The organism is Streptomyces coelicoflavus (assembly GCF_045041415.1).
In the GTDB taxonomy this organism is placed as follows: Bacteria; Actinomycetota; Actinomycetes; order Streptomycetales; family Streptomycetaceae; genus Streptomyces; species Streptomyces coelicoflavus.
In genome coordinates this window covers 5,963,297-6,017,930 of record NZ_CP108218.1, presented here as the reverse complement: position 1 = coordinate 6,017,930, position 54,634 = coordinate 5,963,297, and the positions used below count along the sequence as shown (strand labels likewise).

57 protein-coding genes (2 of these 57 cut by a window edge) are annotated in these 54,634 nt (G+C 72.1%); 29 read left to right on the top strand and 28 right to left on the bottom strand.

Annotation, left to right across the window (positions count from 1 at the left end):
• On the top strand, positions 1-334 hold the 3' portion of the coding sequence (locus OHA99_RS26925; protein WP_153180184.1) for a hypothetical protein. It extends 107 nt beyond the left edge of the window; only the last 334 of its 441 coding nucleotides appear in the window; its start codon lies off the left edge, out of view; it ends in the stop codon at positions 332-334.
• Positions 335-361: 27 nt separating this feature from the next.
• On the opposite strand, the gene OHA99_RS26920 is transcribed toward OHA99_RS26925, so the two are convergent.
• The 3 genes from OHA99_RS26920 to OHA99_RS26910 form a co-directional block, all read right to left on the bottom strand.
• A complete protein-coding gene (locus tag OHA99_RS26920; RefSeq protein WP_007388378.1) occupies positions 362-721 on the bottom strand; it encodes a 5-carboxymethyl-2-hydroxymuconate Delta-isomerase in 360 nt (119 codons plus the stop codon).
• 56 nt (positions 722-777) lie between these two features.
• A complete protein-coding gene (gene pulA, locus OHA99_RS26915; protein ID WP_405698246.1) occupies positions 778-6,192 on the bottom strand; it encodes a pullulanase-type alpha-1,6-glucosidase in 5,415 nt (1,804 codons plus the stop codon).
• Positions 6,193-6,341: 149 nt separating this feature from the next.
• Complete coding sequence (locus tag OHA99_RS26910; RefSeq protein WP_405698245.1) at positions 6,342-7,061, bottom strand: hypothetical protein; 720 nt, start codon at positions 7,059-7,061, stop codon at positions 6,342-6,344.
• A gap of 440 nt (positions 7,062-7,501) precedes the next feature.
• On the opposite strand from OHA99_RS26910, the gene OHA99_RS26905 reads away from it, so the two are divergent.
• Entirely contained in the window at positions 7,502-7,681 is a 180-nt protein-coding gene (locus OHA99_RS26905; protein ID WP_405698243.1) for a hypothetical protein, read from the top strand.
• Positions 7,682-7,747: 66 nt separating this feature from the next.
• Here OHA99_RS26905 and OHA99_RS26900 read toward each other — a convergent pair whose 3' ends face one another.
• From OHA99_RS26900 to OHA99_RS26885, 4 genes are all read right to left on the bottom strand, one after another.
• Positions 7,748-9,430, bottom strand: coding sequence for a glycoside hydrolase family 13 protein (locus OHA99_RS26900; protein ID WP_381500451.1), 1,683 nt, complete (start codon positions 9,428-9,430; stop codon positions 7,748-7,750).
• 126 nt (positions 9,431-9,556) lie between these two features.
• Positions 9,557-10,468 (bottom strand): sugar ABC transporter permease, encoded by a 912-nt coding sequence (locus OHA99_RS26895; protein ID WP_007388382.1) that lies wholly within the window; start codon positions 10,466-10,468, stop codon positions 9,557-9,559.
• Between the two features lie 13 nt (positions 10,469-10,481).
• A complete protein-coding gene (locus OHA99_RS26890) occupies positions 10,482-11,486 on the bottom strand; it encodes a carbohydrate ABC transporter permease (RefSeq protein WP_153180179.1) in 1,005 nt (334 codons plus the stop codon).
• Between the two features lie 114 nt (positions 11,487-11,600).
• The gene (locus tag OHA99_RS26885; RefSeq protein ID WP_405698239.1) at positions 11,601-12,872 is read right to left on the bottom strand and encodes an extracellular solute-binding protein; all 1,272 of its coding nucleotides are present in this window, start codon (positions 12,870-12,872) and stop codon (positions 11,601-11,603) included.
• Between the two features lie 391 nt (positions 12,873-13,263).
• Here OHA99_RS26885 and OHA99_RS26880 point away from each other — a divergent pair, with 391 nt between their 5' ends.
• On the top strand, positions 13,264-14,298 hold the full coding sequence (locus tag OHA99_RS26880; protein ID WP_042822189.1) for a LacI family DNA-binding transcriptional regulator: 1,035 nt from the start codon (positions 13,264-13,266) through the stop codon (positions 14,296-14,298).
• A 99-nt stretch (positions 14,299-14,397) separates the two neighbouring features.
• The gene (locus OHA99_RS26875) at positions 14,398-15,264 is read left to right on the top strand and encodes a phosphatase PAP2 family protein (RefSeq protein ID WP_381500448.1); all 867 of its coding nucleotides are present in this window, start codon (positions 14,398-14,400) and stop codon (positions 15,262-15,264) included.
• Positions 15,265-15,378: 114 nt separating this feature from the next.
• On the opposite strand, the gene OHA99_RS26870 is transcribed toward OHA99_RS26875, so the two are convergent.
• Positions 15,379-18,390 carry a bifunctional [glutamine synthetase] adenylyltransferase/[glutamine synthetase]-adenylyl-L-tyrosine phosphorylase gene (locus OHA99_RS26870; protein WP_153180176.1) on the bottom strand — a complete coding sequence of 1,004 codons (3,012 nt, stop codon included), beginning with the start codon at positions 18,388-18,390 and terminating at the stop codon, positions 15,379-15,381.
• A gap of 219 nt (positions 18,391-18,609) precedes the next feature.
• Here OHA99_RS26870 and OHA99_RS26865 point away from each other — a divergent pair, with 219 nt between their 5' ends.
• Positions 18,610-19,056: a VOC family protein gene (locus tag OHA99_RS26865; protein ID WP_153180175.1), complete on the top strand. Its 447-nt coding sequence runs from the start codon at positions 18,610-18,612 to the stop codon at positions 19,054-19,056.
• A gap of 40 nt (positions 19,057-19,096) precedes the next feature.
• Here OHA99_RS26865 and OHA99_RS26860 read toward each other — a convergent pair whose 3' ends face one another.
• A complete protein-coding gene (locus OHA99_RS26860) occupies positions 19,097-19,723 on the bottom strand; it encodes a DUF305 domain-containing protein (protein ID WP_153180174.1) in 627 nt (208 codons plus the stop codon).
• Complete coding sequence (locus OHA99_RS26855) at positions 19,720-20,388, bottom strand: DUF3105 domain-containing protein (RefSeq protein WP_405698236.1); 669 nt, start codon at positions 20,386-20,388, stop codon at positions 19,720-19,722. The genes OHA99_RS26860 and OHA99_RS26855 overlap by 4 nt, the downstream gene beginning before the upstream one ends.
• 290 nt (positions 20,389-20,678) lie before the next feature.
• Here OHA99_RS26855 and glnA point away from each other — a divergent pair, with 290 nt between their 5' ends.
• Positions 20,679-22,040 carry a type I glutamate--ammonia ligase gene (gene glnA, locus OHA99_RS26850; RefSeq protein WP_007448924.1) on the top strand — a complete coding sequence of 454 codons (1,362 nt, stop codon included), beginning with the start codon at positions 20,679-20,681 and terminating at the stop codon, positions 22,038-22,040.
• Here glnA and OHA99_RS26845 read toward each other — a convergent pair.
• Positions 22,015-24,120: a WD40 repeat domain-containing serine/threonine protein kinase gene (locus OHA99_RS26845; protein WP_405698234.1), complete on the bottom strand. Its 2,106-nt coding sequence runs from the start codon at positions 24,118-24,120 to the stop codon at positions 22,015-22,017. The genes glnA and OHA99_RS26845 overlap by 26 nt on opposite strands.
• Before the next feature lie 557 nt (positions 24,121-24,677).
• On the opposite strand from OHA99_RS26845, the gene OHA99_RS26840 reads away from it, so the two are divergent.
• Both OHA99_RS26840 and OHA99_RS26835 read left to right on the top strand, forming a co-directional pair.
• Positions 24,678-24,902, top strand: coding sequence for a hypothetical protein (locus OHA99_RS26840; protein WP_153180171.1), 225 nt, complete (start codon positions 24,678-24,680; stop codon positions 24,900-24,902).
• An 85-nt stretch (positions 24,903-24,987) separates the two neighbouring features.
• Positions 24,988-25,119 (top strand): hypothetical protein, encoded by a 132-nt coding sequence (locus OHA99_RS26835; RefSeq protein WP_405698232.1) that lies wholly within the window; start codon positions 24,988-24,990, stop codon positions 25,117-25,119.
• Here the strand turns inward: OHA99_RS26835 and OHA99_RS26830 are convergent.
• From OHA99_RS26830 to OHA99_RS26810, 5 genes are all read right to left on the bottom strand, one after another.
• Complete coding sequence (locus OHA99_RS26830) at positions 25,103-25,324, bottom strand: DUF397 domain-containing protein (RefSeq protein ID WP_405698230.1); 222 nt, start codon at positions 25,322-25,324, stop codon at positions 25,103-25,105. The genes OHA99_RS26835 and OHA99_RS26830 overlap by 17 nt on opposite strands.
• Positions 25,321-26,175, bottom strand: coding sequence for a helix-turn-helix domain-containing protein (locus tag OHA99_RS26825; protein WP_405698228.1), 855 nt, complete (start codon positions 26,173-26,175; stop codon positions 25,321-25,323). Before OHA99_RS26825 ends, OHA99_RS26830 begins: the two co-directional genes overlap by 4 nt.
• Before the next feature lie 121 nt (positions 26,176-26,296).
• A complete protein-coding gene (locus OHA99_RS26820) occupies positions 26,297-27,169 on the bottom strand; it encodes an alpha/beta fold hydrolase (RefSeq protein ID WP_405698226.1) in 873 nt (290 codons plus the stop codon).
• 73 nt (positions 27,170-27,242) lie between these two features.
• A complete protein-coding gene (locus OHA99_RS26815; RefSeq protein ID WP_405698224.1) occupies positions 27,243-28,469 on the bottom strand; it encodes an MFS transporter in 1,227 nt (408 codons plus the stop codon).
• A 121-nt stretch (positions 28,470-28,590) separates the two neighbouring features.
• On the bottom strand, positions 28,591-29,643 hold the full coding sequence (locus tag OHA99_RS26810) for an endonuclease/exonuclease/phosphatase family protein (RefSeq protein WP_153180166.1): 1,053 nt from the start codon (positions 29,641-29,643) through the stop codon (positions 28,591-28,593).
• A gap of 298 nt (positions 29,644-29,941) precedes the next feature.
• On the opposite strand from OHA99_RS26810, the gene panB reads away from it, so the two are divergent.
• The 3 genes from panB to OHA99_RS26795 all read left to right on the top strand — a co-directional run bounded on the left by panB (position 29,942) and on the right by OHA99_RS26795 (position 32,836).
• Positions 29,942-30,817, top strand: a complete 876-nt coding sequence (gene panB, locus OHA99_RS26805) for a 3-methyl-2-oxobutanoate hydroxymethyltransferase (RefSeq protein WP_153180165.1) — start codon at positions 29,942-29,944, stop codon at positions 30,815-30,817.
• 154 nt (positions 30,818-30,971) lie between these two features.
• Positions 30,972-32,003, top strand: coding sequence for an ATP-binding cassette domain-containing protein (locus OHA99_RS26800; RefSeq protein WP_366472007.1), 1,032 nt, complete (start codon positions 30,972-30,974; stop codon positions 32,001-32,003).
• Positions 32,000-32,836 (top strand): ABC transporter permease, encoded by an 837-nt coding sequence (locus OHA99_RS26795; RefSeq protein WP_153180163.1) that lies wholly within the window; start codon positions 32,000-32,002, stop codon positions 32,834-32,836. Before OHA99_RS26800 ends, OHA99_RS26795 begins: the two co-directional genes overlap by 4 nt.
• Before the next feature lie 39 nt (positions 32,837-32,875).
• Here the strand turns inward: OHA99_RS26795 and OHA99_RS26790 are convergent, their stop codons facing one another.
• A complete protein-coding gene (locus OHA99_RS26790) occupies positions 32,876-34,009 on the bottom strand; it encodes a tyrosine-type recombinase/integrase (protein WP_405698220.1) in 1,134 nt (377 codons plus the stop codon).
• Positions 33,978-34,433 (bottom strand): helix-turn-helix domain-containing protein, encoded by a 456-nt coding sequence (locus OHA99_RS26785; RefSeq protein WP_405698218.1) that lies wholly within the window; start codon positions 34,431-34,433, stop codon positions 33,978-33,980. Before OHA99_RS26785 ends, OHA99_RS26790 begins: the two co-directional genes overlap by 32 nt.
• 143 nt (positions 34,434-34,576) lie before the next feature.
• On the opposite strand from OHA99_RS26785, the gene OHA99_RS26780 reads away from it, so the two are divergent.
• The 14 genes from OHA99_RS26780 to OHA99_RS26715 all read left to right on the top strand — a co-directional run bounded on the left by OHA99_RS26780 (position 34,577) and on the right by OHA99_RS26715 (position 43,186).
• Complete coding sequence (locus tag OHA99_RS26780) at positions 34,577-34,777, top strand: helix-turn-helix transcriptional regulator (protein WP_405698216.1); 201 nt, start codon at positions 34,577-34,579, stop codon at positions 34,775-34,777.
• 111 nt (positions 34,778-34,888) lie between these two features.
• The gene (locus OHA99_RS26775) at positions 34,889-35,308 is read left to right on the top strand and encodes a hypothetical protein (RefSeq protein ID WP_405698214.1); all 420 of its coding nucleotides are present in this window, start codon (positions 34,889-34,891) and stop codon (positions 35,306-35,308) included.
• The gene (locus OHA99_RS26770; protein WP_405698212.1) at positions 35,308-35,739 is read left to right on the top strand and encodes a DUF2742 domain-containing protein; all 432 of its coding nucleotides are present in this window, start codon (positions 35,308-35,310) and stop codon (positions 35,737-35,739) included. Before OHA99_RS26775 ends, OHA99_RS26770 begins: the two co-directional genes overlap by 1 nt.
• Positions 35,736-37,274 (top strand): phage/plasmid primase, P4 family, encoded by a 1,539-nt coding sequence (locus OHA99_RS26765; RefSeq protein WP_405698210.1) that lies wholly within the window; start codon positions 35,736-35,738, stop codon positions 37,272-37,274. Before OHA99_RS26770 ends, OHA99_RS26765 begins: the two co-directional genes overlap by 4 nt.
• A gap of 124 nt (positions 37,275-37,398) precedes the next feature.
• Positions 37,399-37,725, top strand: coding sequence for a hypothetical protein (locus OHA99_RS26760; RefSeq protein WP_405698208.1), 327 nt, complete (start codon positions 37,399-37,401; stop codon positions 37,723-37,725).
• Between the two features lie 70 nt (positions 37,726-37,795).
• Positions 37,796-38,158 carry a hypothetical protein gene (locus OHA99_RS26755; RefSeq protein ID WP_405698206.1) on the top strand — a complete coding sequence of 121 codons (363 nt, stop codon included), beginning with the start codon at positions 37,796-37,798 and terminating at the stop codon, positions 38,156-38,158.
• Positions 38,158-38,451 (top strand): hypothetical protein, encoded by a 294-nt coding sequence (locus OHA99_RS26750; RefSeq protein WP_405698204.1) that lies wholly within the window; start codon positions 38,158-38,160, stop codon positions 38,449-38,451. Before OHA99_RS26755 ends, OHA99_RS26750 begins: the two co-directional genes overlap by 1 nt.
• A complete protein-coding gene (locus OHA99_RS26745) occupies positions 38,448-38,729 on the top strand; it encodes a hypothetical protein (protein WP_405698202.1) in 282 nt (93 codons plus the stop codon). The genes OHA99_RS26750 and OHA99_RS26745 overlap by 4 nt, the downstream gene beginning before the upstream one ends.
• On the top strand, positions 38,722-39,201 hold the full coding sequence (locus OHA99_RS26740) for a helix-turn-helix domain-containing protein (protein ID WP_405698200.1): 480 nt from the start codon (positions 38,722-38,724) through the stop codon (positions 39,199-39,201). The genes OHA99_RS26745 and OHA99_RS26740 overlap by 8 nt, the downstream gene beginning before the upstream one ends.
• Positions 39,128-39,328, top strand: a complete 201-nt coding sequence (locus OHA99_RS26735) for a hypothetical protein (RefSeq protein ID WP_405699060.1) — start codon at positions 39,128-39,130, stop codon at positions 39,326-39,328. Before OHA99_RS26740 ends, OHA99_RS26735 begins: the two co-directional genes overlap by 74 nt.
• Entirely contained in the window at positions 39,325-40,113 is a 789-nt protein-coding gene (locus OHA99_RS26730) for a hypothetical protein (protein ID WP_405698198.1), read from the top strand. The genes OHA99_RS26735 and OHA99_RS26730 overlap by 4 nt, the downstream gene beginning before the upstream one ends.
• 11 nt (positions 40,114-40,124) lie before the next feature.
• Positions 40,125-40,370, top strand: coding sequence for a hypothetical protein (locus OHA99_RS26725; RefSeq protein WP_405698196.1), 246 nt, complete (start codon positions 40,125-40,127; stop codon positions 40,368-40,370).
• Between the two features lie 9 nt (positions 40,371-40,379).
• Positions 40,380-42,818 carry a phage tail tape measure protein gene (locus OHA99_RS26720; RefSeq protein WP_405698194.1) on the top strand — a complete coding sequence of 813 codons (2,439 nt, stop codon included), beginning with the start codon at positions 40,380-40,382 and terminating at the stop codon, positions 42,816-42,818.
• Between the two features lie 2 nt (positions 42,819-42,820).
• Positions 42,821-43,186 carry a hypothetical protein gene (locus OHA99_RS26715; protein ID WP_405698192.1) on the top strand — a complete coding sequence of 122 codons (366 nt, stop codon included), beginning with the start codon at positions 42,821-42,823 and terminating at the stop codon, positions 43,184-43,186.
• 173 nt (positions 43,187-43,359) lie between these two features.
• Here the strand turns inward: OHA99_RS26715 and OHA99_RS26710 are convergent, their stop codons facing one another.
• On the bottom strand, positions 43,360-43,590 hold the full coding sequence (locus OHA99_RS26710) for a GntR family transcriptional regulator (protein ID WP_405698190.1): 231 nt from the start codon (positions 43,588-43,590) through the stop codon (positions 43,360-43,362).
• A gap of 162 nt (positions 43,591-43,752) precedes the next feature.
• Here OHA99_RS26710 and OHA99_RS26705 point away from each other — a divergent pair, with 162 nt between their 5' ends.
• Entirely contained in the window at positions 43,753-43,935 is a 183-nt protein-coding gene (locus OHA99_RS26705; RefSeq protein WP_405698188.1) for a hypothetical protein, read from the top strand.
• A gap of 205 nt (positions 43,936-44,140) precedes the next feature.
• On the opposite strand, the gene OHA99_RS26700 is transcribed toward OHA99_RS26705, so the two are convergent.
• The 7 genes from OHA99_RS26700 to OHA99_RS26670 all read right to left on the bottom strand — a co-directional run bounded on the left by OHA99_RS26700 (position 44,141) and on the right by OHA99_RS26670 (position 50,592).
• Complete coding sequence (locus tag OHA99_RS26700; RefSeq protein ID WP_405698186.1) at positions 44,141-44,512, bottom strand: hypothetical protein; 372 nt, start codon at positions 44,510-44,512, stop codon at positions 44,141-44,143.
• Entirely contained in the window at positions 44,512-45,018 is a 507-nt protein-coding gene (locus OHA99_RS26695; RefSeq protein WP_405698184.1) for a hypothetical protein, read from the bottom strand. The genes OHA99_RS26700 and OHA99_RS26695 overlap by 1 nt, the downstream gene beginning before the upstream one ends.
• A gap of 8 nt (positions 45,019-45,026) precedes the next feature.
• Positions 45,027-45,173, bottom strand: coding sequence for a hypothetical protein (locus tag OHA99_RS26690; protein ID WP_405698182.1), 147 nt, complete (start codon positions 45,171-45,173; stop codon positions 45,027-45,029).
• Positions 45,170-46,006 (bottom strand): hypothetical protein, encoded by an 837-nt coding sequence (locus OHA99_RS26685; RefSeq protein WP_405698180.1) that lies wholly within the window; start codon positions 46,004-46,006, stop codon positions 45,170-45,172. Before OHA99_RS26685 ends, OHA99_RS26690 begins: the two co-directional genes overlap by 4 nt.
• Complete coding sequence (locus OHA99_RS26680) at positions 46,003-46,296, bottom strand: HNH endonuclease (protein WP_405698178.1); 294 nt, start codon at positions 46,294-46,296, stop codon at positions 46,003-46,005. Before OHA99_RS26680 ends, OHA99_RS26685 begins: the two co-directional genes overlap by 4 nt.
• Positions 46,293-46,652: a DUF6907 domain-containing protein gene (locus OHA99_RS26675; protein WP_405698176.1), complete on the bottom strand. Its 360-nt coding sequence runs from the start codon at positions 46,650-46,652 to the stop codon at positions 46,293-46,295. The genes OHA99_RS26680 and OHA99_RS26675 overlap by 4 nt, the downstream gene beginning before the upstream one ends.
• A 289-nt stretch (positions 46,653-46,941) precedes the next feature.
• On the bottom strand, positions 46,942-50,592 hold the full coding sequence (locus OHA99_RS26670) for an AfsR/SARP family transcriptional regulator (RefSeq protein ID WP_405698175.1): 3,651 nt from the start codon (positions 50,590-50,592) through the stop codon (positions 46,942-46,944).
• Positions 50,593-50,800: 208 nt separating this feature from the next.
• Here OHA99_RS26670 and OHA99_RS26665 point away from each other — a divergent pair, with 208 nt between their 5' ends.
• Positions 50,801-51,598: a site-2 protease family protein gene (locus OHA99_RS26665; protein ID WP_153180161.1), complete on the top strand. Its 798-nt coding sequence runs from the start codon at positions 50,801-50,803 to the stop codon at positions 51,596-51,598.
• A 6-nt stretch (positions 51,599-51,604) separates the two neighbouring features.
• Here the strand turns inward: OHA99_RS26665 and OHA99_RS26660 are convergent, their stop codons facing one another.
• Positions 51,605-51,805 (bottom strand): hypothetical protein, encoded by a 201-nt coding sequence (locus tag OHA99_RS26660; RefSeq protein ID WP_164385007.1) that lies wholly within the window; start codon positions 51,803-51,805, stop codon positions 51,605-51,607.
• Positions 51,806-51,858: 53 nt separating this feature from the next.
• A complete protein-coding gene (npdG, locus tag OHA99_RS26655; protein WP_153180159.1) occupies positions 51,859-52,587 on the bottom strand; it encodes an NADPH-dependent F420 reductase in 729 nt (242 codons plus the stop codon).
• A gap of 131 nt (positions 52,588-52,718) precedes the next feature.
• On the opposite strand from npdG, the gene OHA99_RS26650 reads away from it, so the two are divergent.
• Together OHA99_RS26650 and OHA99_RS26645 are read left to right on the top strand one after the other, a co-directional pair.
• Positions 52,719-53,333, top strand: a complete 615-nt coding sequence (locus OHA99_RS26650; protein ID WP_153180158.1) for a hypothetical protein — start codon at positions 52,719-52,721, stop codon at positions 53,331-53,333.
• Positions 53,334-53,583: 250 nt separating this feature from the next.
• Positions 53,584-54,634 carry the 5' portion of an MFS transporter gene (locus OHA99_RS26645; RefSeq protein ID WP_153180157.1) on the top strand. Its footprint extends 281 nt past the window's final position, so the window shows 1,051 of its 1,332 coding nt (coding positions 1-1,051); it begins with the start codon at positions 53,584-53,586; the stop codon falls past the right edge of the window.

Below are 54,634 nucleotides of genomic sequence, written 5' to 3'. Positions count from 1 at the left end.
GGAGGCGCTGGCGGAGCTGGAACGGCGGGCGCGGAGCTACTCCCCCACCCACCCGCTCAGCCCCCGGCGCCGTCGCCTGCTGCGGGTCGGGGACGGTTTCCTGCTCGTCGTGGACGGCGCCTGGCAGTCCTTCGTCACCCGGTTCACGGTGGCGGAACTGCTGGAGGACTCGGCGGCGCCGAGGATCCCCGAGCCGGAACCCGAGGCCGACGCGGCCCCGGAGCCGGTGGCGGAGGCTACCCCGCCCGCCCCCGCCGAGGCGCGGGAGCCCGAGCTGGACGCGGACGGGGTGCCCGTGCGACCGGCCTGGCTGGGCCGCCGCGACCTGCCCTGAGGCGCGGCGCCCGTCCGGCGGGGCCTCCTACTCGGTCTCGAACTTCCGGTACGACGGGTCCAGGTCGCGGACCTCGGCGGAGGCGTGCAGGGCGAGGCCGTCGCCCGGCTTGGCGTACTGCCGCAGCAGTTCCAGGACGGCCTCGGTCAGCCGCACCTTGGTCGCGTCGGTGCGGCCCGCGAGCAGCCCGAGCGTGACGTGCACGACGGCGTGCCCCTCGGTGTCGGGGCCGACCACGGTGTCCTCGGTGCGCCGGAACTGCGTCTTGCAGGCCGGCGGCTTCGCGGCCGCGATCTCGACGACGGCCTCGTGCAGGGCCCGCGCGAAGGCGGGCCGGTCGAAGTCGCCGGCGAGCCGCTCGGAGTAGTCGACGGTGATCTGCGGCATGAGCCCTCCCGTTGGCATGGACAGCAGGGCTCACCCTAACCGCAGACCTCCCGCCGTCAGCCGGCCCGCTGGAAGACGGCGACCGTACGGGCCGGCACGGTGAACGTGCCGGTCTTCGCCGTGTACGACGAGTCCTTCACCACCGGGTCCGCGCCCGCCGACTGCACCGGATGCAGCCGGTAGCCGGTCCCGGCCGCCGCCTCGACGCGCTGCTCCTGCCGCTCGGGCGTGGCGTTGAAGACGACGACGAGGTCACCGAGGCGCATGGTGATCACGCCGGGTGTCTCGTCCTCGCCGGAGAGCGGGAAGGAGAGCCGGGACTGCACCCGCGCGGCCGTGGCGAGGGAGAAGTCCTTCTCGCCGGTACGGATCCGCAGCAGATCCCGGTACGCCGCCGAGGCGCCGTTGATCTGCGGGCAGCCGACGCTCACCGCGCCCAGCAAGGGCTTGGCGTAGGACCACTTGTCCTGGTTGTCGGCGGCCGGCGGCAGTCCCCGGCCGAAGCCGTTGCCGTCGGCGCAGTTCCAGTGCAGGGCGTTGAACCAGTCGCCGCTGTCGTAGGAGTTGCGGTCCAGCGACTTGGAGCGCAGCAGGTCGGTGCCCGCCTGGGAGAGCGCCGGGCCCTGCGAGAGGGCGGCGGTCGCCATGGCGAGGACCTGCATGCGGGCCCGGTCGTCGGCGGACGTGTCCTTGGGCAGCTTGAAGGCGAGCGCGTCGAACAGGGACTCGTTGTCGTGCGCGTCGGCGTAGGCGAGGGCGTCGCCGGGTGCCGCCGCGTATCCGGCGGGGGCGCCGTTGTAGTCGACCTCGGAGCCCTTGACCTCCTTGCCGTCGGTGTCGGTGAAGGCGTAGTCGGCGAGGTTGCCGGTCAGCCCGACCTTGATCAGGTCCTGGTAGTGCAGGAGGCGGGCCTTCTGCTCGGCCTCGGTGCCGTTGGCCGTCGAGGAGTTGGGGTCGGTGTAGAGGCCGGAGGCGAAGCCCTGCACGCCGGGGTCCTCGTCGAAGGGGCCGCCGCCGCGCACGGCGTCGCGGGCCCGGTCGGAGAAGGTGGCGATGCCGGTGCCGGCCATGTTCTTCTGGGTGGCCTGGACGAAGCGGGCGTCGTCGGCGACCTCGCCGAAGTTCCAGCCCTCGCCGTACAGGATGATCTTCTTGCCGTCGACGCCGTCCTTCTTGAGGGTCAGCTCGTCGAGCGCCTTCCGGACCGCGAGGATGTTGGACTTCGGGTGGTGGCCCATGAGGTCGAAGCGGAAGCCGTCGACCTTGTACTCCTTGGCCCAGGTGACGACCGAGTCGACGACGAGCTTGCCCATCATGGCGTTCTCGGTGGCGGTGTTCGAGCAGCAGGTGCTGTTGGCCACCGAGCCGTCGGCGAGCAGCCGCTGGTAGTAGCCGGGCACGATCCGGTCGAGGACGCTGATCCCGGCCTGGCCGCTGGCGGCCGTGTGGTTGTAGACGACGTCCATGACGACGCGCAGCCCGTCGTCGTTGAGGGCCTTGACCATCTTCCGGAACTCGACGGTGCGCCCGGTGCCGTCCGGGTCGGTGGCGTAGGAGCCCTCGGGGACCGTGTAGTGGTACGGGTCGTAGCCCCAGTTGAAGGCGTCCTTGGCGGCGGCCTTCGTCACGCACTCCTGCTGCTTCTCGGAGTCGGCCGGGTAGGCGGCGAGGTCGCAGTCGGGCGTCGTCCGCTCGGACTTCTTCTCGGGGATGGTGGCGATGTCGAAGGCGGGCAGCAGGTGCACGTAGGAGGTGCCGGCCTCGGCCAGCTCGCGCAGGTGCTTGGAGCCGTCGCTCTTCTCGTCGGTGAAGGCGAGGTAGGTGCCCCGGTGGTCCGCGTCCGCCGTCGGGTCGGCGACGGAGAAGTCGCGGATGTGCAGCTCCTGGATCTGCGCGTCCCGCAGCGGGACGGCCTCGGGCTTGCGGTAGTGGTCCCAGCCGCGCGGGGCGAGGGAGCGGTCGTCCAGGTCGACGACGAGGCTGCGCTCGGAGTCGGTGGTCAGGGCGAGGGAGTACGGGTCGGTGACCTTGTTGGTGACGACCTCGCCCGCGGTGGGCGCCCACACCTTGACGGCGTACCGGTAGGCCTTGCCCTTCCAGGACTTCGGGCCGGTGACGGACCAGACGCCGGTGGCGTCGTCGCGGCGCATCCGCACGGTGCGGTCGCCGATCTCCAGCTTCACGTCCTGCGCGGTCGGCGCCCACACGGAGAGGGTGGGCCGCCCGTGCCGGAAGACCGGGCCGAGGTCGGCCTTGGTCGCCCGGTCCGCGTACAGGTCGTCCAGGGCGCCGGCGGTCTGTACGCCCGTCGCCGCGAGCAGGGCGCCGGTGGCGGTGCGCTGGGAGGCGACGACCTGGCCGCGCAGGGCCTCGCGGACCCGGTCGCGGTCGCGCGGATCGACGGACCAGGCGGTGTACTCCTTCAGGTGCGGGAACTTCGCCTTCTGGGCGTCGGTGAGCGCGCTCTTCGTGAGGCGAAGCCACTGCTGGTCGTCGCCGGTGAGCCGGCCGTCCGCGGCGGCGATGGAGCCGGTGCGGGAGGCGAGCAGCTGGGTGGAGGCGGCGCCCTCGGAGCCGTTCCAGGCCACGGTGTTCCGGTCGATCCAGACCGCCTTGGAGGTGGTGAGGTCGACGGCCGCCGCCGAGCCCGCGGGCTGCGGCAGCAGGTAGTCCTCCTGGCCGCTCAGCAGCCACACCTCGTGGCCGTCGGCCTTGAGGTCGAGGGCCTGGTCGGTGGGCAGGTCCTTCTCGTCGCCCTTGTGGACGATGTAGCTGAGGCTGCTCGCGCCCTCGGTGAGGGGCACCTCGAAGACCGCGCCGTAGGGGTCGGTCCTGACCGGCCGGAGGGGCTTGGCCCAGTCGGTGGGGTTCGCGGCGTCGCCCCAGACCTGCAGGCCCCAGCCGTCGTAGTCGCCGTCGGCGCGCTTGTAGTGCAGTACGGCCTTGGTGGTGTCCTGGGCCGGGTACTCGGGCCGCTCCGTGGCGACCTGCTCCTTGCCCTGCTCGATCCACACCTCGCCGGTCTCGGTGACGTCGATGGTGCGGTCGGCGGCGACGTCCTTGGTGCCGTCCTTGTCGATGACGAGGAAGCCGACGTTCGACGCGCCCGGCTTGAGCTTGACGTGGGCGAAGGCGCCGTAGGCGTCCCGGCCGGTGAACGGGTGGGTCTCGGGCCAGGTGGTCGCCTCGCCGTCGGCGAGGTCGCCCCAGGCGTACAGGCCCCAGTCGTCGTAGTTCCCGTCCGCGCGCTTGTAGTGCACGACCGCGTAGTCGCGGGAGGCGGCGGTGGGCACCTCCTCGGCGGGCGGCGTGCCGGTGGTGGACGCGGCGGTGGCGCTCGCGGTGCGGCCCGCCGAGTCCACGACCACCGCCTTGTAGCGCAGGGCCGTACCGGCGGGGGTGTCGGTGCCGATGGTGTGGGTGACCTTGTAGGGGGCGTGGTCGGCGGTGCCGAGGGTGCGCCACTTGCCGTCGCCGGTCTGGGCGGCGAAGACGACGCGGTTGAGCTGTCCGCCCGCGACGTCGGCGCCCAGCTCGACGGTGCCGGTGGCACCGGGGTCCGGGGCGCGGAGGGTGATCGTCGGCTCGGCGGCGGGCCGGGCGAGCCTGCCCGCGGCCTTGAGGACGACGGCCGACCCGGCCGGGACGGTGACGGTGACCTTCTTGTCGGCGCCGGACTTCACGTTGGCGTCGGTGCCGTAGAGGCCGCGGAAGGTCATGTGCGCCGAGCCGGTGGCGAAGGTGGCGCTCTTCTCGGTGTCGGCGTTGTTGAAGGCGACGACGTACTCGGTGCCGGTCTTCGCGTCGGTGCGGGAGAAGGCGTAGATCCCGGCGCCCTCGGCGGCGTACCGCTCGGTCTGGACGCCGTCGGCGAGGGCGGGGTTGGCCTTGCGCAGCTTGGCGAGGGCGCTGATCTGCCGGTAGAGCGGGGCGCTCGTGTCGTAGGCGGCCTCGGCGTGGGTGCGGTCGGTGCCGAGCTGGTCGTCGTCGAGGTAGTCGGCGGTGCGGGAGGCGAACATCGGCTGGCGGGCGTCCTTGTCGCCGCCGGCGCCGGTGAAGCCCTGCTCGTCGCCGTAGTAGATCACCGGGTTGCCGCGGCTGAGGAACATCAGCTCGTTGGCGAGCCGGTCCTTCTTCAGCAGTTCGGCGTCGGTTGCCTCGGGGTCGTCCTGCTTGAGGAAGGTCCCGATGCGGCCCATGTCGTGGTTGCCGAGGAAGGTGACCTGCTCGTACGCGTTGGCCTTGTCGGTCGTGTACTTGTAGTCGTCGCCAAATACGGAGGCGAGCTTCTGGGCACTGCCGCCCTGGGAGGCGTAGGCGCGGGCCGCGTCCTGGAAGGGGAAGTCCAGGGTGGAGTCCAGGCGGCCCTCGGTGACGTAGGGCGCGGTGACGGAGGTGTCGGCGGAGTAGACCTCGCCGAACATGAAGAAGTCGTCGCGGCCCTTCTTGGCGGCGTAGGCGTCCAGCGCGGTCGCCCACTGGGTCCAGAACTCCATGTTGACGTGCTTCACGGTGTCGATCCGGAAGCCGTCGATGGCGAAGTCCTTGACCCACCGCTGGTAGATCTTCTCCATGCCGCTGACGACCTCGGGACGTTCGGTCCACAGGTCGTCGAGGCCGGAGAAGTCGCCGTAGGTGGCCGACTCGCCGGCCCAGGTGGAGTCGCCCCGGTTGTGGTACAACGCCGGGTCGTTGAGCCAGGACGGGACCTTGAGGTTCTTCTTGGCGGCCGGGACCGTCGGGGTGCGCGGGAAGGAGCCGGGGCCCACGCGGGGGAAGCGGCGCTTGCCGTCCGCGTAGTCGGCGTCGTCGAAGGGCTTTCCGTCCTTGGTCAGGTACGGGAAGGCGCCCTTGGAGAGGTAGTCGTAGGACTTCTCCTCGTAGTCGACGACGTCGGCGGTGTGGTTGGTGATGACGTCGAAGAAGACCTTCATGCCCTTGGCGTGGGCCTTGGAGATGAGGTTCTTCAGGTCCTGGTTGGTGCCGAAGTGCGGGTCGACCTGGGTGAAGTCGGTGATCCAGTAGCCGTGGTAGCCGGCCGAGGCGTCCTTGCCGGTGCCCTGCACGGGCTGGTTCTTGAAGATGGGCGCCATCCAGATGGAGGTGGTGCCCAGACCCTTGATGTAGTCGAGCTTCTCGGTCAGGCCCTTGAGGTCGCCGCCCTGGTAGAAGCCCTTGTCGGTGGGGTCGTAGCCGGTGGCGAGCCGGGTGCCGGTCAGGCCGCCCTTGTCGTTGCGCGTGTCGCCGTTGGCGAAACGGTCCGGCAGGACGAAGTAGAACTGCTCACGCGTCAGGTCGTGGCGTGCGGCGGTCTTCGCCAGCTTCGCGTCGGACGGGGGCGCGGGCGGGGCGTCGGCCCGCGCGGCGAGCGGGGGAAGCAGGGCGGCGGCGAGCGCGGTCACGGTGACGCCCGCGACCCGTCTCACTCGTGCGGTACGGCGCGCGACAGGCACCGGCCATCTCGGTATCACAGGCGTGAGCTCCTTGCGAGTACGGCTCGTTCGGGTCCGACCCCGGCGAGACGGTAGCGCTGCCGCAAGGGTTGCAGCAAGGGTTGTGAAAGAGGCGGCAAGAAATTTCACCAGGCGGGGGTGCTGCCAAGGCTGGAGGTCTTGGTATGTCAACCGCGTTGGTATCTGGCTGCCATCGAGTGGAACACCTTCTTCGGTTCCCAGCGCCTCTCGTCGAGCATCCGGACGACGCCGTAGGAGCCAAGGTCCTGCTCCCCGGGCCTGCTGTAACCGGCGAAGGTGAACCAGAGCGCGGTGTCCACGCCTTCCTCCTCGAAGACGTCCAGCAATTCGGTGAGGTAGCGCCCCTGCTCGTCGTCGTCCGGGACCGCGCCGTGCGGCACCTGCCAGGCCATGCCGCCTCGTTCTCCCGCGCCCCGGTACGCACAGGTTCCGTACTCGGTCACCGCGACGGGTTTGCCGTGGGCGAGGTGCCCACGCAGCTCGTCACGGAAGCTGTCGGCGTTGTAGGCGGCCCGGTAGGCGTCGATGCCTACGAGGTCGAACGCCTCCCAGTCGACGAACTCCCAGGGAGCCGAGGCATAGGTGACCTTCCCTCCGAAGTGCGTACGGACGGTCGCGGCGATCTGGGCGAGGAAGTCGTTGAGGCGTTCTTGCACCGGTCCGAGGGAGGACCACCACTCCATGTCGGCGTCGGCCATGGCCCGCAGGCGGTCGCCGTAGGTGTCGCCCGGGAGGAAACCGCCGCAGAACGCGCTGATCTCGCAGCCGGCGACGAACACCACTTCGGCGCCGGCCTCCCGTACGGCTTCGGCCCGGGCTGCGCAGTCGGCGAAGAACGGGAGCAACTGGTCGCGGGGAAGGTCCACGGGAAAGGGGGCGAACCAGACCTCAAGGCCGTTGTCCGCAGCGTGCCTTGCAGCGACGCTCAACCGTTCGGGCTCTCGTCCCGAGATACGAACGGCGTCACAGTGGAGGTCTCCGGAGATCACCGCCATGTCGTGCCGGACCGTCTCAGGGGTGAAGCTCTTGCGGGAGAGGTCTTCCCCTGGGAGGAACCCCGTGTCGTAGTTGATGCCCCGTGCGCGCACGTCCGTGTCCCTTCACTGCCGTTGCCGTGTTCGAGCAAGTCAAAGCCGCGCTCGGGCTCCTTGGAGTGACGGGCGACCATGGCCCGGTCCTCCACCAGTTCGCCTGAGTGGTCCCCCTCCAAGTAGGCGACGTCCGCTGCGGACGCGAGGGCAGCCGTGGTGCACGGCGGAGGAGATCGAGGGGAGCCACGAAGACCATTACCCCTGGTGAGCGTAGCGTGGAACGCAGGAGGCGGGCAGCCGCGATTCAGGACGCCGGGGCCGCCCGGGACGAACTCTCCCTCGCGCTGGACGACGTGGGCGTACGCCTGCCGTCATGGGGACTGGACAGCGTCTCGCTCGCGAGCGACGACGCCCGGGTGCGCGAGGTGAACCGGCGGAGCGCGAACCGGCCGTGAGCAGGGGCGAAGGGCCCGCCGCTCCCGGGTGGGAGTGGCGGGCCCTTCGGTGGTCCGGAGGGAGCGTCAGGCCCGGGTCCACCACACCGTCGTGTCGGACGGGACCTTGGCCTCGCCGGCCGCCTCGGTGATCTCGCCGCTGGCCAGCAGGACGCGCCCGTACGCGGGCATCGCGACCGACTCGCCGGTGGTGTTGGCGACGCACACGAACTCGCCGCGCCGGAAGGCGACGACGCCCTCGGGGGCGCGCAGCCACTCGACCGCGTCGCCCGCGCCGAGGTCGGCGGTGGCGCGGCGGACGGCCAGGGCCTCGCGGTACAGCTCCAGGGTCGAGCCGGGCTCGCCGGTCTGCGCCTCGACGCTCAGCTCGCCCCAGCCGGTCGGCTGCGGCAGCCAGCTGCCGCCGTCGCCGAAGCCGTACGAGGAGCCCTCGCGGGTCCACGGGATCGGCACCCGGCAGCCGTCGCGGAAGCCGTCCTGGCCCGCGCCGCGGAAGTAGGCCGGGTCCTGGCGGACCTCGTCGGGCAGGTCGACGACGTCGGGGAGGCCCAGCTCCTCGCCCTGGTAGACGTAGGCCGAGCCGGGCAGGGCCAGCATGAGGAGGGTGGCGGCGCGCGCGCGGCGCAGGCCCAGGGCGCGGTCGCCGGCCAGGCGGATCTGGGTGCCGAGGCCCGCCGGGTTGGCGAAGCGGGTGGCGTGCCGGGTGACGTCGTGGTTGGACAGGACCCAGGTGGCGGGGGCGCCGACGGGGCGCATGGCGTCCAGGGTGCGGTCGATGACCGTGCGCAGTTCCTCGGCGTCCCAGTGGGTGCCCAGGTACTGGAAGTTGAACGCTTGGTGCAGCTCGTCGGGGCGGACGTACTTGGCGGTGCGCTCGACGGTGGGGGTCCAGGCCTCGGCGACGAAGATGCGCTGTCCGCTGTACTCGTCGAGGATGCGGCGCCACTGCCGGTAGATGGCGTGCACGCCGTCCTGGTCGAAGAACGGCATGACATCGTTGCCCAGCAGCTTCAGCTGCTCGTGGGATCCCAGGTCGGGCAGGCCCTCGGCCTTCACCATGCCGTGGGCGACGTCGATGCGGAAGCCGTCCACGCCCATGTCCAGCCAGAACCGCAGGATGGAGCGGAACTCGTCGCCGACGGCCGGGTGCTCCCAGTTGAAGTCGGGCTGCTCGGGCGCGAACAGGTGCAGGTACCACTCCCCCGGCGTGCCGTCCGGCTCGGTGACCCGGGTCCAGGCGGGGCCGCCGAAGATGGACTCCCAGTCGTTGGGGGGCAGTTCGCCGTTCTTCCCCTTGCCGGGGCGGAAGTGGTAGCGGTCCCGAGAGGGGGAGCCGGGACCCTCGGCGAGGGCGCGCCTGAACCACTCGTACTGGTCGGAGGAGTGGTTCGGCACCAGATCGACGATGATGCGCAGGCCCAGCGCGTGGGCGTCGCGGATCAGCGCGTCGGCGTCGAGGAGGGTGCCGAACATGGGGTCGACGGCGCGGTAGTCGGCGACGTCGTAGCCGGCGTCGGCCTGCGGGGAGGCGTAGAAGGGGCTGAGCCACACGGCGTCCACGCCCAGGTCGCGCAGGTAGGGCAGGCGGGTGCGGACACCCTCCAGGTCGCCCATGCCGTCGCCGTTGCTGTCGGCGAAGCTGCGCGGGTACACCTGGTAGATGACCGCGTCCCGCCACCAGTCGTGGCGCTCGGAGACGGTGGCGACGGCGGAGGTGGGGGCCGGTGCGGCGGAAGGCTGCTGGCTCATGTCGTCCTTGGTACGTAGCGGAGCGGAGCGGAACGGAGTCGGGGCGTCGGTGGCGGAAGGGGCGGCCGGCCGCGGTGCAGCGGGGTCGGATGGGCACCGCGGCCGGACGTTTTCCGGGGCGGGCGGTCAGCCCTTCGTGCCGCCCGCGGTGAGGCCGGTCACCAGGTTCTTCTGCACGAGGTAGAAGAACGCGGAGACGGGTATCGCGACGAGCACGGCGGTGGCCGCCATCAGGTTGCGCTGCGCGTCGTGCTCGCTGACGAAGCTCTGCAGTCCGACGGCGAAGGTGTACTTCGTGTCGCTCAGCATGAACGTCGAGGCGAAGGCGACCTCGCCGAACGCGGTGATGAAGCTGTAGAAGCCGGCGACCGCGAGGCCCGGCCGGGCCAGCGGCAGGATCAGCCGGAAGAAGGTGCCGAACGGGCTCAGCCCGTCCACCCGCCCCGCCTCGTCGATCTCGAACGGGATGGTGTCGAAGTAGCCCTTGAGCAGCCAGGCGCAGTACGGCACCGCGGTCGAGCAGTAGACGAGGATCAGGCCGAGGTAGCTGTCGATGAGCTGGAGCTTCGACAGGAGCTGGTACATCGGCACGATCAGGACGGCGATGGGGAACATCTGGGTGACCAGCAGGACCCACATGAGCTTCCGGTAGCCGGGGAAGCGCATCCGCGAGACGGCGTAGCCGGTCGTCGCGGCGACCAGCACGCCGATGACGGTGGTGCCCAGCGAGACGAGCAGCGAGCTCTTCAGCCAGTCGAAGAAGTTGGTGTCCTGGAGCACGAACGCGTAGTTGTCGAAGGTCATCTTCGACCAGATGCGGCCGGGGTGCAGGTAGTCGTTCTTGTCCGGGCCGAGGGAGAGGAAGACCAGCCAGGCCACCGGGAAGAGCGCGACGAGGCTCGCGAGGGTCAGGACGCCGTGCGAGGCGAGGGACGCGGCGCGGCTGCGTTCGCCGCGGCGGCGCACCTTGCGCGGCGGCGCGGTGGACGCGGTGACCTGCTCGGCGGGGGCCTTGGTGGGCGCGGTGCTTGTACTCATGGCGGCTCCTGCCTCAGTTCGCGAGCTGCTGCTCATTGCGGTTCAGCCAGCGGCGGTAGAAGGAGGTGAAGACGATCAGGATGGCCAGCAGCAGGATGCCGTAGGCCGCGGACTGCGCGAAGTCGCGCGGCTGCTGTCCGAAGCCGAGCTGGTACGCCCAGGTGACGAGGATCTGCGCGTCGGGGGCGGTGTTGCCGAACAGCAGGAAGATCACGGCGAACTGGTTGAAGGTCCAGATGATGCCGAGCAGGACGACCGTGGAGCTGACCGAGCGCAGACCGGGGAGCGTGACGTAGCGGAAGCGCTGCCAGGCGTTGGCGCCGTCCATCTCGGAGGCCTCGTAGAGGCTGTTGTCGATGGACTGGAGGCCGCCGAGGAGCGAGACCATCATGAACGGCACACCGCACCAGGTGTTGACCATGATCGCGGAGAAGCGCTGCCAGAAGGTGTCCTCGAGCCACGCGGGCGTCGGCAGGTGCAGCCAGTCCAGGGCGGAGTTGACGATGCCCGCGTCGGCGAGCATGAAGCGCCAGCCGAAGACGGTGACGAAGGTGGGCACGGCCCAGGGCAGGACGAGGATCAGCCGGTAGAGGGTGCGGCCGCGCAGCTTCTGGTTGAGCAGCAGGGCGAGCCCGAGGCCGATGAAGAAGTGCAGGCCGACGCAGACGGCCGTCCACACGATGGTCCAGATGAAGTGCGACCAGAAGCGGTCGTAGGCCGTCGGGCCCCACAGGATGTCGGCGTAGTTGTCCAGGCCGACGAACTTGTAGGTGGCCGCGATCTCGTTGACGCCGATGGTGCGGGCGCTGTTGAGGCTGTTGGCGTCGGTGAGGGTGAGGTAGAGGCCGTAGCCCAGCGGGTACAGCACGAGGACGCCGATCACGACGGCCACCGGCGCGATCATGGCGTAGGCGTACCAGTGCTTCTGGTAGCCGTCTTTCAGACGCCGGCCGAGGCCGGGCCGCGGGCTGCGGTCACCGCGGCGCTTGCCGGTCGCGCGGTCGATGGCGACTGTCATGGTTCGACACCTTCGGGAGCGGTCATCGGGAGGATCGGAGGATCAGGGTGCGGCGCACGGCCGGTGGCCGCCGGGTCCCTCCCCTGACGGTGGGGACCCGGCGGCCACGCGGACTCACTTGCTGAAGTCCGGCACCAGCTTGGCGATCGCGGTCTCGGCGTCGCCCAGGCCCTCGTCCAGGGACTTCTTGCCGCCGGCGATCTGCGGCAGTTCGTCGTCCAGCGGCGTCCACAGCGAGCTGTACTCGGGCAGCGCCGGGCGCGGCTGGGCGGCGGGCAGGACCGTCTGGAAGCCGGCGATGCCCGGGTCGGCCTTGACCTTGTCGGTGTAGGCGTCGTCGCGGGTCGGCAGCGTGGAGTTCTTCAGGGCGACGGTCTCCTGGGACTTCGCCGAGGTCATGAACTTCACGAACTTCAGCGCCGCCTCCTGGTGGGCCTTGTCCGATCCGGCGTAGACCGACAGGTTGTGGCCGCCGGTCGGGGCGCCCGCCTTGCCCGCGGAGCCGGCCGGGACGGTGGCGATGCCGAGGTTGTTCTTGTCCTTGAACGCCGAGCCCTTGTAGAAGTTGGTGATCTCCCACGGGCCCTGGATGATCGAGGCGACCTTGCCGCTGACGAACGCCTCCTGGATGTGGGCGTAGGCGTCCGCGGTGGTGTCGGCCTTGTGCAGGCCCTTGCCGTCGAAGAGGCTCAGCCAGGTGCCGTAGGCCTTCTTGGCCTCGGGCGAGTTGACGGTGACCTTCTTGGCGTCGGCGTCGACCGTGTCGGTGCCCTCGCCGTAGAGGAACGGCTGCGCGTAGTAACCGGCCGTGGAGGCCCAGTAGCCGTCGGCGCCGGTCTTGTCCTTGATGGTGGCGGCGGCCTTCTTCAGGTCGTCCCAGGTCTTGGGAGCCTCGACGCCGGCCTTCTTGAACAGTTCCTTGTTGTAGACGAAGGCGAGGGTGTCGGTGACCAGCGGCACGCCGTAGGTCTTGCCCTCGTACTTGGCCTGCTCGATCAGGTTGGGCTGGAACTTGTCCTGCTCGGCGAGGGCCTCGGTGCCGTCCAGCGGCAGGAAGAAGCCCTTCTTGGCGAAGGCGGGCGTCCAGCCGACCTCGGAGCGCAGCACGTCCGGGGCACCCTTGGAACCGGCGGCGGTGTCGAACTTGTTCTGCGCCTGGTCGAAGGGCACGTTGACGAAGTTGACCTTGACGCCCTTGTTGGCGGCCTCGAAATCCTTGACCAGGGCCTTGTAGGTCGGCGCCTCGTTGGTCGCGTTGGAGGTGTCCCAGTAAGTGATGGTGACCGGTCCGCCCGACTCGCTGTCGCTGTCGCCGTCCCCGCCGCACGCCGTCGCCGCCAGGGCGAGGGACGCCACCAGCGCGGTGGCCGCTATGCCACGCCGCATGAGTTCTCCTTGAGGGTGAAAGCCCGTGTGGTGCAGGGTGCGGGCCCGTCCGCCGCTCCTGCCGACCGCCGACCGCGTCCTTGCTGCCGTCGGGCGACGTGAACGTAACAGCGTTGAAAGCCCGGCGAAAGGTCTTGCAGCAAAAATGTGCAAGAGATCTCCGAAGTTATCCGGGCGTGACCTCTCGGCGACCGTCATGAGACGCTTGTTTACGGGGCCCGAGCGGTATCGGGCCGGTTGTGCAAGACTCTGCAAGCTCTTGCCGCCACTTTCTCGAGGGAGCGCGATGACGCAGCAGCCCGCGCCGGGCCGTCCGGCGGGCCGTCCAACAGGCCGCCCACGGCGCGCGATCGGTGTGCAAGGGGGCGGCCGACAGGTACAGTCCACCGGTGTGACCACACGGCTTGCCGACATCGCCGCCCAGGCGGGAGTGAGTGAAGCGACCGTCAGCCGCGTCCTCAACGGGAAGCCGGGCGTCGCCGCCACCACCCGCCAGTCCGTGCTCGCCGCCCTCGACGTGCTGGGCTACGAGCGCCCGGTGCGGCTGCGGCAGCGCAGCGAGGGCCTGGTCGGTCTGATCACCCCGGAGCTGGAGAACCCGATATTCCCGGCGCTGGCCCAGGTCATCGGCCAGGCGCTGACCCGGCAGGGCTACACGCCGGTCCTCGCCACCCAGACGCCGGGCGGTTCCACGGAGGACGAGCTGACCGAGATGCTGGTCGACCGCGGGGTCGCCGGCATCATCTACGTCTCGGGACTGCACGCCGACACCACCGCCGACATGCAGCGCTACGAGCGGCTGCGCGCGCAGGGCGTGCCGTTCGTCCTCGTCGACGGCTTCTCGTCGCAGGTGCAGGCGCCGTTCATCTCCCCCGACGACCGGGCGGCGATGAGCCTCGCGGTCACGCATCTCGTCTCGCTCGGCCACACCCGGATCGGACTGGCCCTCGGGCCGAAGCGGTTCGTGCCGGTGCAGCGCAAGATCGAGGGGTTCGTGCGCACCGTCCAGGAACAGTTGGGCCTGGCCGCCGAGACCGTGGAGAAGGAGCTGGTCCAGCACTCGCTGTACACCCTGGAGGGCGGCCAGGCGGCGGCCTCGGCGCTCATCGGGCGGGACTGCACGGCGGTGGTGTGCGCCAGCGACATGATGGCGCTGGGCGCGATACGCGCGGCCCGGCAGCTGGGCCTGGACGTGCCCAAGGACGTCTCGGTGGTCGGCTTCGACGACTCGCCGCTGATCGCCTTCACCGACCCGCCGCTGACCACGGTCCGCAAGCCGGTCCCGGCGATGGGTCAGGCGGCGGTGCGCACGCTGCTCGAGGAGATCGGCGGGACGCCCGCCCCTCACAGCGAGTTCGTGTTCATGCCCGAGTTGGTGGTGCGCGGCTCGACGGCGTCGGCGCCCGGCGAGCGCGTCCGGCCCTGATCCTGCCCCGACCCTCCTCCGGGTGCCGGCTCCTGGGCGGATGCGGGTCGGGCCGGCCTGCGGGATGATCGGTGGAAGACGGCTTTTCTGGCAGACTTCATGCCTATGGGTGACGCGATCATGAGGACTCGGGAACGCCTGGAGGACGACGTTCCGCGCCCCGTCACCGAGACGACGGGGAAGGGCCCCCTGCGCCGGCTCCGTGCCCCGCGCCGGCCCCGCCTCTGGTTCGAGATCCTGCTGATCGCGCTCAGTTACTGGACGTACTCCCTCGTCCGCAACGCGGTGCCGGAACAGCGGACGGCGGCGCTGCGCAACGCCGACTGGATCTGGCGCGTCGAGCAGCAGCTCGGCATCGCCGTCGAGGAGACCGTCAACCACGCCGTCAACTCGGTCACTTGGCTCGTCGTCGGCATGAACTACTACTACGCCACGCTGCACTTCGTGGTGACCCTGGGTGTCCTGGTGTGGCTCTACCGCAGCCATCCCGGCCGCTACGCGGCGACCCGGCTGGTCCTCTTCGCGACCACGGGCGTCGCCCTGGTCGGCTACTACCTGTATCCGCTCGCCCCGCCCCGGCTGATGAACGGCGGCCACTTCATCGACACCGTGATGGTGCACGAGACGTGGGGGTCGATGGCGTCGGGGGACCTGAAGAACATGTCCAACCAGTACGCCGCGATGCCGTCGATGCACATCGGGTGGTCGGTGTGGTGCGGGCTGACGATCTTCGCGCTGGCCTCTGTGCCGTGGGTGCGGGTGCTGGGGCTGGTGTATCCGGCGCTGACGCTGGTGGTGATCGTGGCCACGGCGAACCACTTCTGGCTGGACGCGGTGGGGGGTGTGGCGTGTCTGGCGTTCGGGTTCGGGATGGCATTCGTCCTGTACGGGAGGTTGCCTTACGCGTTGCCCCGGGTGGTGCCGGTCGCCGCACGGCGGAGGGTGTGGTTGCCGGGGCGGGCGTAGCTGCGGGCAGTCGTGCCGCTGGGGCGGCACGGGTGGGCGCAGCGGCACCCCGCAACGCCGGGCTGCGCGACCCACGGCCCCGGCAGCAGGCGCGGGCGGCCGCGGCGGCAGCCGCTACGTGTAGAACAGCTCCTCCACCACCGTCCTCGCGCGGCGGGCCGTGCGGCGGTACTCGTCGAGCATGTCGCCCGCGTGGCCCGAGCCGTGGCCCAGGTAGCGGCCGACGGCCGCCAGCTCGCGCGGGTCGGTGGGGAAGGTGTCGCCGGCCCGGCCCCTGACCAGCATCACCGCGTTGCGGACCCGTGTCGCCAGCACCCACGCCTCGTCGAGCGTGGCGGTGTGCTCCTCCGAGAAGAGCCCGGCGTCCCGGGCGGCGGCCAGCGCCGTGCGCGTCCCCGTGGTCCGCAGCCCGGCGATCTCGTGCCCGTGCCGGAGCTGCATCAGCTGCACGGTCCACTCCACGTCGGAGAGCCCGCCGGGACCCAGTTTGGCGTGCAGCTTGGGGTCCGCGCCGCGCGGCAGCCGCTCGGACTCCATACGGGCCTTGAGCCGCCGGATCTCCCGCACGGCGTCCTCGGTGAGCCCGCCCGCCGGGTAGCGAAGGGGGTCGATCAGCCCGATGAAGCGCCGCCCCAGATCCTCGTCGCCGGCGACGAACTCGGCCCGCAGCAGGGCGTGCGACTCCCACCCCAGTGACCAGCGCCGGTAGTAGGCCTCGTAGGACTTGAGGGTCCGCACCAGGGGCCCGGACCGGCCCTCGGGCCGCAGGTCGGCGTCGATCAGCAGCGGCGGGTCGGCGCTGGGCACCTGGAGCAGGCGGCGCATCTCGGCGACGACCTTGTTGGCGGCGTCGCCCGCCTCCCGCTCGTCGACCCCGTCGCGGGGCTCGTGCACGAAGAGCACGTCGGCGTCGGAGCCGTAGCCCAGCTCGTGCCCGCCGAAGCGGCCCATGCCGATGATCGCGAACCGGGTGGGCAGGACGTCGCCCCACTTGGCCCGCACGACCGCCCGCAGCGTCCCCGCGAGCGTCGCCGCCGTCAGGTCGGACACCGCGCCGCCGACCAGGTCCACCAGGGCACCCTGGTCGGCCTCGACGGGCTGGGCCTCGGTGCCGTAGGAGCCGACGATGTCCGCGGCGGCGGTGCGGAACAGCTCCCGGCGCCGTACGCCGCGCACCGCGGTGACGGCCTGCACGGCGTCGTCGGCGCGACGGACCGCGGCGAGGGTCTCCTGCTCCAGCGGGGCCCGGCCGCGCGGCCGCAGTCCCCCGGCGACGCCGTCGCCGAGCAGCGCGACCGCCTCCGGGGCCCGCATCAGCAGGTCGGGTGCGAGCCGACCGGCGGACAGCACGCGGGCGAGGTTCTCGGCGGCGGCGCCCTCGTCCCGCAGCAGTCTGAGGTACCAGGGTGTCTTGCCGAGCGCGTCGGAGACCTTGCGGAAGTTGAGCAGCCCGGCGTCGGGGTCGGCGGAGTCGGCGAACCAGCCGAGCAGGACGGGCAGCAGGGTGCGCTGGATGGCGGCCTTGCGGGTGACGCCGGACGCCAGCGCCTCCAGGTGCCGCAGGGCGGCGGCCGGGTCGGCGTACCCGAGGGCGACCATGCGCGCGCGGGCCGCCTCGGGGCTGAGCCGGGCCTCGCCGGGGGCGAGCTGGGCGACGGCGTCGAGCAGCGGCCGGTAGAACAGCTTCTCGTGCAGCCGGCGGACGACGGAGGCGTGCCGTTTCCAGGCGCGCAGCAGCCCGGTCACCGGGTCGGTGCGCAGGCCCAGGGAGCGGCCGAGGCGACGCAGGTCGGCCTCGTCCTCGGGCACGAGGTGGGTGCGGCGCAGCCGGTGCAGCTGGATGCGGTGCTCCATGGAGCGCAGGAAGCGGTACGCCTCGTCGAGCTGGGCGGCGTCGGTCCGGCCGACGTAGCCGCCCGCGGCGAGGGCCTCGAGCGCGTCCAGGGTCGTGCCGCTGTGCAGGGAGGTGTCGGCCCGCCCGTGGACCAGCTGGAGGAGCTGTACGGCGAACTCGACGTCCCTGAGGCCGCCGGGCCCGAGCTTCAGCTGCCGGTCGACCTCGGCGACGGGAATGGTCTCCACCACCCGGCGGCGCATCTTCTGCACGTCCGGGACGAAGTTCTCGCGGTCGGCGGCCTGCCACACCAGGGGCTGGAGGGCGGCGACGTACTCGGCGCCGAGACCGGGGTCGCCGGCCACCGGGCGGGCCTTGAGCAGCGCCTGGAACTCCCAGGTCTTGGCCCAGCGCTGGTAGTAGGCGACATGGCTGCTGAGGGTGCGCACGAGGGGGCCGTTGCGGCCCTCGGGGCGGAGGTTGGCGTCGACGGGCCAGATGGAGCCCTCGACGGTGGTCTCGGAGCAGATCCGCATCATGTGCGCGGCGAGCGAGGTCGCGGCCCGCATCGCCTTGGTCTCGTCGGTCTCCTCGCCGCCGACCGGGCTCTCCACCGCCTCGCCCACGAAGATGACGTCGACGTCGGAGACGTAGTTCAGCTCGTGTCCGCCGCACTTGCCCATCGCGATCACCGCGAGCCGGCACCGCGCGGCGTCCTCGGGCGCGGCGGCCTCGGCGAGGGCCAGGGCGGCGCGCAGGGTGGCGGTGGCGAGGTCGGCCAGCTCGGCGGCGGTCTCGGCGACGTCGATGGTGCCGCACACGTCGCGGGCGGCGATGGACAGCAGGCAGCGCCGGTAGGCGACGCGCAGGGACACCGGGTCGGTGGCCTCGGCGAGCCCCCGTTCGAACTCCTCGACCCCGCGGTGCAGGTCCCGCGGCTCGTACGTCACCAGGGCCTGCCAGTCCCCGGCGTGCCGGGCGAGGTGGTCGCCGAGCGCCTCGCTGGCGCCGAGCACCCCGAGGAGACGGTCGCGCAGCGGCTTGGCCGCTATCAGGGTGTCCAGCAGCTCCTGGCGGGCGGTGGGGTCGGGCTGCGCCTCCAGGAGCCGCACCAGTCCGTGCAGGGCGAGGTCCGGGTCGGCGGTGGCGCCCAGCGCCTCGAGCAGGACGGGGTCGGCGCGCAGCTCGGCCAGCTCGGCGCCGTCGAGCAGCCGTTCGGCGGCCGAGGGGTCGGTGAAGCCGTGCCGCAGCAGCCGCGTGAAGGTACTGCTCCTGCGCCCCGGCGCCGTCATCCCGGCCTCCTGTCGGACTGTGCGGGCCGTGGCCCTCGGGATCAAGGTCGTACGGGCTGAGCGTAACCGGGGAACGGCGCGCGGGCGCCGGGACGTACCGCTTTCCCGTTCCCGGTGGACCGGGCCGGGCCCGTGGACCATCTTGTACACGAACAGAACGACGAAGCAGACGCAGGCGCCGCAGAGCCGACGAAGCCGACGAAGCCGAAGGAGTCACCCATGGACTTCACGCTCGAAGTCATCCCGCTGCCCGTGACCGACATCGACCGCGCCCGGGACTTCTACCGGGACAAGGTCGGCTTCCACGTCGACATCGACCAGGAGGTCATGCCGGGCATGCGGATCGTCCAGCTGACGCCTCCGGGTTCCGGCTGTTCGCTCGCCCTCGGCGACGCCATCTGGGACATGGCGCAGGGGCAGACCCGGCCGGAACCGGGCTCGTACCAGGGCCTCCAGCTCTGCGTCGCCGACATCAAGGCGGCCCACGCGGAGCTGACCGCGCGCGGGCTGGAGGTGTCGGAGCCGGTGCAGTACGCGCCGGACGACGGCGCGACCTTCATGTACTTCAAGGACCCGGACGGCAACGGCTGGGCGGTCCAGGAGTACCGGCGCCGCGTGGCGGAACCGCTGCACAAGGTGCTGGCGGACCTCAAGCGCGAGGGCTGACCGGGCGGCGCGCCCGCCGAGCGGGCGCGCCGGACGATCCTCACTGCTGCGGCTTCGCGCCCCGCTCGGCCAGCAGGTCCGCCATCAGCCGGATCTCCGACTCCTGCGACGCCACCATCCCCTGGGCCAGCCGCTTCTCCACGCCGACCGTGCACCTCTCGACGCATCCCTTCGCCATGTGGACGCCGCCCTTGTGGTGCTCGGTCATCAGCTGGAGGTAGTAGACCTCGGCCTGCTTCCCGTTCAGCGTCCCGAGCTTCTTCATCTGGGCGTCGGTGGCCATCCCCGGCATCAGCGAGCCCTCGCCGGCGGAGGGCGCGTCGCCCATGCCCATCCAGGTCATCGGCGGGTCGGACGACACCTTGGGCAGCGCCCACAGGTCGAGCCAGCCGATCATCATGCCGCGCTGGTTGGCCTGGGTCTGCGCGATGTCGTACGCGAGCCGCCGCACCTCCTCGTCGTCGGTGCGGTCGCGCACGATGTACGACATCTCCACGGCCTGCTGGTGGTGGACCGACATGTCGCGGGCGAACCCGGCGTCCGCGGAGTCGGCGGCCGGGACCCGGCTGCCGCCGTCGTCCCCGGCGACCGCGTAGGTGATGCCGCCGGCCGCGACGAGCACCGCCGCCGCGGCCCCCGCGATCCAGCCGGCCCGTTTCGGGGTCACTGGGACAGCCCGTTGGTGCACGCGGCCCCCGGCTCGGGGGTCTGCTCGCCCTGGACGAACTTCTCGAAGAACTTGTCCACGTTCGGGTCGTCGGCGCCGGTCACCGTGCGCTGGTGCCCCCAGGCGGACAGCATGATCGGGTCCTTCTGCCCGTCGTCGGGGCTCATCAGCGAGTACGGCGTCTTCTTGACCTTGGCGGCCAGCTTCTCGACGTCGGCCTCGGGCGCCTTGTCGTTGTACGTCACCCAGACGGCGCCGTGCTCCAGGGAGTGCACGGCGTTCTCGTTGTTCAGCGGCTTGGTGTAGACGTCGCCGTTGCAGTTCATCCAGACCTGGTTGTGGTCGCCGCCGACGGGGGGCTCGACGGGGTAGGTGACCTTCTCGGTGACGTGGTTGCGCCCCAGGTCGCCCTTCCAGGTCCGTACGCCGTCCGCACCGGTCTCGAACTTGCCGGAGGTCTTGCCGTCGGACGCCGTGTCGTCGGAGGAGCCGTCGGACTGCGACCGGACGAGGAGAACGCCGCCGACCACGAGACCGGCGACCACCACGGTGCTGAGCGTGATCGCGAGGATCCGGTTGCGTCGGTTGCGGGACTCCTCGGCGCGCCGCATCTCGGCTATGCGGGCCTGTCGCGCCGTGCTGCTGCTCTTCTTGGCGGAACCCATGGGGTGTTGCCCTTCTGGGAAGTATTCGGGAGACGGAGGAGCGTGAGGTCCGCTGATCGTAATGGCGCGAGGCCGGTCCTTCGTAGGGCGGGCGCCGGATCCGTCCCGGCCGGATCCCAGGAATGGCCCGATCGAACAGGTGGCCTCTACGCTGCGGTCACGGGGTGGGCCGGCCCAGCGAGGTCCGCAACGCGTACGTAACGGCGCTGTGGTGTGATGCTCAGGTGCCCGACCGCCTCCCGCCGTACCGGAGACAGGCGGCCTGACCAGCAAGGATGGGGAAGCGGAAGATGGACAAGCAGCAGGAGTTCGTGATCCGGACGCTGGAGGAGCGCGACATCCGGTTCGTACGCCTGTGGTTCACGGACGTGCTGGGCTTCCTCAAGTCCGTCGCCGTGGCCCCGGCCGAGCTGGAGCAGGCCTTCGACGAGGGCATCGGCTTCGACGGCTCCGCGATCGAGGGCTTCGCCCGGGTCTACGAGTCCGACATGATCGCCAAGCCCGACCCGTCGACGTTCCAGGTCCTGCCCTGGCGGGCGGAGGCCCCCGGCACGGCCCGCATGTTCTGCGACATCCTGATGCCGGACGGCTCGCCGTCCTTCGCGGACCCGCGCTACGTCCTCAAGCGCGCCCTGGCCCGCACCTCCGACCTGGGCTTCACCTTCTACACCCACCCCGAGATCGAGTTCTTCCTCCTCAAGGACAAGCCGGTCGACGGCTCGGTGCCCACCCCCGCCGACAACTCCGGCTACTTCGACCACACCCCGCAGAACATCGGCATGGACTTCCGCCGCCAGGCGATCACCATGCTGGAGTCGATGGGCATCTCGGTGGAGTTCTCCCACCACGAGGGCGCCCCCGGCCAGCAGGAGATCGACCTGCGCTACGCGGACGCGCTCTCCACGGCCGACAACATCATGACGTTCCGCCTGGTGATGAAGCAGGTGGCCCTCGAGCAGGGCCTCCAGGCGACCTTCATGCCGAAGCCGTTCTCGGAGTTCCCGGGCTCGGGCATGCACACTCACCTCTCCCTCTTCGAGGGCGACCGCAACGCGTTCTACGAGTCCGGCGCGGAGTACCAGCTGTCCAAGGTGGGCCGCTCCTTCATCGCGGGGCTGCTCCGCCACGCCGCCGAGATCTCCGCGGTCACCAACCAGTGGGTGAACTCCTACAAGCGCATCTGGGGCGGCACCGAGCGCACGGCGGGCGCCGGCGGCGAGGCCCCCTCCTACATCTGCTGGGGCCACAACAACCGGTCGGCCCTGGTCCGCGTCCCGATGTACAAGCCCGGCAAGACCGGCTCGGCCCGCGTCGAGGTCCGCTCCATCGACTCCGGCGCCAACCCGTACCTGACCTACGCCGTCCTCCTGGCCGCCGGCCTCAAGGGCATCGAGGAGGGCTACGAGCTCCCGCCGGGCGCCGAGGACGACGTCTGGGCCCTCTCCGACGCGGAGCGCCGCGCCCTGGGCATCGAACCCCTCCCCCAGAACCTGGGCGAGGCCCTCGCCCTGATGGAACGCAGCGACCTGGTCGCCGAGACCCTGGGCGAGCACGTCTTCGACTTCTTCCTCCGCAACAAGCGGCAGGAGTGGGAGGAGTACCGGTCCCAGGTCACCGCGTTCGAGCTCAGGAAGTCGCTGCCGGTGCTGTAGTGCCGGTGCCGGTGGTCTTCGGGACCTTCCACAGGCGTACGCCGCTGTCCTTCGCGGCGTCGGCCTCGCTGGTGGTGCCCGGGGCGGCGGTCTCCTCGGGGGTGCCGCCGCCGGTGGTGGTGCCCGCGAGGAGTCGGCCGTCCGGGCTGAAGGCCAGTTCGCTGATGTCGGCGCCGTAGCCGGTCTCGTCGTCGGCCAGGATGGCGCTGGGCTTGCGGTCGGCCAGGTTCCACAGGAGCACCCGGCCTTCGGCGGTGACGGCGAGCGTCCTGCCGTCCGGGTTGAACGCCAGGTCGCGGGCCTCGGTGACGAAGCGGTGGGTGAGGGTGGCCTTCAGGCGGCCGGTGGCCACGTCCCACAGCCGTACGCCGCCGTCCTGGCCGCCGGTGGCGAGGGTTGTGCCGTCGGGACTGAAGGCGACCGCGTAGGTGATGTCCTCCAGCGCCAGGTCGTGGCGCGGGTCGCCCTGGCCGTAGGGCCGCGGGTCGAGCCGCGTCAGGTCCCACAGCTTGGCCGGCTCGTTGTCCACCTGGTAGCGCTGGTCGGAGAAGTCGCCGACGGAGGCGAGCGTCCTGCCGTCGGGGCTGAACGCCAGGTCCGTCGCGTGCAGGTTCTGCGACAGGTGGGCGCGCGGGTCCTCACCGCGGCTGCCGAGGGCCCACAGGTTGGCACCCGCGCTGTCCCCCAGGGCGATCCACTTGCCGTCGGGGCTGAGGGCGAGGGAGTAGGCCGATTCCTCGATGCGGCGGACCTCCCGGCGCCGGGGCACGTCCCAGACGCCGACCAGGTGGGTGTCGGTTCTCGTGACCAGGGTCTTCCCGTCGGCGCCGAACGTCACGCCGACCACGCTGCTCGGGCCGTACCAGCCCTTCTCCACGAGCGTGGCACGCACCTTGCGGGTGCCGGCGTTCCACAGCCGCACCTTCCCGTCCTCGCCGCCGGTCGCGAGCGTCGCGCCGTCCGGGCTGAACGCGACGCCGCTGGTGCCCTTGGCGAAGATGTCGGTCGCCGCGACCACGGGGTACGGCGAGTCGACCTTCGGGCGTTCCCCCGACGAGGGCAGCAGCGTCACGATGAGGACGACGGCCAGGGCGATGGCACCGAAGACGCCGAGCAGCGCGACATACGGCGGTGTGGACGGCGTCGCGGGGCCGGCGTCCGGGGCCGGGGCGCGCGCCGGGGCGGTGGCGGTGGGCGCGTCCGGGCCGGTCGCCGGGGGCGCGGAGACGACGGTGGGGGTACGGCCGTCGTCGAACTCCCCGTTCGCGGCCCGGCCGCAGAGCCGGATCACCTCGGCGGGCGTCGGCCGCCGGGCCGGGTCCTTCTCCAGGCAGAGCGCGACGACGCCGCGCACGGACTCGGGGCAGCCTTCGAGGTCGGGCGCCGCCTCCAGGATCCGGTACGCCACCCCGTGGTCGCTGCCGCCGCCGAAGGCGAGCCGTCCGGTGGCGGCGAAGTGGGCGACGAGGCCGAGCGCGAAGACGTCACCGGCCTCGGTGACCTCCTGCCCCCGGATGTACTCGGGCGCCATGTAGGCGGGGGTTCCGGCGCGCATGCCCGTGGCGGTCAGGGCCGTGACGTCCGCGGCGCGGGCGATGCCGAAGTCGATGACCTTGGGTCCGTCGGCGGTGAGGACGATGTTGGAGGGCTTCAGGTCGCGGTGGATCACTCCCGCGGCGTGGATCGTCTCCAGCGCCTCGGCGACCCCGGCCGTCAGCGCGAGCACCTCGGCGGCGGGCAGCGGCCCCCGTTCGCCGACGGCCTGCTGGAGCGAGGGCCCGGGGGCGTAGGCCGTGGCCAGCCAGGGTTCGTCGGCCTCCAGGTCCGCCGCGACGACGGGCACGGTGTAGAGACCCTGCACGCGCCGGGCCGCCGCGACCTCCAGCGCGAACCGCCTGCGGAACTCCGGGTCGGCGGCGTACGCCCGGTGGACGGCCTTGACGGCCACGGCACTCCCGGCGGGCGTGCGCCCCAGGTAGACGCGGCCCATCCCGCCCTCGCCCAGCAGCCGCTCCAGCCGGTAGGGACCGATCTCGGCCGGTATGCCACCGGTGGCAGGGGCCGGCCCACGGTCCGTCATCCGGCGAGCGCTTCGGTGGTTGCGGTGCAGCGGATCATGGCTCCCCCAAGTTCCTGCTCGACCAAGTCTCTGCTCGGCCAAGTCTCTGCTCGGCCAAGTCTCTGCTCGACGAAGGCTCGCGGCCCGGGGCGGCGAACCCGCGCCCGGATCATTCCACAACCGATGTGTCACACCCCAGGGCCGGGATCCGGCACCCGGATCGGTCCCGGAAAACCCGTGAATCTCCACAGAGTTCATCACCCCGCCGCACGGCCGGGGGTGCGGCCGCCGCCCACTTGGCGGGCCGTGCGGCACACGCCCCGGGAGCCACCCAGCCTCGGGGGGTGGTGTGAAGATCGGACCGCTTTCCCTGACCACATTCACACACTCATGCATGCGGCGACGCCGTGCGGCAGAGGTCGACGACTCGACGATGGTGGACCGTTCGGCCCCCGTGCTTTGATCGGTGCGCGGCACGCCGGTGGCCCGTGCCGGAGTCCCCCAACTCCGGACCCGGGCATGCGCACCGCACCGCTCTCCCTTCCCCTGACTTCCCCCCGAAAGGAAACAGACCTGTCATGAACACTGTCCCCCAGGTCGACACTGCCGAGATCTCCGACGCGGACCTGGACCAGGTGTCCGGCGGCATCGGCCTCACCGCAAGCGCGGCCCTCGTTGCGGGCGACGGCGCCCTCGCGGCCGGCCTCCACGCGGAGTCCGGCCCGTTCGCCCTCACCGGCGGCCTCGGCGTCTCGGCACCCTTCGGCGGCGCGGCGGCCAACGCCCACACCACGAGCGTCTGACCCGACCACGGTCCCGCACCACCCCGGGCCCCGGACCACCGCGTCCGGGGCCCGTCGGCGACCGCTCGACAGGCTGTTGGCGTCGATGGTGACCACACCTACCGGCATCGCCGCCCCCGTCGCCTACTTCCAGAGCTACGAAGAACTGGCCGGAGTCCTCATCGCGGCAACGGCGGGGCTGTTGTTCGTGGCGTCGGAGATCAGACCCGAGGACTGATCGCGCCCGGCCAGGCCACGAACGTCGTCCACGTCTCCGATTCGACGGCGAGGCGGGGGCCGCCGGGGTCCTTGGAGTCGCGGATGTGGATGGCGGCGGGGGTTATCGCGACCTCTACGCAGTCATTGCCGTCTCCGCTGCTGCTGTAGCTGCTCTTGAACCAGACGGGACCGGGGACATCTGAGGGTGCGGTGACGGGGTTCATGACTCTCCAAGCATCTGCTCGATGACGGCCCGCGACTCTCGGGGCGTGAGAGCCTGGGCCCGGATCATGCCATAGCGCAGTTCGAGGATCCGGAGCTGTTTGGGGTCGGACACGGGCCGCCCGCTGAACGCCCCTTCGGAGCGCCCGACCGCCGTACCGTCGGGGAACTTCAACACCTCGATCAGGCCGCCCGTGCCGAAGTGTTCGTCGCAGGCGGTCGGCATCACCTGAATCGAGACGCTGCGCAACTCACTCAACTCCAGCAGTCGTTCGAGCTGCCCACGCCACGCCATTCTGCCCCCTACTGGTCGGCGCAGCGTCGCCTCCTCCTGGACAAAACTGAAGGTCGGCGCCGGGGATCGCTCGAACACCGACCGGCGTGCCAACCGTGCCGCCACCATGCGCTCGGTCTCTTCCTCCGGGTACGCGGGCAGCCACGTGTCGAAGAGCGACCGCATGTGCTCTTCGGTCTGGAGAAGGCCGTGGATGTTGTGGTTTGCGTACAGCGAGACCTCAACCGCCGTGGCCTCCAGCTTCGCAAGCTCTCGCACGTGCTTGGGATACCGGACCCGCTTCACGTCCTCCCAGGCCGCGGCGATGAGCCCGTCCGCCCGCAAGACCTGGTCCGCCTTCTCCAGGTACTCCCGCCGGGGAATCCGCTTCCCGCCCTCGACCTTGTAGACGAGATCCTCGCCGTAGCCGACCGCCACCCCGAAGTCGCCCGCCCGCATGCCCACCGCCTCGCGGCGCAGCTTCAACTGCCGCCCCACGGTGGTGAGGACGGCCACGCCCCACTCGTCGTCCGGGTCGACCTCCCAACCCGGCTCGTCCGCCCCGCCGTCCGCCGACATCCGCACCCCTCCGCCGTACGCGTCCTGTCGCGATGGGCGTCACGTCAGACGGAGAGGCGACGCAGGGTGACGGGATGCGGCCATCCTGTCACTCGGACGTGCGGCACCGTTCCCGTCGGCGTCAGCGGGCCGCGCCGTGCGTCAGCGACGTCAGGATCTCCTCGGCGTGCGTCCACAGCAGGGCCCCGCCGATGCCGGGGACGACGCGGCGGCGGGCGCCCGGGATGCGGGAGGCGAGCAGGGCGCCGTTGTCGGGCGAGTGGGCGGTGTCGTGCTCGCCGTACCAGATGTCGACGGGCAGGGCGAGGGAGCCGAGGGCGAAGGGCCACCGCCCCATGGCCAGCACCGTGTCGCGGGCGTAGCCGGCCGCCGCGCCCCGGGCGAATCCCTCGGCGAGGGCGCGGCGGTAGGCGGCGGAGAAGCCGGGGTCCCGGTACACGGCGAGATCGCAGTCCGGGCTGCCGGCCATGACCATGTCCCACATCCTCTCGGCGTCGAAGCCGGCGAAGAACTCCTCGGCGCCCGAAGGGTCGTGCACCGCGCGTTCGGTCAACGCCCGCAGTTCGGCGGGCAGTACTGCGGCGAACTCGGGGGCCGCCACCTCGTCGGCGGCCGACACCAGGGCCAGCGCGGAGGCGAGGCCCGCCTCCGCGCAGGCGAGGGCGAACGGAGCGCCCTGCGAGTTGCCGACCACGGCGGGGCGGTCGAAGCCGCGCCGTGCGCACAACTCCCGCACGTCGGCGGCGAAGTCGGCGAAGGTCCGGCCGGGGGCGGGCGTGGACGCGCCCAGGCCGGGCCGGTCGACGGAGACGAGGCGGACGCCGAGGGCGGCCACGGCGTCGGGGCCGAAGCCGAGGCTCCGGCTGGTGGCCGCGCCGGGGCACAGCAGAACCGGCGTGCCTTCCGGCGGGCCCCACTCGGCCCAGCCGAGCAGGCGTCCGTCCGGCAGCCGCGTCTCACCGAGGCGGGCGGGGGTGGCGGTGTGGACGATCATGGCCCCCATCATGCTGCGGGGGCGGGCCGCGCCGCACCGAACTTTCCGCCGACGCGCGCCGGGCGGGTGCCCGTCACCGCCGTACCGCCTCCACCGGCTCCGGCACGTGCCCCGCGACCACGCGCTCGCGGCCGGGAGCCGGGGCGTGGGTGGCGTGACGCCGGTCCACCGCCCAGGCCGTGCCCGCGACCGCGAGGCCGAGGACGGCCAGGGCCGCGCCCGCCGTCGCCGGGGAGGTGACGCCGAACCCGGCGGCCAGGGCGAGGCCGCCGATCCAGGCGCCGCCCGCGTTGGCGAGGTTGAAGGCGGCCTGGTTGGCGGAGGAGGCCAGGGAGGGGGCCGCCGCGGCCTTCTCCATCACCATGAGCTGGAGGGGCGAGCCGGTGACGAAGGCGGCCATGCCGAGCAGGGCCACCGACACCGCGGCCGTGACCGGCGTGCGCATCAGCAGGGGGAACGACGCCAGCACGACGACCAGGGAGGCGAGGCCGCCGAAGAGGGTGCCGCGCAGGGAGTGGTCGGCCAGGCGGCCGCCCAGCAGGTTACCCGCGGTGGCGCCGACACCGAAGAGGGCGAGCAGCAGCGTCACGCTGGTCTCGGCGAACCCGGCGGCGTCGGTCAGCATCGGCGTGATGTAGCTGTACGCGGCGAAGAGCGCGCCGAAGCCGGCGACCGTCGTGCCCAGCGCCAGCCAGACGGGCAGGGAGCGCAGGGCGGCCAGTTCGCCGCGCAGGCCGGTCGTGGGGGCGGGGGCGCTGTCGCGCGGGATCAGCACGGCCAGCGCCGCTATCGCGGCCACGCCGATCGCGCTCACGCCGAGGAAGGTGGCCCGCCAGCCGAGCTGCTGGCCCATGGCGGTGGCGGCCGGGACGCCGACGACGTTGGCGACGGTGAGGCCGAGGAACATCAGGGAGACGGAGCGGGCCTTGCGTTCCGGCGCGACCATGCCGGTGGCGACGACCGCGCCGACGCCGAAGAAGGCGCCGTGCGGCAGACCGCTGACGAAGCGGGCGGCGAGCAGGGAGATCTCGCCGGGGGCGACGGCCGACAGGGCGTTGCCCACCACGAAGAGCGCCATCAGGGCGATCAGGACCGTGCGGCGGGACATCCGGGTCGTCGCCGCGGCGAGCAGCGGGGCGCCGATGACGACGCCGAGCGCGTAGGCGGAGACGAGATGGCCGGCGGTGGGGATGGAGATGCCCAGGTCGTCCGCGACGTCGGGCAGCAGGCCCATCATCACGAACTCGGTGGTACCGATGCCGAAGGCGCCCACGGCGAGGGCGAGCAGGGCCAGGGGCATGAGGGGGTCTTGCCTTTCGAGAGCGGGGTTGCGTACGGGAGGCCGGGAGGGCCGGGCGGGGACGACTGTATGTTCCCGTACGGAACAAAGACTCTCAGGGCGGGTATTCCGCAGACGAATTCTAGGAAGCCGTTGTGTCGACCTTCACACGCGCGGCGATCGGAAGATGGTCGCTGCCGGTCGCCGGGAGGGTCCAGCTCGTCATCGGTTCGACGCCGGTGACCAGGATCTGGTCGATGCGGGCCATCGGGAAGGACGCCGGCCAGCTGAAGCCGAAGCCGTCGCCCACGGCGCCCTGCGGGGAGCGCAGCTGGGAGGTGATCGCGGTGAGCGAGCGGTCGTTCATGGTGCCGTTGAGGTCGCCGAGCAGGATCTTGCGGGGCAGCTTCTCGTCGGCGATGGCCTCGCCGAGGGCGTCGGCGCTCTTGTCCCGCTGCCGCGCGGTGAAACCGGCCTCCAGCTTCACCCGTACGGAGGGCAGGTGGGCGACGTACACGGCGACCGGACCGGACGGGGTGGCGACGGTGGCGCGCATCGCGCGCTTCCAGCCCAGTTCGATGTCGACCGGCTTCACCCCGCTGATCGGGTACTTGCTCCACAGCCCGACGGTGCCGACCACCGCGTGGTGCGGGTACTTCACCGCCAGCGCCTTCTCGTACGTCGGTACGGCGGAGGCCTTCAGTTCCTCCAGGGCCATCACGTCCGCACCGGCGGCGGCCACCGCGCGGGCGGTGCCCGCCGGGTCGGCGTTGTCGGCGTTGACGTTGTGCGTGGCCACCGTGAGGTCGCCGCCGGAGCCGGTCTTGTCGAAGAGCAGGCCGCCGAAGAGGTTGAGCCACACGCTCACCGGCAGCACCAGCGCGATCAGCGCCGTCGCCGACTTGCGGACCAGGGCGATCGCCAGCAGGACGGGGATCAGCAGACCGAACCACGGCAGGAAGGTCTCGGTGAGGCTGCCGAGGTTGCCGATGGCGTTCGGGATGTGCGAGTGGGCCGCCATGACGCCGGACAGGAGGACCGCGACGGCGGCGGTGACCAGGCCCCGGCGCCAGATCCGCCGGTCGCCGCGCCAGCCGCTGACCGCCCGGCCGAGCAGGCGCCGAATCCGGTTCTGCCGGCGCTCGGGCTCCGAGCCGCCGCTGTCCGTCTCCGTCATGTACGCCTGCTGCGCCATACCGTTGCCTCACTGCCTGCCGTGCACACCGTCGCCCCCTGTGACTCAGCACCATAGGGGATGATCGGTTCCGATCCCGCCGCCCCTGGACGGCCGTACGGGCACGAGGACGTGCGGGCTTCGCCGGGGAGTTCCGCCCGGGGGCCGGGACGGACCGCTCTGTGACAGAACGGGCACATTTCACCCCATGACGCGTGACGAGGGCCCCACTAGCCGCCGGCCCGCCACAAGTGCCACCATGGAAGGGATCCGGGGACGCCGTCAGGGCGCCTCGAGATGACATGAAGGAGCCGTTGCCATGACGCAGCTTTCGGCTGCCCAGACGCCGCAGCGCAAGCCCGCCGAGGGGAACAGGGCGCTGTACGGGGGCAAGATCAACCGCCGTATCACCGTCCGGGACATCGCCGCCGCCAAGGAGCGCGGCGAGAAGTGGCCCATGCTCACCGCGTACGACGCGATGACCGCCTCCGTCTTCGACGAGTCCGGCATCCCCGTGATGCTCGTCGGCGACTCCGCGGGCAACTGCCACCTCGGCTACGAGACCACCGTGCCCGTCACGCTGGACGAGATGACGATGCTCTCGGCCGCGGTCGTCCGGGGCACGAGCCGCGCCCTGATCGTGGGCGACCTGCCCTTCGGCTCCTACCAGGAGGGCCCGGTGCAGGCGCTGCGCTCGGCGACCCGGCTGGTCAAGGAGGCCGGGGTCGGGGCGGTCAAGCTGGAGGGCGGCGAGCGCTCGCACGAGCAGATCCGGCTGCTCGTCGAGTCCGGCATCCCCGTGATGGCGCACATCGGCCTCACCCCGCAGTCCGTCAACTCCATGGGCTACCGGGTCCAGGGCCGCGGCGAGGAGGCGGCCCAGCAGCTGCTGCGGGACGCCAAGGCGGTGCAGGACGCGGGCGCCTTCGCGGTCGTCCTGGAGCTGGTGCCGGCCGAGCTGGCCGCCGAGGTGACCCGGACGCTGCACATCCCGACGGTCGGGATCGGCGCGGGCCCGGACACCGACGCCCAGGTGCTGGTGTGGACCGACATGCTCGGGCTGACCGGCGGCCGGATGCCGAAGTTCGTCAAGCAGTACGCCGACCTGCGCAAGGTCATGGGCGACGCGGCGAAGGCGTACGCCGAGGACGTCGTCGGCGGCACCTTCCCCGAGGACGAGCACTCGGTGCACTGACAGACCATCGCGGTACGACACCGGCCCCGCCGATCATCCCCCGTCGGCGGGGCCGAGTGGTTCCCGGGCGGCTGTCGGCGGGATGTCGGTGGCGTGCGACGCCTGTCGGTGGGATGTCGGTGCTTTGTCGGTGCGCCCTGCCATCGTCCGGTGCATGAAGCGAATCGACGACACCCCTCCGGCCGCGGGCAGCGCGGTCACCGTACGGGGGCTGGTCAAGCACTACGGCGAGACCAAGGCGTTGGACGGCGTCGACCTGGACGTCCGCGAGGGCACCGTGATGGGCGTGCTCGGGCCGAACGGCGCCGGCAAGACCACCCTCGTACGCATCCTGTCCACCCTCATCACCCCCGACTCCGGCCGGGCGCACGTCGCCGGGTACGACGTCGTACGGCAGCCCCGGCAGCTGCGCCGCGTCATCGGGCTGACCGGGCAGTACGCCTCCGTGGACGAGAAGCTCCCCGGCTGGGAGAACCTCTACATGATCGGCCGGCTGCTCGACCTGTCCCGCCGGGACGCGCGCACCCGCGCCGACGAACTGCTCGAGCGGTTCTCGCTCACCGAGGCCGGCAAGCGACCCACGTCCACCTACTCCGGCGGCATGCGGCGCCGGCTGGACCTGGCCGCCTCCATGATCGGGCACCCGGCCGTGCTGTTCCTGGACGAGCCCACCACCGGCCTGGACCCGCGCACCCGCAACGAGGTGTGGGACGAGGTCAAGCGCATGGTCGGCGACGGTGTGACCGTGCTGCTCACCACGCAGTACATGGAGGAGGCCGAGCAGCTCGCCTCGGAGCTGACCGTCGTGGACCGCGGCAAGGTCATCGCGAACGGCGGCATCGAGGAGCTGAAGGCCAAGGTCGGCGGCCGCGCCCTGCGGGTCCGCCCGGCCGACCCGCTCCAGCTGCGCCCGCTCGCCGCCTACCTGGACGAACTCGGCATCACCGGGCTCGCCAGCACCACGGTGGACACCGAGCGCGGTGCCGTCCTGGTGCCGATCCTCAGCGACGAGCAGCTGACGGCCGTCGTGGGCGCGGTCACCGCGCGCGGCATCACCGTCTCCGCCGTCACCACCGAACTGCCCAGCCTGGACGAGGTCTTCCTGTCCCTCACCGGCCACCGTGCCAGTGCCCCGCAGGACCCCGCCCCCGCCCCCGACGACGCCCGCGAGGAGGTCGCCGTATGAGCGCCGCCACCACCGCCCCCGCTCCTGTCCCCGCCGCCGCTCTCACGCCCGACGCGCGGATCTCGCTGCGCGCGCATGTCCGGCACACCGGCGCCCTGGTCCGCCGCAACCTGCTGTGGATCCGGCAGGACCCGGAGTCGATGTTCGACGCGCTGCTGATGCCGATCGTCTTCACCCTGCTGTTCGTGTACGTCTTCGGCGGGTCGATCGGCCAGGCCCTGGGCGGCGGACAGGACGGCTATGTGCAGTACGTGATCCCCGGCATGATCGCGATGATGAGCATGACGCTGTCCCAGGGCGTCGGCACCGGCTTCAGCCAGGACTTCAACTCCGGTGTCATGGACCGCTTCCGGTCGCTGCCGATCGGGCGCGGCTCGGTGCTCTTCGCGAAGATCGCGGTCGAGATGGCGCGGATGCTGTTCGCCACCACGGTGCTGATGATCGTCGCCGTCCTGGTGGGCTTCGACATCGACCACTGGGCCGGGCTGTTCGCGGCCGTGGGTCTGTCCGCCGTGTTCGCCTCGTCGATCATGTGGGTGTTCCTCACCCTGGGCGTCGTCCTGAAGAACGCGCAGTCCGTGCAGGCGATGGGCTTCATGGTGCTGTTCCCGCTCCAGTTCGGCTCGTCGATCTTCGCGCCGACGCAGTCGATGCCGGGCTGGTTGCAGTCCTTCACCGACTACAACCCGCTGTCCACGCTCGCCGACGCCGCGCGCGGGCTGATGGTGGGCGGCCCCGTCGCCCACGACCTGTGGATCACGCTCGGCTGGTCGGTGGCGATCACGGCGGTGATGGCGCCGGTCGCCATCCACAAGTTCCGTACGAAGACCTGATCCGGCCTCTCCCACACCCGCTGAGCAGCGACGACGCGCTCAGCGGGTTTCTGCTGTCCGCTCAGAGTCCGCACGAGCCTCGTCACCCCCCTCCGCGAACGCCCCGTCGATGGCCTTCCGGGTCCGGTCCTCGGAGTCCGGGAACAGGTGGCTGTACACGTTCAACGTCATCGCCGCGTTCGCGTGCCCCAGCCGCTCCGACACCACCTTCACCGACTCGCCCGCCGCGATCAGCAGCGAGGCGTACGTGTGCCGCAGCGCGTGCAGTCCCGTCGCCGCGAGCTCCAGCCGCTTCCGCGCCGGCCGGAAGGCTCCGTCCATGAACCGCGTGTAGACGACCGGACCGTTGTCCGGGCCGCGGAAGAGGAAGTCGTCCGGCTCGGCGGGGAACGCCTGGAGGTGCGCGACCAGGGCGTGCACCACGGTGTCGGGCAGCGGGACAACGCGGTACGACTCCTTGGTCTTCGGCGGACACACTCGCACCTCGCCGCCCTTGGTCTGCTGCACCTGCTGCTCGACGCGCAACTGCCGCTTGAAGAAGTCGACGTGCCGCACCTCCAGGCCGAGCAGCTCCCCCGGCCGCAGGCCCGTACCGGCGCCCGTGAGGATCAGGGCCCGGTACCGGTCGGGCATCTCGTCGGCGAGGGCGCGCACCTGGTCGACCGTGAGCGGCTGCACCCGGCGCCGGGGCACCTCGGGCAGGCCGACGCCAGCGCACGGCGAGGTGGCGATGAGCCGGTCCTCCACGGCCGCCGCGAAGACCGCGCGGATGCTGTTGTAGACGGTGCGGATCGTGGAAGGGCTCAGCGGCTTGAAGCCCTCGCGCGGCTTGCTGAGGCCGGTCACGAGGGCCTGCACGTCGCTGCGGCGGATCCGGGCGAGGGGCCGGTCGCCGATGGCCGGGTAGGCGTGGACGCGCAGGGCCTTCTCCACGCCGGCCGCGGTCGTCGGCCGGTGCGGCTTGGCCTGCCGCCACTGCTCGCCGTACGCGCGGAAGGTGACGCGGCCGGCGCGCGGGTCGACGTACTGGCCGGTGAGTTGTGAGGCGCTGACCTCGTCGAGCCAGCGCTGAGCGTCGATCTTCCGCTCGAAGTGGCGGGAGTGCTCCCGGCCGGCGTCGTCCCGGTAGCGGGCGCGCCACTTACCGTTCGGGCGCTTCGCGATGCTCGACACTGGTGCCCCCCTGTGGCGTGTCGTCGTACGCGGTGCCGAGGGGCACGACGTGCCCGCGGCGCTTGATGTCGGCCATGGCGACCTCGGCGTAGAAGGTGCGCTGAGCCTCGGTGTCCGTGCCGGGGAGCGGCTTGTTTCCGCGAACCCACTCGCGGACGACGTCCGCGCTTTCCGTCCGGTTCGGCGTCACCTGGTACTGCTCATCGGTGACCGGCACCAGCAGGTTCACCGGAGCCGTTGCCAACGCCTCGGCGAGCACCAGCAGCTCCGTAACGCTGAGGCTCTCGCGCCGGCCGTTCTCCAGCTTGACGACCGTGGTGCGGTTCCACGGCAGGCCTAGCTCGGTCAGGCGATCTGCCAGGTCTTGGGCCGTCATCTGGTGACGGGCCCGTACCTCACGTACGCGCCGGGCGATCACACCCACTGGGTCATTCCTGTCGTGTGCCACAGGAGCACTTTATGGGGCTCTTGCGGAACACGCAAGGTTCGTGCACTATCGGTACCACGACGGGCGCCAGCGGCACTTTCGGTGGCTCCCAAGGACCTTCCTGTTACCGCGAGGGATCAATGAATCACCGTCGTCCGCTCGCCGGAGTCCGTGAGGTGGCCGAGTACTTCGGACTCACCGAGAGCACGGTCCGCGACCAGGTCTACCGAGGTGTCGGGGTCGGCCGGCTCGGGTTCCGCGTGGGCAAGTACCTGCGCTGGACCTGGGACGACATCGACGCCTACGTCGCCGCCCAGAAGCAGCAGAAGAGGGCCGCCTGAGGCGCTCCAACGCCTTCAGCCAGCCCTCTCCGAACGTCCACCAACGACGAGGACCCGGGTCGCCTGCCAGCGAAGACCCCGGGCCCCTCGTCTCCTTCGAAGGAGAACGTCATGGGTCAGCTTACGACCGACAGCAGCAAGACCACCATCCCGGCCGTCTCCGCCCTCGGCACGAACGGGCACCTGCCGTTCGTCGTCCGGGCCGCCGAGGCCACCGCCGCCCGCGCCGAGCACGCCGAGCCCCAGGCCGGCGCCTGCCAGTACCGCGACTGCGAGGACACCGCCCCGGGCCACTTCGACCACTTCGCCCACAGCGTCCCGGGCCTGGAGGTCATGGACGGCGCGGACCCGCTCCTCGAGGCGGGCATGGCCGCCTGCTCCGGCTCCGACTCCGCGCCGGTGGTCTACCTGCGGAACTGGGAGGCCAGCAACATGGCCGAGTTGCAGGCGAAGGTCGACGAGATCCGGCGGATGCTCGACGCGACGCTGGAGTTCGGCGCCCGCGTGTTCGCCGACGGAGAGCGCGCCTGATGACCGCCCGCACCGCCCGTACCCGCCTGGCCGACACGGCCGGGCGGGTACGCCTGCACGCCGTCCCCCCGCAGGCCTCCGCCGGACAGGCCACCTACCTCCGCGCCTGTGCACAGCGCGAAGCCTTCGCTGTGGACGACTGGCCCGAGTACGGGTCCCCCGAGTGGCTGCGCCTCCCCCCGACCGACCCCCGGGTGTACGTCGCGACGCTGGAGGCCGCCGAGTTGCACCGCCAGCACGTCGAGCGGATCTACACCAACGCCCACACCGAGGCCCTCAACGTCCTCCAGACGGCCGCCGAAGTCCGCGCCACCCGCCAGGGCACCTCACGGACCAGGGCACCGCACACGCTCGTCGCTACGCCCGGCTGGCCGCCGATCCAGATCCCCGGCCGCCCAGGCGAGTACCTGACCATGGAGAAAAGCGCGTGACGACCACGTTCGATCCCTCTCGGTTCTGCGTCCACCCGACCAGCGACGGCCGGTTGTGCGACATGACCGAGCCGACCCACGCGGACCTGGACCACCCGTTCCAGGCCCCGGAGGGTCCCCTGTGGCTCGACGGCGACCAGGACGACCCGAAGCCCCGCCGCCAGCGCGCCGAGCCCGTCAGCAGCGAGCACCGCGGACAGCTCCGCATGGCCGAACGGTTCATCGCCGACCACGCCGACCGACTCCGGTACGTCCACGGGATCGGCTGGCACCAGTGGGACGGCGCCCGCTGGAAGGCGGACGAGGAGCGCGCCGACATGCAGGCCGCGGTCAACACGGTGAAGGGAGCGCTCCGGGAGCTGGCCGACATGCCCAGGGAGGAACGCGGCTCGCTGTACACGGACGTCCGCAAGTCCGAGTCGGCATCCGGCCTCGAAGGGATACTGCGGATCGCAGCCGCGCTCCCGCCGATCTCCACCGGATCCAAGCGACTCGACGCCGACCCGTACCTGTTCAACACCCCAGACGGCACCCTCGACCTGCGCAACGGCAAGGTCATCCCCAACAACCGCGAGCACCTCATCACGAAGGTGGCCGGCGGCCGTGTCGGCGGACGCCCGTACGACGAGTGGGAGACGTTCCTCAAGCGGATCCTGCCCGACGAGGAGGTACGCGCCTTCGTCCAGCGGCTGTTCGGCTACGCCATGTTGGGCAAGGTCACCGAGCACGTAATGCCGATCTTCACCGGGTCCGGAGCCAACGGCAAGGGCACCCTTCGCGACGCGGTCATGGCCGCGGTCGGGGACTACGCGATCGAAATCGATCCGGCGATGCTCATGCAGTCCAAGCACGAGCGGCACGGCACCTTCAAGATGCGACTCCGCGGGGCACGGCTGGTGTTCTGCTCGGAGACGGAGAAGGGCCGGAAGTTCGCCGAGGCCACCATGAAGCGGCTGGTCGGCGGCGACCCGATCGAGGCCAACCTGATGCACAAGAACCCGATCACCTTCGACCCGTCCCACACCCTGGTCATGCTCACGAACCACCTCCCCGAGGTCTCCGGGGACGACCCCGCGGTGTGGCGCCGGATCCTGGTCGTGCCCTTCGACGTGGTCATCCCGGAAGACGAGCGGGACCCGGAGTTGCCCGAGCGGCTCAAGGGCGCCTCGGACGCGGTCCTCGCGTGGCTGTACGAGGGGTGGCTGGCCTACCAGGACCAGGGCTTGAACCCGCCGGCCGCCGTACGTGCCCGCACGGAGGCGTACCAGGCCGACTCGGATGCGCTGGGCCGGTTCCTCGCCGAGCGGACCATGGTCAGCCCCCACGGCTACGTACGGGCCCGGGAGTTGTTCACGGCCTGGTCCAACTGGTGCCACGACAGCAGGCTCCGCGCCGAGGACATCGGCAACGAGGTGACGTTCGCGACCTCGATGAAGGCCCGCAACTTCGAGAAGAAGTCGCGCAACGTCGGTGCCGTCTGGCTCGGCTTGATCCTCACCAGCAGCGGTGAGGACGAGGACGAAAAACCTTTCTGACCTGCACAAGTGGTGGGTTGTGGTGGGTTTCCCGGTTCTTCCATAGGCGCGTACGCATGGCGAGTTTCGGAAGACCCACCACAACCCACCACCCATCACCCCAGACCAAGATCACGGAGACGTCGTGGCCGAGAAGTTCCAGAGCAAGATCCTCAACATCATCCCCGCACACCCGGACTTGTACCTCCGCACAAAGATCATCGAGCTTTTCCCGGACAAGAGTCAGATCGTCACCGTCAGCGACAACTTTCGGATCATCGCCTGGGCCACCGTGGAGAGGTACTACCCCGGAGACGAGACCAACGTGGACGTGGAAGCCGTCTTCGTGGACTCAAGCATCAGCCGACCTGTGCACGAGACGAGCTACCGCTACGTGCACTCGGAGCTGAACCCCGAGCCCGGCGAGCCCAAGGTCATGGTCGCCTTCGAGTACGACCTCACTGGCGTCTGACCCAGCGTCGCACCGCGGCGGCATCTGTCTCGCGCGCGCACGCGAGCACCACAACCCCTCGGAGAACCACATGAGCAACCCCAAACGACCCGCCGCGGTCCTCGCCCTGGCCCAAGGCCACACCACCGGCCAAGCCGCCAAGACCGCCGGCGTGTCCTCCCGCACGATCCTCCGCTGGCTCGAGGACGACGACTTCCGCCAGGAGATCAGCGAGACCCGTACCGAGCTGCTGCGCGCGGCTGTGGGCCGCCTCGCTGCTGCCGCGACGCTCGCCGTCGACACCCTCATGGACGCGCTCACCACGGAGAAGGGGCAGGCCCGCGTCCAGGCCGCCAAGGTCATCCTCGAATCGACGATGGCCCTGCGGGAGTCCCTCGACCTGGAAGAGCGCATCGCCGCCATCGAGGCCGCCGACCGAGACCGGACCCGCTGATGGCCAGCCGTACCCGACTCGCCGCCCGCCTCGAACTCATCGAGCAGGCGCGCGGCGAGTTCCGCATCACGTTCCGCACCGAGGCCGGCCGGACGTTCACCCTCGACGTCGCCGACGTCCTCGCCATCTGCATGGACTGCCTCACCTGGGTGTACGCCGACGACCCCGACGCCGAACGCCCCCGCGGCCGCATCATCGAGCAGCTCGCCACGGCCGTGACCGAGGACGCGCAGGGCCTGATCGGGAACACCGCCATCCTCGCCGCCCAGCACGCCATGGGGGTCCAGCCGTGACCGAGGAGCGCCTGTCCCCCGACGAACTCACAGACCGCTGCTGGGCCGTCCTCGCTGCCGCCGCCGAGGACCGCCACGACGACGTGGACGAACTCCTCGTCACGCTGCCCTGGCCCGACCTCGTCACCGTCGTGTGCGGGATCGGCGCGTTCACCGCCGGCGCCATGGCCGGCCGCGCGGGCCTGGACGAGGCGACGGCCCGGACGGACGTCGCCGACGTCGTACGCCGGGAGCTGCTGGAGCGGCTCGCCCGACGGGAAGGCCGGACCGATGGCTGACACCGACGAGGGCGCGGTACCGGTGCTGCTGCCTCTCGTCGCCGTGCCCGTCCTCGAGGACCTCCTTGCCCGCCACCTCGTCGCCGCGTACCGCACGAGTGGCGGACGCCCGGCACCCGCGGCTCAACGCGCCCTCGCCGTCCTCCACGAGGCCGCACAGGGCCGCAGGTTCGCCCCCGAACCCGCGTTCGCCACACCCGCCACAGTGGACCAGGGAGTGAGGAATGTGTTCACCGCGGCAGAGGCCGCCGACGTCCTCGGTTGCACACCGAAGCACGTCCGGCACCTCTGCCGCGGGGGCCACTTCCCCAGCGCCTACCGCGTGGCGGACACCGGTCCGTGGCTCATCCCGTCGGCAGACCTCCACGCGTTCCGTACAGGACGATGGAGGGAAGCCCGTGGGATCCCAGGACCAGCACCGGCCGAACGAGCCGGAGACGACGACACAGGCCCCGCAGCCGACCGCTGTTGAGCGGCGCGCGGCGCAGGCAGAGAAGGTGCGGCAGGTCGACGCGCACCGCCGCGTGGTGCAGGCGCAGCGCACGGCCGGCGCCGACGTCCCCGACCTCGACGACCTCCTCGGCGGGGACGCCGCATGACTGCCGAGACCCCGGAGGCGATCCTTGCCGCGGCCGACGCCGACGTCGAGCAGGCCGACGCGCAGCTCGCCGAGCTGGAACAGAAGGTCATCGACGGCGACACGGCCGTCTCCCCTGACGACATCGAGCAGGCGCGTAAGGGCCGTTGGTGGGCCGGGCTCCAGCGCAAGCAGGCCGAGAAGAAGGCCGCCGCTCTCCGCGAGGCTGAGGCGCAGCGGCAGCGGACCGTGGCGCAGCTGGAGGCGCGCCGCATCCTCGACTCCGTCCCGCAGGCCGACGTCGACCAGGCCGAGCAGACGGCGGCCGACGCCATGCAGAAGCTGCGCGACGTCGTCCGGGCCCGCAACGACGCCCGAGACCGGGCACTGCGGGTACTGCGGTCCTGCCCCGCCATCGAACCTGCCGTGCGCCCCGTCGCCCGAGCGAGGGGCGAGGGGGCGTGGCACGGACCCGGCTTCGGAGTCGTCCGCAACGACGGCTATGCCGGCGAGACGTGGCTGCTCTACGTGGAGGGTCAGCCCCTCGACCGGATCGACGAGGCCGCGGTGATGGACCGGGCCCGGAAGGCACCGGCCGCCGCCGACGCCGTGGCGCAGCAGGCCGCGAAGCAGCAGGCCGCGGTCCGCCTGGTCGAGCAGGACGCGGCCCTGTACCGGTCCGACCCACGCGCGTTCGAGGAGCTGGGCGCGGCCCGACGCAAGGCCGTCCTCGACTCCCTCGGCATCGACTGGGACGGCTACCTGCGGGACCCGGCCCGGCCCCGCATCGACAAGAACCGACTGTGAGGGGAACCACCATGACCGACTACCACGAGACCGCCGTGACCGCGCTCGCCGACCTGGCCGCGACCACGACCGAGGACCCGGAGGCCGCCGTCGTCAACGCGGTCGCCGAGGCTGCACGCCGCTCCGGACTGGTGCCGTCGGAGGCGCCGTACCACCCGCGGGACTTCCCGCCGAAGTCCGTGGTGCGGGAGCTGGTGCGGCGGGCCGAGACGACGCTGAACGCGGAGGCGATGACCCGCCGCGCGAGCGGGCAGTAGGCGGCCGGCATGGCACTCACCGTGGGTGAACTCACCGCCTTCATCACCGTCGACAACCGGGCCGTGGCACCGTCCCTGCGCCGCGCTGAGAACGCACTGCGCGCCTCCGGGCAGACCATGGGCAGCGACGCCGAACGGGCCGGGCAGCAGGCCGGGCAGCGCCTCGGCGAGGGCCTCGTGCGCGGCGCGGACGGCCAGTGGCGCAACATGCGCGGTGACCTGGTCGACGCCTCGACAGCGGCGATCGCCGAGGCCGAACGCGTGATGCGGCAGGGAGGCCGGCGCATCGGCGAGGAGACCGGCGACGCCCTCGGTGACGGCCTGGCCGACGCGGGTGGGCAGGGCGCCGCGCGGGCCGGGCAGTCCATCACGGACAAGCTGGGCGGGCTGAAGCTTGCCGCGGCCGGAGTCGGCGCGTCGGCCGGGGCGTTCCTGATGTCCGCGTTCTCCGAGGCCCTGGACCAGTCGACGATCACGGCCCGGCTCGGCGCGCAGCTCGGCACCACGCCGCCCGTGGCCAAGCAGTACGGCAAGATCGCCGGACAGTTGTTCACCGGCGCGGTCGTCGACAGCTTCCAGGACGGCGCCGACGCCATCCGAGCGGTCGCCGGGTCCGGGCTGTTCCCGCCCGGGGCGACGAACGCCCAGTTGCAGTCCATCGCCACCAAGGCCGCGGACCTTGCGAACGCCTTCGACGTCGACGTGTCCGAGGCCGCGCAGGCCGCCGGCATCGCCGTCAAGACGGGGCTCGCGAAGAACAGCACCGAGGCGTTCGACCTCATCACCAAGGGCATGGTCGGCCTCGGCAAGGACAGCGAAGACCTCCTGGAGACGATCTCGGAGTACGGCGTCCAGTTCGCCAAGAGTGGCCTGTCCGGGCGCACGGCCGTCGGCCTGATGCGGCAGGCGATCCAGGCCGGATGGAAGGACACGGACAAGCTGGCCGACGCCTTCAAGGAGCTCGAGCTTCGCGTCACCGGCGGTGGTAAGGCGCAGGTCGAAGCACTCCAGTCGATCGGCCTGAACGCCGACCAGATGATCGCGGCTCTGTCGGCCGGCGGGCAGCGCGGCGAGGACGCCATGGCCCAGATCCACGACGCGATCGTGGAACTCGGGCCCGGCTCCAACGTCGCCAAGAAGGCCATCCAGGACCTGTTCGGCGGCCCCGGCGAGGACCTCGGTGCGGCCTTCTTCAAGCTCAACCTGCACGAGGCACAGAAGGCCATGGGCAACGTGGCTGGCGAGTCCGACCGGCTCGGCAAAAGCCTCCGGGAGAACGCCGGCACCCGCGTGAAGCAGTTCCAGCGCGGCATGCAGCAGGGCCTCGTCGACTTCCTCGGCGGCACCGTCATCCCGGGGATCGAGGTGTTCGGCACCAAGCTCGGCGGGATCTGGGACAAGGCCACTGCGGGCCTGGACGGGGCGTCGCTCGCGGCGAAGCTGTCGGCGTTCGTGCCGATGCTCGGCGACGCGATCGCGTCGAAGGTGGCGACGATCGGCCCGAAGATCGCCGAAGGGCTGGCGATGGCCGGGTCGCGGGCGGCCGAGTGGGCGATGGCCAACCCGACCGCGTTCCTTAAGGTCGCCCTACTGGCTGCCGCGTTCCTCGCCGCGATCGCATTCCTGCCGGAGCTGCTGATCGCCGGGGTCGCCGCGACCGTGGGCCTGATCATCGGCGGGTTCGTCGCCAAGCTCATCCAGGCCGCGCAGGTGAAGCTGCCCGAGTGGGGCGAGGCGATCAGCGACTGGTTCGGCGGCCTGTGGTCCAAGTACGTGTCCGGGCCGATCTCCCGGACGTGGAACAGCCTGGTCTCCTCGGTGAAGGAACTGCCCGGGCGGACGCTCGGGGCGCTGGCCGCGCTCGGTTCGATGCTGGCGTCGGCTGCGGCCCGGCACTGGCAGCGGTTCAGTACGGCGACGGCACAGAAGGTCGTCGGGTTCATCAGCTGGGTGCGGGGCCTGCCGGGCCGGATCGCCCGTGCGATCGGGAATCTGGGCTCGCTGCTGTACGGCAAGGGCGCGGACGTGGTCCGCGGCTTGTGGAACGGCATCAAGTCCATGGGCTCGTGGCTCAAGTCCACCTTGATCGGCTGGGCGAAGAACATGATCCCGGGCCCGATCGCGAAGGCCCTCGGCATCAGCTCGCCGTCGAAGGTCATGGCCAAGAGCGTCGGCCGGTGGATTCCCGCAGGTGTGGCGAAGGGCATCGAGGACAACGCCGGCGTCGTCGACCGGACGATGTCGAACCTGGTCGACACCCCGACGCCGTCCATGACCATGTCGGCGAGCATGGGGGCCGCCGCCAGTGGCGGACCGGCAAGCCGCGGGGGCGCGGTGAAGACCGTTCAGCTCACCGGCGGGGACGACTTCGGGGAGATGGTGGTCAACCGGATCCGTAAGCAAGTGGACGTCGGCGGCGGCAACGTCCAGTTCGTCCTTGGGAGGTAGAGGTGAGCAGGAAGACGAAGCAGCGGAAGCACCGCGCCGACTCCGCGCAGATCGTCGCCCTGGTGCAGGCCGCCGTGCCGCAGCTGCTGCGCACGACCCCCGACGGCGAGCACGAGGTGTGGCAGTGCGGGCCCGCCGTAGTCGTCGTGCCGGTCGTCCCGGACGATGCTCCGGTGGAGCTGCGGCAGGCGCTTACGGCGCACCGCAGGGCCGCCACGACGGCGCGCTGCCCGCACTGTCGGGTGAAGGCCGGCGTGACCCTGTCGGGTGTGTGGGAGGTGCGGCATGTGGCCGCGTGCCCGGGGGACCCGGAGCAGCTGGTGAAGCTCGGTGAGCGGCTGGGGGTGGAGATCGCCCGCCGGGTCTGAGCGCGGCGTACGAGGGGCGTGGCCTACGGGTCGCGCCCCTCAGCCGTTGCGATATCGCTACGACTGCCCGCGCCCGCGTGGGGCGGACGGGCAGGTGTTTCATCTGAAACACGTGCGCCCTCGACTGGCCGCGCCCGCGTGGGGCGGAAGGGGGTACACGTCAGCGTGTATCCCTACTCAGGCGCCACGACGAAGCTGCCCTTGTTCGGCAGCGTCACCACCAGCCCACGGTCCCGCAGCTCCTGCACCGCCCGGCGCGCGGTCCCCGGGGCCACGCCGTACTGCGCGCCCATGTCCCGCTCGTTGGGCAGGCGGGCGCCGTGCGGGAGTCGGCCGGCGCGGATCTCCTGCTCCACCTGGTCGGCGACGCGGACGTACACGTAGACGAACGGGTCCTCGGTCATGATCCGGAACGTACGGCGGCACCCCGCGACCGGCACCCGTAGGTGGCGCCGTGTGGCCGTATGGGGTGCCCTGTAGTGGCCTGTAGCGGTAGCGTCCGACCAGGAGAAAGCCCCCGCAACCGGCCAGGGTTCGGGGGCAGGCCGACGGGTGGAGGTGTCGACGTGACGGATCGTACCGGGGCAGAGGCGGCAGGGGCAGGCTCGTACCGGTCCGGGCCGCAGGGGGTCGCCATGCGCGCCCTGGTGGAGCACACGCAGATGTGCGAGCAGTGCACCGACGACGTGCAGCAGTGCGCGACGGGGCGGGCGCTGGTGCGGACGCTGCGGGAGACGGCCCGCGGATAGCGGCCAACCGTGGGTCAGAGCCCCATGGTCGCCGAGGACGGCAGAAGGCCCCCGGTCCAGGAGATCCGGGGGCCTTTCCGCGGGCGGCGTACTACGACTGTAGTGCACCTAGCTGCGGCGCGAGGTCACTTCGGGTGGCCGCAGTTCTCGGTCCACCAGCCGCACGTCGGGCAGTACTCGTGCACGAGGGTCAGGAAGCGTCGGATCATCGCTTGCTCACCCCCTCGACGATGTGGACGTGGGTGTGCGTGAGGTCGCCGGGCGCCGCACTGGTGTAGATCAACATCCCCTTCTGGGTCTGAGAAGGGGTCACGCGGATAAGTTCGTGACCTGCACACTCCTTGCAGGAGGGGCGGCCCTCCCCCGGTGGGGGAGGGGCGGACAACTCGGACACGGGGCGGGAGACGGTCCACCAGGTGGCGACCGTCGCCGCCGCGACCGTGACGAGGATCCCGGCCGTCTCGGAGACGGCGAAGACGACCGCGAGACCGCCGCCGCCGAGGGCGACCAGGACCAGGGCACCGGCCGCGCGGGACGGCTCCTCGGTCTCCTCGCTGCGCTTGCTGCGGGCCGTCATCACAGGGCCCCGTAGACGGTGCCGCCGAGCCAGTTCGCGGCCGTCGCGAGCGGGACCGCGGCGAACCCTGCGACGCCGGCCGACGTGCCGAGGGTGATGCCGCACCAGGTGCCGCGCTTGATCGCGCTGCCGTGCTTCGATTTCTTCGCCGAGACGACGACCGCCACGGTGAGGATCAGCACGATGGCGACGCCGGGCCCGGTGAGGGGCAGGAAGGTGCCGCGGGCGGCCAGTTCCCCGGCGTTGCCGCCGACGCCCCACACCAGGGCCGCGTCCCCCAACCAGTTGGAGAGGCCGAGGACGGCGCTGGACGCGGTGCCGATGAGGCCGCCGACGCCGAGGGTGGTCAGCGCGCCGTACGCCCAGGAGGCGAGGAAGGGCAGCAGCTCGGCGGCCTGCCGGGCGGGGTCCTTCATGAGGGCCTTGCGGCCGGGCCACCAGGTGAACAGCTGGTGGGCGAGGAGCATCAGGCCGACGGTCACGCCGCCGAAGGTCACGTAGTTCATGAGGGGCCTCAGTGGAGTACGGCCACGGCGAGCGCGGCGAAGGTGAGGATGAGGGCGCAGGTGCCGGTGACCGGCGGGACGGCGCGCGGGGCGACCGCGGCGAGCAGGACCAGGGCGGCGAGCGCGGCGAGCGCGTAGAGGACGGCGGGGATCACGTGTCCTCCCGGGCGGTCCGCAGCAGGCGCCGGCCGTACGAGGCGGAGACGCCGAGCCGGGTTCCGACCTCGGTTCCGCTCAGTTCCGGCTCGTCGGCGAGCCACCCGCGGACGGTGTCGACGCGCTTGCCGAAGGTGGTGTTCGCGGTGTCCTCGGACACGATGTCGGCGGCGCCGGTTCCGGTCGCCGGAACCAGGGGCGGAACCGACGGCGGAACTGGTTCCGCTGCTGGTTCCGCCGACGGCTCGAAGCCGTTGGGCAGCGTGGCGAACCAGTCGGAGAGCGGCACGTCAGAGCCGGTCCCGCCCCCAGTTCCGCCGGTTCCGCCCGCGAGTTCCGCGAAGGGCACGAACGGGCCGAGGACGTTGTCCGTGGGGGCCGCGCCGACCGGCTCCTGCACGGTCGTTACGACCGTGGAGGCCCGCTCGAAGGTGATCGGTTCCGCCGGTTCCGGGGTCGGTTCCGCCACGGCCGGAACTGGTTCCGCCTCGACGACCGGCGCCGGTTCCGCATGCCGCTCGGACAGCCGGTGCACGCGCCACAGAACGAGCGGGGCGATCGCCGAGACGCCGACGACGAGGGGCACGGAGACGGGCAGGAGACCGACCTCGACGAGGTGCGACGCCGCGTTCACCGCGATCAGGGTGAGCACCACGGTGAAGACGTCCCGGCGGGCCCGGAGCGCGGCGAGCGCGTACACGTCCAGGGCGGCCGGGACGCCGGCGGCGACGTAGGTGCCGAACCCGCAGGCGACGGCGAGTTGGTACTCGGCGGAGGCGAGGACGACGAGGACCGCGGCGAGCGCGGCCCACAGCAGCGGGTCACGCTTCACGCCGCCACCTCCAGCTGCGCGGCCGTGAGCCACGGCCGCAGGACCAGCAGCAGACCGAGCGGGAGCGTGGACCCCTTGTGGGCGTTGCAGCGGGCGCAGGCCAGCACGAGGTTCCACTGGCAGTGGATCGGCCACAGCGACCGGGGCAGGTAGTGGTCCAAGGTCGCGTCGTCGGTGGAGGCGAACGGGGTGCGGCAGTGGAAGCAGCGGATGCCGTCGCGGGCGCCGACCTTGACGCGGATGCGGCGGCCCCTGCTGCCGCGGAGGCGGGCCGGGCGGGGGTTGCTCACTGGTCCTCCCCGGCGAGGATGACCAGCAGCTGATCGGCGAGGCTCCGCACGCCCGCGGCGTACGTCTCCAGGGCGGCCGCGTAGGCGTACAGGCCGCGGGCGTCCAGCTCCCGCTCGTAGAGGTCGTCCGAGCCGTGGACGGCGTTCCCTGCCTTCTTCCCGGCGAACGGGGCCTGGGCGAGACAGGCGGCGGTGAGGGTGAGTCCTCGGAACTCCAGGACGACGGCCGGGCCGGTGTGGAGGATCTCGGCGCGGAGGTCGCGGGCATTGTGGCGGGGGTGGCCGGCGCACCACGAGGGTTCGGGGAGGGTGACGTCCCCGTGGTCGGCGGTGGGCAGGGTGACGGTACGGTTCACGGCAGGTCTGCTCCTGGTCTGGTCAGGTGTCGGACTCAGGCGCCGTTCGGTGGGTGAGATCACCGGGCGGCGCCGCTCTGTCTGCACAGGGCAGACGAGGGGACCAGGAGGACCACGGGCCGGGGAGTCCGCGGACAGTCCGCAGCACACTCGGAAGCGACCGGACGCAACCGGATTCGACCGTACGGAAAACCGCAGGTCACAAGGGGTGCAGTCGGTAAAAGCGCAGGTCAGACGACCGCGCCGCAAGTTCCGTACGAAGACCTGATCCGCGCCCGTGTGGCAGGCGTCAGACGAGGGCGACGGCCTCCTCCGCGGAGAGCCGGCCGCCCTCGGCGTACGCGGCGTCGTACGCCTCGGTGCCGAGCGCCTCGCGGACCCGTTCGACGGCCCGCCCGCGCGCGTCGCGCTCCATGCCCGTCGACACGTGCCCCGGCGGCAGCATCGCCTCGGCGGCGCCCAGGCACCGGGCGCCGTCCGCGGCCCGGTCGCCGCCGTCCAGGCGGGCCAGGGCCATCGCGGCGATGGTCAGGTACGCCGAGCGCATGTGCGGGGCGATCGCCGCGGACAGCGGGTCCTCGGCCCGCTCCAGCGACTTGCGGATCCGGGTCAGGCACTCCTCGTGCCGGTCCTCCAGCGTGGCGAGCCACGCCTCGGCGGCGAGGATGAAGGCGTCGAAGACGACGAAGTGGGCGATGGAGAACTCCTCGCGCAGCAGCCGCAACTGCTCGCCGGCGTCGGCCGTGTGCCCCGTCATGCCCAGGTGCCCGGCGAGGAACAGCCGGGCTGCGGGCATCGCGCCGTTGTGGCCCGTACCGGCCGTGCGGTCGATCACCCCGCGCAGCACCCGCTCGCCGCGCTCCGTGTCGCCCGCCTCGAGGAGCACGCTGCCGAGGCGGGCGTCGAGGATGTCCACCTGGGCGTGGGCGCCGATCCGCTCGGCATGCCGCGCGGCGGCCCGGTAGTCGGCGGCGGCCAGCCGGTACTCGCCGACGCGCTCGCGGGCCTCGGCGCGTCCGGACAGGGCCTCGGCCATGCCCCAGGCGTCGCCGAGGCGGTGATAGATCTCCAGCGACTCGTCGGCGTCGCGGAGCGCGTCCCCCGCCCAGTCGGTGCGGTTGGCGAGCATGTTGGCGCGCATTTGCAGACCGCCGGCCAGCTCCCACTCGTACCCCGGGGTCTCCCGGCAGGTGCGCACGGTGGCGTCCATGATCTCGCGCAGCCGGTCCATGTCACCGGTGAGCATCACGGCGTAGAACCAGAGCAGGCCGGGGCTGGAACAGGTCTGCGGCATGCCCGGCTCGTAGGTGTCCGCGATGATGCGCAGCTTGCGCTGGGCCGCCGGGTTCTGCCACGCGTCCAGCTCCGTGTCCATGCAGGCCAGGTGGGCCAGGTGCACCCCGCGCCAGGCCTCGGCGAGGACCTCGCCGGTCATCGGGGGCGGGGCGGACGTGCACCGCTCCCACACCGGCCGGGCGGGGGTGCCCGGTTCGGCGAAGGGGTCCGGGCCGAGTGCCATCACCTCGACGAACCAGTTCCGGGCGTCCACCCGCAGGTCGCGCATCTGCCAGTACCAGACCAGCGACAGCGACAGGCACAGCGCCTCCTGCTCGTCGCGCTCGGCGACGGCGTGCCGCAGGGCGGTGCGCAGGTTCTCGTACTCGCGCTCCAGCCGCTCGACGGCGGCGAGCTGCTGCGGGCCGCGGAGCAACGGGTCGGTGGTGCGGGCGAGTTCGCGGTAGTACGTGAGGTGGGCGCGGGCGGCGGCGGGGCGGGCGCCGGACTCGTCGAGGCGCTCGCCGGCGTATTCGGCGACGGTCTCCAGGAGGCGGTAGCGCATGCCGTCGCCGTTGCCGCGGTCGGTCACGGGCGCGGCCACGACGAGGGACTTGTCGACGAGGGAGCCGAGGGCGTCCAGCGCGGCGGGCCCGCACACGGCCTCGGCGGCGGCGAGGTCGCAGCCGCCCGCGAAGACGGACAACCGTCCCAGCACGTCGCGTTCGTCGGCGTCGAGCAGGTCCCAGGACCAGTCGACGACCGCGCGCAGCGTCTGCTGGCGGGGCAGGACGGTGCGGCTGCCGGAGGTGAGCAGGCGGAAGCGGTCGTCGAGGCGGTCGGCGATCTGGCGCGGGGTGAGCATGCGGAGCCGGGCGGCGGCCAGTTCGATGGCGAGCGGCAGTCCGTCGAGGCGGCGGCAGATCTCGGCGCAGGCGGCGGCGGTCTCCTCGTCGGCGTCGACGCGGAAGCCGGGGCGGGCGGCGGCGCCCCGGTCCGCGAGCAGCCGCAGCGCGGCGGGCTCGGGCAGCGGTTCCACGGGGCGCAGCGACTCCCCCGGTACGCCGAGGGGTTCGCGGCTGGTGGCGAGGACGGTGAGGTGGGGGCAGCGGGCGAGGAGTTCCTCGGTGAGGCGGGCGGCGGCGTCGACGACGTGTTCGCAGTTGTCGAGGACGATCAGCATGCGGCGCCGGCCGCAGTGCTCGACGAGCCGCTCGACGGCGGTGTCCTGCCCCTCGGAGGCGGTGACGGCCCGCATCTCCTCGGAACCGGCGCGGTAGAGCACGGTCTCGCGGGCGCCGACGGCGGTCAGGACGGCCTCGGGTACGCCGACGGGGTCGTCGACGGGGGCCAGCTCGGCCAGCCACACGCCGTCGCGCGCGGCGTCCCCGGCGCCTTCGGCGGCCTCCTGCGACAGCCGGGTCTTGCCGGCCCCGCCGGGCCCGAGCAGGGTGACGAGCCGGGTCCCCGCCAGGTCGGCACGCAGCGCCTCCACGTCCCCGTCCCGGCCGACGAAGGAGGTGAGCCGGGCACGGAGGTTGCCGCGGGGGCGGAGCCCCTCCGGGACGGACGCGGGTGCCGTACCGGACTCCGGTGCGGTGCCGGGGGCGGGCGCCTCGCCAGATCCCGGTGCCGTCCCGTGGGCAGGCGCCGCCGGGGAAGCAGGCGCCGTGCCTGACCCCGGTGCCGTGCCCGAGACGGGCGCCGTGCCGGAGGCGGGCGTGGTGTGGGGCCCGTGGGACGTCCCGGTGGCGGGGGCGCTTCCCGGGGCGGGTGCTGCGGCGCGTCCCGGGGCCGGGTCGTCGGGTGCCCCTGCCGGACGCGGTGTCGAACCGGGCACCGGGCCCGGGGCGGAGGCCGCCCCGGACGCCGTGCCCGGACCGCCGCCGGACACCGTCCCCGGCGGCGAGGCCGGGGACGGTGGCGTGGTCGTGGGGGCCGGGGCGGTCGGGCTGAGCAGTTCCGCGTGGAGGGCGCGCAGCTCCGGGCCCGGGTCCGTGCCGAGACGGTCGGCGAGGAGGTGGCGTACGGCCTCGTAGGCGGCCAGGGCCTCGGCGGTGCGGCCGGTGTCGCGCAGGGCGCGCAGGCGCAGGGCCTGGAGGGGCTCGTCCAGGGGGTGGCCGTCGCACAGGGCGGTCAGCTCGGGCAGGGAGTGCTCGGCCTGTCCCAGGTCCAGGGCGGCGGTGTGGCGGGCGCGCAGGGCGTCGAGGTGCCGGGTCTCCCAGCGGGCCGCCTCCGCGGTGCGGTCGGGCAGGTCGGCGAGGACGGGCCCGCGCCACAGCGCGAGCGCGTCGTCGAGCACGACGGCCGCCTTGGCGGGGTCGCCGTCGGCGAGGGCGCGGGCACCCTCGCCGGAGAGCCGGTCGAAGCGGTGCAGGTCGACGTCGTCCGGGGCCGCGGTGAGCCGGTAACCGCCGTCGGCCGAGGCGACCGCGTCCGCGCCCAGCGCCCGGCGCAGCCGCCCGACCAGCGCTTGCAGCGCGCCCGGCGCGTCGGCGGGCGGGTCCCCGTCCCACACCTCCTCCACGAGCAGCCCCGCCGGAACGGCACGGCCGGCCCGGAGGGCGAGCACGGTCAGCAGGGCGCGCAGCCGCGCCCCGCCGAGCGGGACGGCCGTGCCGTCGGGACGGAGTACCTGTGTGGTGCCGAGGATGCGATAGCGCACGGGCCCATTGTCCCCGCTGCCGTCCGGGCCGGTCACGGGGTTTTGACCGCACGGCGTGGCCGACCGCCGGTTCCGCTCCGGAACGACCGCCGGTTCCGCGCCGGAACGACCGCCGCCCGCGAGACGTTTCCCCCGTGCGCCCGGTACCGTCGGGCAGTCCCGCGTCCCGCGGGTGCCCGCCACGCGTGCCCGACCGTCAGGGAGTTCCATGTCCACCGCCACCGCCCGCCCCAGTGACCGGCGGATCAGTCCCGTCTTCCTCGGGATCGTCGCCGTCGCGGCGGTCACGGGGTGGGCCACCTGGACCGGGTTCGCCGAGCAGCCGGGGCTCGCGGTGTTCCTGTTCGTGACGGCGGCGTGGGTCGTCTCGCTGTGCCTGCACGAGTACGCGCACGCCCGCACCGCGCTGCACAGCGGCGACATCTCGGTCGGCGCGAAGGGCTACCTCACGCTCAACCCGGTGAAGTACACGCACGCGCTGCTCAGCATCGTGCTGCCCGTCCTCTTCGTGATCATGGGCGGGATCGGGCTGCCCGGCGGCGCCGTCTTCATCGAGCGCGGGCGGATCAAGGGACGGTGGCGGCACAGTCTGATCTCCGCGGCGGGCCCGCTGACGAACGTGCTGTTCGCCGTCGTGTGCACGGCGCCGTTCTGGCTGGACGCGCTGGACGGCGTGCCGCGCGACTTCCGGCTCGCGCTGGCGTTCCTCGCGCTGCTCCAGGTCACGGCCGCGATCCTGAACTTCCTGCCGGTGCCGGGCCTGGACGGCTACGGCGTGATCGAGCCCTGGCTGTCGTACAACGTGCGGCGGCAGGTGGAGCCGCTCGCGCCGTTCGGGCTGCTGATCGTGTTCGCGCTGCTGTGGATCCCGGCGCTCAACGGCGTGTTCTTCGACGTGGTCGACGCGCTCCTGCGGAGCCTGGGGATCGGCGACGTCGACACGTACTGCGGCTTCGAGCTGTACCGCTTCTGGCAGACCGACCCGCTGTGCACGCCGGCCGGATGAGGCCGCTCAGCCGGTGACGGACGGGGAGGACGCGGCACGCCGGGCGTCCCGGCCGCGCTTGACGTAGTACCAGCACATGTTGGACGACAGCCCCGACAGCAGCACCCACACGACGCCGATCAGCACGCTGCCCCGCACGAAGGAGACGACGGCGGCGGCCACGGCGAGTACGCAGACGGCCAGGGCGTAGAGGGCGAGGCGGGGCATGGGAACGGCTCCTGTCGGGGGGACACTGGTACCGCCCAGTGTCCCCCATCGCCTCATACGTCCGTGACGCGGAGCCCGGCGTGTGCCTTGTAGCGGCGGTTGACGGAGATCAGGTTGGCGACCAGCGACTCGACCTGGTGGGCGTTGCGCAGCCGTCCGGCGAAGACGCCGCGCATGCCGGGGATGCGCCCGGCGAGGGCCTGCACGATCTCCACGTCGGCGCGCTCCTCGCCGAGCACCATCACGTCGGTGTCGATCTCGTCGATCTCCGGGTCCTGGAGGAGGACCGCCGAGAGGTGGTGGAAGGCGGCGGCGACCCGGCTGTCCGGCAGCAGGGCGGCGGCCTGCTCGGCGGCGCTGCCCTCCTCGGGCTTGAGCGCGTAGGCGCCCTTCTTGTCGAAGCCGAGCGGGTTGACGCAGTCGACGACGAGCTTGCCGGACAGTTCCGTGCGCAGGGACTCGAGGGTCTTGGCGTGGCCGTCCCACGGCACGGCGACGATCACGACGTCGCTGCGGCGCGCGGTCTCGGCGTTGTCGGCACCTTCGACGCCGTGCCCGATCTCCTCGGCGGCGGCCGCGGCGCGCTCGGCGGCGCGGGAGCCGACGATCACCTTCTGGCCGGCCTTGGCGAGGCGGTACGCGAGGCCCTTGCCCTGGGGCCCGGTGCCGCCGAGCACGCCGACGACCAGCCCGGAGACGTCGGGCAGGTCCCAGGGGTCCTTGGCCGGAGCCTTGGCGGGGGCCTTCTGTGCGGCACTGTCCGCACTGTCGGTAGAGGTCATGGGGCGACCCTACGTCCGCGGGGGCCGGCTCACGGGTACGGGTCCCGGCCGGTGGGAGGCGGTCCCCGGGGCGGGTGAATCCGGGGCGAACGCCGGACCGCGCGCGCGGGGTTGCGGCAGGATGCGGCGGCATGGACGCCGTACGGGTCGCGCTGCTGCGGGAAGTGCTCGCCGGGACCGAGTGGCTGGGGGCCACCCGGTCCTTCGCGGGGGCGCTGCGGGGGTCGGTGGTCCCGCACGGGGGCGGTCTGCTGCTGGTGGGCACCGCGGGGTACGAGCCCTGGCACCTGGCGGCGCACCTGGTGGACGAGGCCGCCTGGTCGGGGACGCCGGAGCTGGCGCCCACGCTGGTACGGCACGGAGCGCGCCCGTCGGACCCGGCGCACCTCGCGGTCGGCCTGGGGCGGCTGGCGGCGGCCCGGCGCGGGGAGACGCTGCTCGTGGTCACGCCCGGCGATCCGGGCGCCGGGCTCCTGGAGCGGGTGCACGACGCCCGCCGGGCCGGGGCGACGGTGCTGGCACTGGGCACCGACCGCGCACCGGGCGAGCGCGAGCTGACGGCGATGGCGCACGAGACGCTGACCGTCCCGGACGGCGCCGAGCTGGACCTGGACACGGTCCAGCACCTGGTCAGCGCCTCGGCCGGGGAGAACGCGGTGCCGCCGCCCCGGGGCCGCCGCCGCTTCCGGGACCGTCTGTCGCGCCTGGCCGACCACCTGACGGCCCCGCCGCCGTCGGGGTGGTGACCCCCGCCGGAGAACGGACCGCGTCCGCCGCCCCCGGCCCACTCGCCCCGGCCGGGCCCGGCCGGCCCCTCGCGGTACCGCCGCCGCCCCGCTGATCCTTCCACTGCCGACTCCGGCGCCGCCCGTCCCACCCGGCCGAGCCGCTGACCACGCCGCCGCGGTCCGACCGACGACCGGTGCCCTCCGACAGGTGACCGCCGCCGCGAAAACCGGTTGCCCGTGCTCGTGTGCCGCCGGACGATAACCCCTCGTGACCGAGGCCTCCCCCACCGATGCCCCCGCGGGCACGCCCGCCGATCCGCCTGCCGGCCTGCGTGCCCTGTTGCCCGACCTCTCTCCATGGCGGGCGTCCCGGGATTTCCGACGGCTGTGGGTCTCCGGTCTGATCACGAACTTCGGGAGTTTCCTGACGTTCGTCGCGCTCCCGGTGCAGATCAAGGAACTGACGGGGTCGGCGGCGGCGGTGGGCGCGATCGGTGCCGTGGAGCTGGTACCGCTGGTGGTCTTCGGGCTGTACGGCGGCGCGCTGGCCGACGCCTGGGACAAGCGGAGGCTGATCCTGTGGACGGAGGCCGGTCAGGGCGTGCTGTGCGCGGCGCTGCTGGTCAACGCGCTGCTGCCGAGCCCGGCCGTGTGGCCGCTGTACGTGATCGCCGCGTTCACCTCGGCGCTGGGCGCGGTCCAGCGCCCGGCCCTGGACTCGTTGATCCCGCGGATCGTGGCCCACGAGCACCTGCCCGCCGCCGCCTCGTTGAACGCGCTGCGCTGGCAGGTCGGCGGCATCGCCGGGCCGGCGCTGGCGGGCGTGGTGGTGGCGTACGCGGGTCTCGGCTGGGCGTACGCGGTGGACCTGGCCACCTTCGCCGCCTCCGTGGCCCTGGTGGCGGGCCTCGCCTCCTCTCCGGCCTCGCACGAGGCGGGCAGGCCGTCGTGGGCCGCGATCGCCGAGGGCGCCCGGTATGCGTGGAGCCGCAAGGAACTGCTGGGAACGTACGCGGTCGATGTCGCGGCGATGCTGCTGGCGATGCCGCTCGCGGTACTGCCTTTCCTGGCCGACGAGTTGGACGCCGAGTGGTCGCTCGGGCTGATGTACGCGGCGATCCCGGCGGGCTCGCTGCTGGTGAGCGTGAGCAGCGGCTGGACCTCGCGGGTGCACCGGCACGGGCGGATGGTGGTGCTGGCGGCGGCCGGGTGGGGTGTGGCGATCGCCGCCGCGGGCTTCGCCGGGAACGTGTGGCTGGTGCTGCTGTGCTTCGTCCTCGCCGGGGCCTGCGACATGGTCAGCGGTGTCTTCCGCAGCG

Excerpts from the sequence above, each read along its gene's own strand:
- OHA99_RS26870 (WP_153180176.1), bottom strand. The coding sequence starts at position 18,390 with ATGACGGCGCCGGGGCGCAGGAGCAGTACCTTCACGCGGCTGCTGCGG.
- OHA99_RS26710 (WP_405698190.1), bottom strand. The coding sequence starts at position 43,590 with ATGACCGAGGACCCGTTCGTCTACGTGTACGTCCGCGTCGCCGACCAG.
- OHA99_RS26775 (WP_405698214.1), top strand. The coding sequence starts at position 34,889 with ATGGGTCAGCTTACGACCGACAGCAGCAAGACCACCATCCCGGCCGTC.
- OHA99_RS26920 (WP_007388378.1), bottom strand. The coding sequence starts at position 721 with ATGCCGCAGATCACCGTCGACTACTCCGAGCGGCTCGCCGGCGACTTC.
- OHA99_RS26780 (WP_405698216.1), top strand. The coding sequence starts at position 34,577 with ATGAATCACCGTCGTCCGCTCGCCGGAGTCCGTGAGGTGGCCGAGTAC.
- glnA (WP_007448924.1), top strand. The coding sequence starts at position 20,679 with ATGGACAAGCAGCAGGAGTTCGTGATCCGGACGCTGGAGGAGCGCGAC.
- OHA99_RS26770 (WP_405698212.1), top strand. The coding sequence starts at position 35,308 with ATGACCGCCCGCACCGCCCGTACCCGCCTGGCCGACACGGCCGGGCGG.
- OHA99_RS26650 (WP_153180158.1), top strand. The coding sequence starts at position 52,719 with ATGGACGCCGTACGGGTCGCGCTGCTGCGGGAAGTGCTCGCCGGGACC.
- OHA99_RS26845 (WP_405698234.1), bottom strand. The coding sequence starts at position 24,120 with ATGACGGACCGTGGGCCGGCCCCTGCCACCGGTGGCATACCGGCCGAG.
- OHA99_RS26865 (WP_153180175.1), top strand. The coding sequence starts at position 18,610 with ATGGACTTCACGCTCGAAGTCATCCCGCTGCCCGTGACCGACATCGAC.
- OHA99_RS26895 (WP_007388382.1), bottom strand. The coding sequence starts at position 10,468 with ATGAGTACAAGCACCGCGCCCACCAAGGCCCCCGCCGAGCAGGTCACC.
- OHA99_RS26825 (WP_405698228.1), bottom strand. The coding sequence starts at position 26,175 with ATGTCGGCGGACGGCGGGGCGGACGAGCCGGGTTGGGAGGTCGACCCG.
- OHA99_RS26800 (WP_366472007.1), top strand. The coding sequence starts at position 30,972 with ATGAAGCGAATCGACGACACCCCTCCGGCCGCGGGCAGCGCGGTCACC.
- OHA99_RS26885 (WP_405698239.1), bottom strand. The coding sequence starts at position 12,872 with ATGCGGCGTGGCATAGCGGCCACCGCGCTGGTGGCGTCCCTCGCCCTG.
- OHA99_RS26840 (WP_153180171.1), top strand. The coding sequence starts at position 24,678 with ATGAACACTGTCCCCCAGGTCGACACTGCCGAGATCTCCGACGCGGAC.
- OHA99_RS26830 (WP_405698230.1), bottom strand. The coding sequence starts at position 25,324 with ATGAACCCCGTCACCGCACCCTCAGATGTCCCCGGTCCCGTCTGGTTC.
- OHA99_RS26900 (WP_381500451.1), bottom strand. The coding sequence starts at position 9,430 with ATGAGCCAGCAGCCTTCCGCCGCACCGGCCCCCACCTCCGCCGTCGCC.
- OHA99_RS26695 (WP_405698184.1), bottom strand. The coding sequence starts at position 45,018 with ATGAACTACGTGACCTTCGGCGGCGTGACCGTCGGCCTGATGCTCCTC.
- OHA99_RS26795 (WP_153180163.1), top strand. The coding sequence starts at position 32,000 with ATGAGCGCCGCCACCACCGCCCCCGCTCCTGTCCCCGCCGCCGCTCTC.
- OHA99_RS26875 (WP_381500448.1), top strand. The coding sequence starts at position 14,398 with ATGCCTATGGGTGACGCGATCATGAGGACTCGGGAACGCCTGGAGGAC.
- OHA99_RS26855 (WP_405698236.1), bottom strand. The coding sequence starts at position 20,388 with ATGGGTTCCGCCAAGAAGAGCAGCAGCACGGCGCGACAGGCCCGCATA.
- OHA99_RS26725 (WP_405698196.1), top strand. The coding sequence starts at position 40,125 with ATGACCGACTACCACGAGACCGCCGTGACCGCGCTCGCCGACCTGGCC.
- panB (WP_153180165.1), top strand. The coding sequence starts at position 29,942 with ATGACGCAGCTTTCGGCTGCCCAGACGCCGCAGCGCAAGCCCGCCGAG.
- OHA99_RS26820 (WP_405698226.1), bottom strand. The coding sequence starts at position 27,169 with ATGATCGTCCACACCGCCACCCCCGCCCGCCTCGGTGAGACGCGGCTG.
- OHA99_RS26750 (WP_405698204.1), top strand. The coding sequence starts at position 38,158 with ATGGCCAGCCGTACCCGACTCGCCGCCCGCCTCGAACTCATCGAGCAG.
- OHA99_RS26755 (WP_405698206.1), top strand. The coding sequence starts at position 37,796 with ATGAGCAACCCCAAACGACCCGCCGCGGTCCTCGCCCTGGCCCAAGGC.
- OHA99_RS26740 (WP_405698200.1), top strand. The coding sequence starts at position 38,722 with ATGGCTGACACCGACGAGGGCGCGGTACCGGTGCTGCTGCCTCTCGTC.
- OHA99_RS26815 (WP_405698224.1), bottom strand. The coding sequence starts at position 28,469 with ATGCCCCTGGCCCTGCTCGCCCTCGCCGTGGGCGCCTTCGGCATCGGT.
- npdG (WP_153180159.1), bottom strand. The coding sequence starts at position 52,587 with ATGACCTCTACCGACAGTGCGGACAGTGCCGCACAGAAGGCCCCCGCC.
- OHA99_RS26810 (WP_153180166.1), bottom strand. The coding sequence starts at position 29,643 with ATGGCGCAGCAGGCGTACATGACGGAGACGGACAGCGGCGGCTCGGAG.
- OHA99_RS26835 (WP_405698232.1), top strand. The coding sequence starts at position 24,988 with ATGGTGACCACACCTACCGGCATCGCCGCCCCCGTCGCCTACTTCCAG.
- OHA99_RS26665 (WP_153180161.1), top strand. The coding sequence starts at position 50,801 with ATGTCCACCGCCACCGCCCGCCCCAGTGACCGGCGGATCAGTCCCGTC.
- OHA99_RS26720 (WP_405698194.1), top strand. The coding sequence starts at position 40,380 with ATGGCACTCACCGTGGGTGAACTCACCGCCTTCATCACCGTCGACAAC.
- OHA99_RS26700 (WP_405698186.1), bottom strand. The coding sequence starts at position 44,512 with ATGACGGCCCGCAGCAAGCGCAGCGAGGAGACCGAGGAGCCGTCCCGC.
- OHA99_RS26890 (WP_153180179.1), bottom strand. The coding sequence starts at position 11,486 with ATGACAGTCGCCATCGACCGCGCGACCGGCAAGCGCCGCGGTGACCGC.
- OHA99_RS26660 (WP_164385007.1), bottom strand. The coding sequence starts at position 51,805 with ATGCCCCGCCTCGCCCTCTACGCCCTGGCCGTCTGCGTACTCGCCGTG.
- OHA99_RS26730 (WP_405698198.1), top strand. The coding sequence starts at position 39,325 with ATGACTGCCGAGACCCCGGAGGCGATCCTTGCCGCGGCCGACGCCGAC.